Below are 57,671 nucleotides of genomic sequence, written 5' to 3'. Positions count from 1 at the left end.
GGCATTGTGCTGGGCGTACTCGAATTGCCGCACCGTCGCCTCGGCTTCGATCATTAACGCCGCGCCGGCCTCGGTCAGGCTGACTTCACGTGTCTGGCGCACGAACAGTCGCGTGCCGAGTTCGTTCTCCATGTCCTGGATCTGCCGGGTCAAGGTCGGCGGCGCGATACCGAGTTGTTCGGCGGCGCGGGTAAAGTTGCCTTGCCGGGCAACGGCCAGAAAGTAGCGGAAATGCCGTATGTCCATGGGTGCATTAGCTCAAAGGTAATGAAGTCCCGGTGCCGGGCTAACAGAGCCGACAATCGACCGCGATAAGCTCAATGGCAATCACAGTAGAGAGCCAACGCCATGTACGTCAAACACCTTTGCGCCGCCACGATCAACGACCTTGCCCAAAAGGCAATCAGGCCATGAGCCGGGTCAGTCCGCGCCTGACGCTGCTGACGGCCTCCGGCGTCTGCTCGCTGATCGTGCTCGACACCAACATCGTCGCCGTCACTCTGCCGACCATCGCACGGGACCTGGGCGCGAACTTTGCCGACATTGAATGGGTGGTCAGCGCCTACATGCTGGCGTTCGCAGCGTTGTTGCTGCCCGCCGGGAGCATCGCCGACCGCTTTGGCCGGCAGAAAACCCTGCTCTGGGGGCTGGGGATTTTCATCCTTGCCTCCATCGGTTGCGGCGCGGCGCCCACAGCGTTGTTCCTTGACATTGCGCGGGCGGTCAAGGGTGTCGGCGCGGCACTGTTGCTGACCTCGGCCCTGGCCTCCATCGGCCACACCTTTCACGATGAAGTCGAACGGGCCAAGGCCTGGGCGTTCTGGGGTGCGTGCATGGGCGTGGCGATGACCGCTGCGCCGACGGTCGGCGGGCTGATCACCGAATATGTGGGCTGGCGCTGGATCTTCTACCTCAACCTGCCGGTGGGCGCGTTCTTGATGTTCATGGTCTGGCGCGCCGTGCCGGAATCCAGGGACCCCCAATCGGCGCGACTCGATCCCTGGGGCAGCCTGGCGTTCAGTGCGAGTTTGCTGTGCCTGATCTGGGGCTTGATCGAAGCCAATCGAATCGGTTGGAGCAACCCGCTCACCTACGCCCGGATCATCGGGGGCGCGCTGCTATTGGGGCTGTTTGTACTGATTGAGCGGATGCAACAGCGGCCGATGGTCGACCTGAAATTGTTCAGGCATCCGCGTTTCATCGGCGCCCTCCTTGGCATGTTTGCCTACGCCGGTTGCGCTCAGGTGATGATGACGTTGCTGCCGTTCTACCTGCAAAACGGCCTGGGCTTCTCGGCCATCGCGTCGGGGCTGGGGATGTTGCCGTTTGCCGTGACCATGTTGATTTGCCCGCGCATCGGCGCTCGGCTGGCCAATCGACTTGCCCCAGCCACGCTGATGGCGGCGGGTTTGACCCTGGTCGGCAGCGGCAACCTGCTCAGCGCCTGGGCCGTCAGCAGCGGCGGCTACCTGCCCTTCGCACTGGCCATTGCCGTGACGGGCGCCGGTGCCGGCCTGCTCAATGGCGACACGCAAAAGAACATCATGGCCTGCGTCCCTCGCGAGCGCACCGGCATGGCCTCAGGCATGAGCACTACCATGCGTTTCAGCGCGATCGTGCTGGCCATCGGTGTCTTTGGCGCGCTGCTGTCCAGCCACACCGAATTGCTGTTGCGCACCAGCCTGTCGACGCAGGGTCCGCAATGGCTCGGCCAGACCCAGGGCATTGCCTCACGGGTGGTCGCCGGAGACATGACGGCGGCGATGAACCTGCTGCCGGAAACCGCGCGTGCGTTGGTCGAGCCACTGGCGCGTCAGGCCTTCGTCGGCGGCTTCAGCCTGCTGCTTCTGGTCGCGGGTTCGCTGGCCCTGCTGGGGGCACTGGTGGTCGGCACGCTGATGCGCAATCCGCTCCCTGCGCCGAAAAGTTTTTCCCTGAGCCTGGAATAAACCCCAACGGGGCTCGTCGTACTGCCACTGAAATCGTTCAGTAGTCACTACGAGAGCCCCATCATGAAACGCATTCTGTCCGCCCTGTTTCTCATCAGCCTGAGCGGTGTTGCAGCGGCCGCCGCCGTCGACAACTCCAGCACGCCGAAAGTCGAGGACTACAAGTACTCGACGCCGCTCCATATCGCCAAAGTGCTTAACATGACCCGCGACGATGGTTGCGGCCCCCTGCCGCGGGAGATGACTTACATTGATACCGCGGGCACCACCCATGTCCTGCGCTACCAGGCCTTTGGCGATAACTGCCTCGGTCAAAATTAATGCTGGATCAACGCCAGCACTCGCTCGGCATTCTCACCGCACGCCATTCCTTCGGGCCGCGTCTGGATGTTCTCGATCAACCCCAGCAACTGCGCCTTGTTTTGCGCCAGGTGCAGTTGCATCGCTTCGATCTGTTCGACTTTGCGCCCCAGGCTCGCCACCAGTGCATCGTCGTCGAACTCGCCTGTTACGGTGTCTGGCAACAATAACTTGAGCTCGTCGAGGCTGAACCCGGCCTGCTGTGCGCACTGAATAATCTTCAGGGTTTGCAGAACTTGCGGCGGGTAACGCCGATAGCCGTTGGCCATGCGCTCCACTTGCCGGATCAGGCCTTGAGCCTCGTAGAACCGAATGCGCGACGCGTTCAACCCGCTCAATTGCGCCAATTCACCAATCTTCATCTCGGCCTCATTTGCCTGCTTGACATTAAAGTTAACTTTAAGCTTAGCCTCTTCGCATTACTGATGAGGAGTCAAGCATGTCACCCTTTCAAACGCTGAAGTTACCCAACGGCCAGACCCTCGACAATCGCATCGCCAAAGCTGCGATGGATGAGAACCTTGCCGATACCGGACAAGCGCCGTCGACTGCGCTGCTCAAGTTGTATCAGGCTTGGGCCGAAGGTGAAACGGGCCTGTTGCTGACCGGCAACGTGATGATCGATCGCCGCGCCATGACCAGCCCTGCAGGTGTCGTGCTGGAAGACGAGCGCCATCTTGAGCTGTTCCGTCAGTGGGCCACCATTGGCCGCTCCGGTGGCGCGCATGTGTGGATGCAGCTCAACCATCCCGGGCGCCAGATCATGGCCAACCTCGGTCAGCAAGCCTGGGCACCCTCCGCCGTGGCGCTGGACCTGGGTTCTTTTTCCAAGATGTTTGCCGAACCCAAACCGATGTCGGAAAGCGATATCGCCGAGGTTATCCAACGCTTCGCCACCAGTGCCGCCCTTGCAGAGAAAGCCGGTTTCACCGGCGTGCAGATTCACGCGGCACACGGCTACCTGATCAGCCAGTTTCTGTCGCCCTTGACCAACCGTCGGACTGACCAGTGGGGTGGCTCGCTGGAGAATCGCGCCCGGCTGTTGCTGGCCGTGGTCAGCGCCGTTCGCCAAGCGGTGTCGCCTCAGTTTTGCGTCTCGGTAAAGCTCAACTCGGCAGACTTCCAGCGCGGCGGTTTCGACGCTGACGACGCCCGCCAAGTGATCCAGTGGCTCAACGACCAACCACTGGATTTGCTCGAACTCTCCGGGGGCAGCTACGAAGCACCAGCCATGCAAGGCGACGCCCGCGACGGCAGGACCCTGGCCCGGGAGGCGTACTTTCTGGAAATGGCCGGCGAACTGGCCAGCGTTGCGAGCATGCCGGTGATGGTAACGGGTGGGATTCGACGTCTGGCCATCGTCGAACAGGTGCTCGACAGCGGCATCGCCATGGCCGGTATCGGCACGGCGCTCGCCATTGAACCGCAGCTGGTCAAACGCTGGCGCGAAGGCCAGGACAGCCACCCGCAATTGCCGCCGATCCTCTGGAAACGTAAACCGCTGGCCGCCCTGGCGAACATGGCCGTAGTGAAGTTCCAGCTCAATCGCCTGAGCCGCGGACGCAAGACCCGGCCACAGGTTTCAGCACTATGGGCGTTGATCGTTGATCAGCTGTATCTCGCCCGGCGCACGCGTCAGTACCGGCAGGCGATGGGCAAGTAATCTCAAATCGGGGTGAGTCATGGTTGCCGCAGCGTTGTCCTCTTTTAACCCTGAGGACCATTCATTAACCACTGGAGCACCCCATGGCGAAAATCACCCTTGCCCAGCAACTGGCGACCACCCTTGAACAAGCAGGTGTGAAACGCATCTGGGGCCTGACGGGTATGGAGCAACCCACTGTAGGAGCGAGGCTTGCCCGCGAAGAACGATGACGCGGTGTGTCAGGTCTGACGCCTTCGCGAGCAAGCTTCGCTCCTACAAAGATCGACGTACACCCCGATTCGACAGCCTCAATGGCCTGACCGAAGCCCTGCGCACCATGGACAGCATCGAGTGGATGCACGTGCGTCACGAGGAAGTTGCAGCGTTCGCCGCCGGCGCCGATGCGGCGGTTACCGGGGAACTGGCGGTCTGCGCCGGGAGTTGTGGGCCGGGCAATCTGCACTTGATCAACGGGCTGTTCGATTGCCATAAAAACCATGTGCCGGTGTTGGCCATCGCGGCGCAGATTCCCTCTTCGGAAGTAGGCCTGAATTACTTTCAGGAAACCCACCCGCAGGAACTGTTCAAGGAATGCAGCCACTTCGTCGAGCTGGTGAGCAGCCCGGCGCAGATGCCCCAGGTGCTGCATCGGGCGATGCGCAGTGCCATCCTCAATCGCGGTGTCGCGGTGGTGGTGATTCCCGGCGACGTCGCGCTGCAGGAGGTCGAAGACAACCTCAAACCCTGGCCGGCGCTGTCCAAACCTCGCACCCTGCCCGCGTCTCACGACCTGGATCGGCTGGTCGAATTGCTGAGTCAAAGCAACGCCGTGACGCTGATGTGCGGCGCCGGGTGCGCGGGTGCCCACGATCAGGTGGTGGCATTAGCCGACGCCCTCGGCGCGCCAGTGGTGCATGCGTTGCGCGGCAAGGAGCATGTGGAGTGGGACAATCCGTTCGACGTCGGCATGACCGGGCTGATCGGCTTCAGCTCCGGTTATCACGCGATGCTCAACTGCGACACGCTGGTGATGCTCGGGACTGACTTTCCCTATCGCCAGTTCTACCCCTCCGACGCCACCATCATTCAGATCGACCACGACCCGCAAGCCCTCGGACGGCGGACCACGCTGGATCTGGGCATCGCCGCCGATGTTGGTGAAACCCTCGCCGCGTTTCTGCCGCGCCTGCCTTATCGTGGCGACCGGAGCTTTCTCGAGTCATCCCTCAAGCACTACCAGAAGGCCCGTCAGGGGCTGGATGACCTGGCTCAACCGTCGGCGCCGGGTCGGCCGATTCATCCGCAGTACCTCACTCGCCTGCTCAGTGAGCTGGCCGATGACGATGCGATCTTCACCGCCGACGTGGGTACGCCGACCGTCTGGGCCGCGCGTTATCTGAAAATGAACGGCAAGCGCCGATTGCTCGGCTCGTTCAATCACGGTTCCATGGCGAACGCGATGCCCCAGGCCATTGGCGCGCAAGCGTCATTTCCCGGGCGGCAGGTAATTTCGCTGTCTGGCGATGGCGGCTTCAGCATGTTGATGGGGGACTTCATTTCGCTGGCGCAACTCAAGCTGCCGGTGAAAATCATCGTCTACGACAATGCCTCGCTCGGGTTCGTGGCCATGGAAATGAAATCCAGCGGGCTGCTGGACACCGGTACGGACCTGCACAATCCAGACTTCGCGGCGATGGCCAATGCCATGGGGATCCTGGGGGTTCGTGTCGAGGAATCCGAAGCGCTGGAACCGGCCTTGCGCCGCGCGCTGGCGCATGACGGGCCCGTGCTGGTGGACGTGGTGACGGCGACCCAGGAACTGGCGATGCCCCCGACGATCAAGCTGGAACAGGCCAAAGGGTTCAGTTTGTACATGCTCAAAGCGGTGATGAGCGGGCGTGGGGATGAGGTGATTGAGTTGGCGCGTACTAATCTGTTCCGCTGACGCGACTGGACCGCATCGCCCCCTTCGCGAGCAGGCTCGCTCCCACAGGATTTTGTGAACGCCCGAGATCCAGTGTGGGAGCGAGCCTGCTCGCGATGGGGCCCCGTTAGGCCAACGATTACTGCCCGGAAAAACGCAGTCGCGACAACTGTCGCAAATTCCCCTCGACATAATAATCATCCGTCCAACTGTCATCCGCCGCCAACGGCTGGACCTGCTTTAGCGCCAGTTTTTTCGCGTAATAGCGAAACCGGTAATGCTCATAAAACCGCAGCAACTCCAGACCATAACGGTCCGCCAGGTCGGTATCGCCGCGGATGATCAGGTAGTTCTCGTCATTGCTGTTGCTGGCCGCCGCACTGAGGTTATGACTGCCGCTGATGATCGTTGGCGTATCGCTGGTGAAATCCGTGACGATCGCTTTGGTGTGCACCAGCAGGTTGCCCTTCTGTCCTTCCTTGCTTTCCAGGAGCCAGCCTTCAATGCCGGTATTGAGCAACGCAACCGTGGTGAATTCGGCGCTACGGTCGGCATGAAACCCGGTGATCTTGCTCACGGAGTTCTGCAGGCCGTAGCGCAGAATGTCGTCGTGGGGCTTACCGAGCAATGCGTTGAGGATGGCATCGGGCAAGGTAAAGGCAGTGACGAACAGCAGGTCTTTCTTCGCCGCATTGATGATGTCGACGAACTCATGCAAGTCGCCCTGACCCGAGCGCGGGGAGAATCCGGCGAACAACGGTTGGCTCGGGTCCATCGGGTTGTGTTCGGTAATCCACTGCCGCGCGGCACCGACATCCGCCGGTGTGCCCCAGACCTGCTCGAACGTTTGCAGATAACGGGCGCCGACCCGAGCATCGTCCAGCACATGCACCACGTTGGCCTGACGGTAAATGCCGTTGGGCGTGAAGTTGGTACTGCCGCAGAGCACGGCTTCAGGCTGACGCAGCCCCGCGGCATCGAACCGGCTCAGGACGATGAACTTGTTATGGAAAATACTGTGGGTGACGCGCCCGCGCTTGTTTGCCGCCGGGATCTTTTCCAGGCTGGCCTCGTTAAAGGCGGTGGTGTCTTCGCCCGGTTGCGCGTGATACAGAACGCGAACGTGCACCCCGCGCTCCCGCGCCGCGTTCACCGCCTCGACAATCACCGGTAACTGGTATTCGTAGATGGCGACATCCAGTGCCCACTCGCTGCCGACGGCACGCTCGATAAACCCCAGCAAACGCCCGAGCAGACCGTTTTCCAGCCATCGGCGCGGGGCATCGGGCCAGGATTCCAGGGGCAATCTTTCCTTGCCGCCAAGGAGCGCGTCGAGCTCTGGAAACTTGCGCTGGAACGCCTGGCTGGCGGCCACGGCGCGGTTGAAATTGACACTCTGGTTGCCGGGATGGCCGTCATCGGAAGTGACCGTCACCTCCAGGGATTCGCCCAGTTGCGGCGCATCGGCGCTGCCGTAGGCCAGATAGACACGGTATTGGATCGTCAGCCCCGGATTGACCGCGTAATCGGCCCAGCGAAATTTCTGCAAAGGCGCGATATTGCTGGGGGTGGCGTGGTATTGAGGGAAGGTATGGGTCTTGCCCGGGAACGTCAGGCTGTTGAAGAGAAATTGCCAGGGTTTGCTGCCCTGCTGCTTTTCGATGGCGAAACCCAGAAGACCTTTGCGGCGGGGTTCGGCCACATCCATGGCCAACAGCACGCCATTGGTGCCGGCATAGGCTTTGACGCGGAAATCGTTCTGATGGTTAACGGCAAGTGCGCGCATGATTCACTCCTTTGATCGAATGCACTCAGAGCATAGGGGAGCGATGCGGATTCACCATGATTCTCCGGGACCCGGGTGATGCCATCGGGTACAGGCTCGCTCGCACAAGGGATCTGCGGCGTAAACAAATCCTGCTCGCGATGGGGCCTTTGCAGACAACACAGTCCTCAGCCTGAAACCAGCTCATCAATGTGGCGATAATCCGCTTGCAACTCTGCTGCCATCTGTCTGGCCCGACCTAACCGAATCGGCCCGCGCTCGATATCAATCAATAACCCCGGGCAGTCCAGCACCGGCAACCCCGGCCAGTCCTTCAATCGCCCATCGGTCACCAGCAGCAGCCTTTGCTGTTCCGCCGGAAAGCGTTTTTTCCGTGCCGCCAGCCAACGCCCCGCTTCACCCAGCGCCGCCAACAACGGCGTGCCGCCGCCCGCACCCAGGCCATCGAGCCAGGCACGCAACCCCGCCGACGCTTTCAAGCCTTGCACCTGCCACTTCGGCGCCTGACCGCTGGCGGTCAACAAGGCCAGGCGCGCGCGTTGGCGGTACGCATCGTCGAACACTTGCGCAAGTAAACCCTTGGCATCGCTCAACGCCTGATGACGGCGTGTCGAGGCCGATGCGTCGACGATCACCAGCCACAGTTCATGGGAGGAACGTGTGCGCAGGTGGAACAGCACATCTTTGCGTTGACGCGGCCGACCATTGAGCAAAGTGCCGGGCCAGTTGATCGAGCCACTGCGCGCAGCGTGACGCTTGCCCTGTTTACCGTTATCCAGTCGGCCTGCGCGGGGTCTGGCATTCGCCCCCGCGTCAGATCGAGGGCGAATGCCTAGGGCTTTTTTGGCCAGCTCGGCACTTCACGTCGGGCGCCGACCGGCAGGGCCTGAGCGGGCATTTCGCCCCATTGGCCCTGGCCTTCGCTCGGGCTGGAAGATTGCGCCGAGGGCGACTGATTGTGGTGCGGCGCTGGTGGCGATTGCTCGCGACGACGATGACGCAGGGCAAACTCGGCGACGGCGTCGATGTCTTCCTCGGCGATGGCGCCCGCCCCTCGCCATGCGGCGTGGGCACGGGCCGCGCGCAACCAGACCAGATCGGCGCGCAGGCCATCGACACCGGCGGCAAAACAGCGCTCGGTAATCTGCGCCAGTGCGGCATCATCCAGGGGGATGCTCGCCAATGCGCCGCGCGCCTTCTGGCAACGTTCACGCAGGGACTGCTGCTGGCTTTCCCACTCGACGCAGAAACCCTGGGGATCGGTGTCGAAATCCAGACGCCGGCGAATAATCTGGCCACGCTCGATCGGTGCGGTGTGACCACTGAGGGCGACGTTCAGGCCAAAACGGTCGAGCAGTTGCGGACGCAGCTCGCCCTCTTCCGGGTTCATGGTGCCGATCAGGACGAACTTCGCCGAATGCCGATGGGATATACCGTCGCGCTCGATCAAGTTGGTGCCGCTGGCGGCCACGTCGAGCAACAGGTCAACGAGGTGATCGGGCAGCAGATTGACTTCATCGACGTACAGCACACCGCCGTCGGCCTTGGCCAGTACGCCGGGGGAAAATTGCGCGCGGCCTTCGCTCAGGGCGGCGTCGAGATCGAGGGTGCCGACCAGCCGTTCTTCGGTGGCACCGAGGGGCAAAGTGACGAATTGACCGCTGGCCAGCAAGTCCGCCAGGCCTCGGGCGAGGGTCGACTTGGCCATGCCGCGCGGGCCTTCGATCAGCACGCCGCCGATTTTCGGGTCGATGGCGGTCAGGTAGAGGGCGAGCTTCAGATCGTCGGCGCCGACCACGGCGGAGAGCGGGAAATGCGGGGTGTCGGTCATCTTCAATACTCGGTCATGGTCTGTAGCAGGCACACTTTGTACCTGTAGGAGCGAGGCTTGCCCGCGAAGGCGTCTATTCAGTCGATATCACTATTGAATGTGAAGGCCTCATCGCGGGCAAGCCTCGCTCCTACGGGGTTTGCGGTGTATCAGCCGTCTTCTTCTATGTCCAGCAACAGGTTTTCCAGCGCCTCGCGATACGCGCCCGGTTCCTGCCACATTCCCCGCTGCTGCGCTTCGAGCATGCGCTCGGTCATGTCGCGCAGCGCATGCGGATTATGCTCACGCACAAAATCCCGGGTTGCCGGATCGAGCAAATACGCATCCGCCAGCAACGCATATTGATGATCGTCGATCAACCGGGTCGTGGCGTCGAACGCGAACAGGTTATCGACCGTCGCGGCCAATTCGAATGCGCCTTTATAGCCGTGACGCTTCACGCCGTCGATCCACTTCGGATTCGCCGCCCGGGAGCGGATCACCCGGTTCAACTCTTCCTTCAAGGTGCGGATCTTCGGCAAGTCAGGCTGACTGTGATCGCCGTGGTAACTGGCCGCCGCTTCGCCGCTGAGGCTTTCCACGGCAGCGAGCATGCCGCCCTGGAATTGGTAATAGTCGTTGGAATCAAGCAGGTCATGCTCGCGATTGTCCTGGTTTTGCAGCACCGCCTGCACCTGGCTCAGACGCTGGGCGAATTGTTCGCGGGCGGCGGTGCCTTCATCGGACCCGCCGTAAGCGTAGCCGCCCCAGTTCAGGTAAACCTCGGCCAGATCTTCGCGGCTTTGCCACAGACGACCGTCGATGGCGCCCTGCACGCCTGCGCCATAAGCACCGGGCTTGGCCCCGAAGATGCGCCAACCGGCCTGACGCTTGGCCGCGTCTTCATCAAGGCCCGATTGCATCAGTGCTTCCCGTTCGGCGCGCACTTTGGCGGCCAACGGGTTGAGATCGTCCGGCTCGTCCAGCGCGGCGACCGCTTGCACGGCAGCGTCGAACAGGCGGATCAGATTGGCGAAGGCATCACGAAAGAATCCGGACACGCGCAAGGTCACGTCCACCCGCGGACGGTCGAGCAAGCTCAGTGGCAGGATTTCAAAGTCGTCGACCCGCTGACTGCCGGTGGCCCAGACCGGGCGCACACCCATCAGCGCCATGGCCTGGGCGATGTCATCGCCGCCGGTGCGCATGGTCGCGGTGCCCCAGACGGACAGGCCAAGCTGACGCAGGTGATCGCCGTGGTCTTGCAGATGCCGTTCGAGAATCAGGTTGGCCGACTGGAAACCGATGCGCCACGCCGTGGTGGTTGGCAGGTTGCGCACGTCCACCGAGTAGAAATTGCGCCCGGTCGGCAGCACGTCCAGACGACCGCGACTCGGCGCGCCACTGGGGCCGGCCGGGACGAAACGACCGCTCAGGGCATCGAGCAGGCCGTGCATTTCTGCCGGCCCGCAGGCGTCCAGGCGCGGGGCGACGACTTCGCGCAGGCTGTCGAGGATGGCGTCTACTTCAGACCAGCGTGCCTCCTGTGGGAACAGACATTTGTGGCGAGGTAGCTGGTCGGAATGCCGCATCATCGCGCTGGATTGCGCAGCAGTCCCACTTTCTGGGTCCGCTTCGCGAACCAACGGGAGCAAGCTCCCTCGCCACAGAGGCTCGTTCCCATGAGGTTCGGCGTTGGTATTCAGAGTTTGCGCAATGAGTTGAGCTGCGAACAGTTCGAGGCGTTCGCGGGTATCCCCGGCGGTGCGCCAGGCCTCCTCGTTAAGCGATTGCAGTTCCACAGGACACGGCCCCGCCCATGGCTCGGCCAACGCACAATCCAGCGGATCAAACCCCAGTTCAAACGCCTTGGCCAACGCCCGCAGCAGGCTTGATTGCGCGCCACGACCGTCGCCACGGGGGATGCGCAACAGCGCCAATAACGTATCGATGCGCAAGCGCCCGGTCGGCGACTCGCCAAAGATGTGCAGGCCATCGCGGATCTGCGACTCTTTCAAGTCGCACAAGTACGTGTCCAGCCGTGGCAACCAGATCGCCGCATCGGCGTCGCTGTTGAGCTTTTCGTCCAGTTGCAGTTCACGGTCGATGTGCGTGTCGCGCACCAGTTGCAGGATGTCGCGCTGCAACTCTCGGGCGCGGCGCGGATCGAGCAATTGCGCTTCGTAATACTCGTCGGCCAGCAGTTCGAGGTTGCGCAGCGGGCCGTAGGTTTCGGCGCGGGTCAGCGGCGGCATCAGGTGGTCGATGATCACCGCTTGGGTGCGACGCTTGGCCTGGGCGCCCTCGCCCGGGTCGTTGACGATGAATGGATAAATGTTCGGCAGTGGCCCGAGCAGCGCATCCGGCCAGCAGTTTTCCGACAGTCCGACGCCTTTGCCCGGCAGCCATTCGAGGTTGCCGTGCTTGCCGACGTGGATCACGCCGTGGGCGCCATAGGTATGGCGCAGCCAGAAGTAGAACGCCAGGTAGCCGTGGGGCGGTACCAGGTCCGGATCGTGATACACCGCACTCGGATCAACCTGATAACCCCGCGCCGGTTGAATGCCGACGAAGGTCAGGCCAAAGCGCAGCCCGGCGACCATCATGCGGCCGTCACGGCACATCGGATCGCTTTCGGGCGTGCCCCAGCGCTCCAGCACCGCTTGCTGATTGGCTTTGGGCAATTGGTTGAACATCAGCCGATAGTCGTCCATCGCCAAACTTTGCGCGCAGGGACGCTGATCAAGGGTGTCGAGGTCGTTGCTGACGCCGCCAAGCAACTGTTGAATCAACGCAGTGCCGCTGTCCGGCAACCCGGCAGGCAGCGGATAGCCTTCGGTGTGCAGCGCCCGCAGGATGTTGAGCGCGGCGGCCGGGGTGTCGAGGCCGACACCGTTGCCGATGCGCCCGTCACGGGTCGGGTAGTTGGCGAGGATCAGCGCGATGCGTTTTTCGCTGTTCGGTACCCGGGCCAGATCGATCCAGCGCCGCGCCAGTTCGGCGACGAAATCCATGCGCTCCGGTTGCGCCCGATAGCACACCACGTCCGACTGACTGCGCTCGCTGCGCCACGCCAGGTCCTTGAAGCTGATCGGCCGGCTGATGATCCGTCCGTCCAGTTCCGGCAACGCGATGTGCATCGCCAGATCACGGGGGCCGAGGCCCTGTTCACTGGCGAGCCAACCCGGCTCGTTGTCCTGGGCGCAGATCGCCTGGATCACCGGAATATTGCGTCGAAACGGCCGCAGATGCGGCGCTTCGGGGCTGGATTGAGCGAAACCGGTGGTGTTCAAGATCACCCCCGCCTCGACGTCGTCCAGCAGGTCCTCGACCACCGTCAGGCAGCCGGGTTCTTTCAGGCTGGCCACAGCAATCGGCAACGGATTCAAACCCGTCGCCTGCAAACGCTGGCAGAAAACATCGATGAACGCGGTGTTCGCCGCCTGTAAATGCGAGCGATAGAACAGCACCGCCGCCACCGGTTGACCGGCCTGCCAATCGGCTTGCCAATCGTGAAGGTCAGCGGGGCTCTTTTGCGGGTGGTATATCGCCGTGCGCGGCAGGGTTTGCGGCTCGGCCCAGGCGTAATCGCGATCCAGCCAGCGATTGGCCAGGCAGCGGAAAAAATCCAGGGCATTGGCCATGCCGCCCTGACGCAAAAACTGCCAGAGCCGGTCGCGGTCGGCGGCGGTTACGGTGCTCAGGTCGCTGAGTTCCGGGTCCGGGCGGTCATCGCCAGGCACCAGAATCAGCTGAACACCGCGCTGGGACAGCTCCACCAGACGCTCGACCCCGTAACGCCAATAGGCGATGCCGCCGTGCAACGAAATCAGAATGACCTTGGCGTGGCGCAACACTTCGTCGACATACAAGTCGACCGACGCGTGATTCTGCACCTGCATCGGGTTGGCCAGGCGCACGCTCGGGTAATCGTCAGGCAGTTGCTGCGCCGCTTCGGCGAGCAGCGCCAGGCTGGAATCGCCGCTGCACAGGATCACCAGCTCGGCGGGGGTTTGTCCAAGGTCGGCAATGTTGTCATCCGACACGAAACCGCCGGGCTGGGTCCTAAGCAGGTGCATGGCTTAAACGCTGAGCGCGGCGCGCAATTGCGCTTCAAGCAGCGTGGCGTCCAGCTCCTGACCGATCAACACCAGACGCGTGTTGCGCGCTTCATCGATGCCCCACTGACGGTCGAAGTGCTTGTCGAAACGTGTGCCCACGCCCTGAATCAGCAAGCGCATCGGTTTGTTCGGAATCGCCGCGAAACCTTTGACCCGCAGAATGCCGTGCTGGACCACCAGTTGGGTCAGCGCGTCCAGCAGCAGGCTTTCGTCGGCTTGGGGCAACTCGATGGAAATGGAGTCGAAGGCGTCGTGGTCGTGATCGTCTTCACCTTCGTGGTGGTGATCGTGATGGCTGTGACGGCTGTCGATGTGTTCTTCGGAACCGGCACCGAGACCGATCAGCACGTCCAGTGGCACACGGCCGCTGCTGGCTTCGATGACTTTGACGGCTGGTGGCAGTTCTTCGGCGACTTCCAGGCGCACCCGGGCCAGATCTTCAGGGCTGATCAGGTCGGCCTTGTTGAGGATCACCAGGTCGGCGCTGGTCAGTTGGTCGGCGAACAGCTCGTGCAGCGGCGATTCGTGGTCCAGGTTCGGGTCGAGTTTGCGCTGGGCATCGACCCGATCCGGGAACGCGGCGAACGTGCCAGCGGCGACGGCCGGGCTGTCGACCACGGTGATGACCGCGTCAACGGTGCAAGCGCTGCGAATTTCCGGCCACTGGAAGGCTTGCACCAGCGGTTTTGGCAGGGCCAGGCCCGAGGTTTCGATGAGGATGTGGTCGAGATCGCCGCGACGGGCGACCAATTCGCGCATCACCGGGAAGAATTCTTCTTGAACGGTGCAGCACAGGCAGCCGTTGGCCAATTCGTAGACGCGGCCGTTGGCCTCTTCTTCGGTACAGCCGATGGAGCACTGCTTGAGGATTTCGCCATCGATGCCCAGCTCGCCGAACTCGTTGACGATCACCGCAATGCGGCGGCCCTGAGCGTTGTCGAGCATGTGCCGCAGCAAGGTGGTTTTGCCCGAGCCGAGGAAGCCGGTAACGATGGTGACGGGGAGTTTGGCCAGTGTTTTCATCGGATGCCCTTTGGCAAGGTGGCGGGCATACGGGACGACAATCGCTGCGACGGATGCGCGCGCGGAAGAGTTCGCCACCGGATCACCCCGCCCGGTTGTAGTGAGAATCTGTGTCGAGGCAGGTCTCCTGGCTGACGGTGTGCCGGTCGATGGACCTGGCATTCGCTGCGCCTTCCCGCGAACCCGTTGCACAGGGTTTGCAGTGGCGTGGCAGCGAACATCACCGTTCACAGTTGCGGGGGCAGCCGCGGCATCGACCGCGTTCCCTTCTTAGCTTCGGCAAATGCCGAAGAACCTCGAAAGCGCAAGGCTACGCATGGTGTGGGGGCGGGTCAATGTCTTGTGGCGCTCTCACCGGCGCCTTCGCGGGCACGCCTCGCTCCTGCGGGACAGCGGTGCGTTTACAGGAGCGAGGCGTGCCCGCGAAGAATTCACCTGGCTATCGAATGAGAACCCATGCCAATTGACGTCAAACCCCCGCCCATGCTCTCCTACACGCCTTGTTACGGGTGCCCTTCACAGGGTGAAACGGGAAACCGGTGAATCATGTGCTTTACTCCAAGCCATGTCAGTCCGGTGCTGCCCCCGCAACGGTAAGCGAGCGAAGCGTCAGATCCACTGTGCCAGCAGTTCGGCATGGGAAGGTGATGCTTGCAGGTTCAGGCGCAAGCCTTGACCCCTCGTGAGCCCGGAGACCGGCCCGCAACACAAAGTGACCTTTACGTCACTGAATAACAAACCCGCGGTGGGCGGGCGCTGTTTGAACCTCTGCGCGCCCGACTCGCAGGGGTCTTCCATGCGCTCTATTCACCCGCTGACAGACCAGAGGGATGCGCCATGTCGATCATCAGCAGCACCTACCACAGCACCGCCAGTACCACCACAACCCTGAGCCAACGCCTGACCGCCGCCGTGTGTGCGTCGATCCTTGGCGCATGCCTTGTGTATTTCGCTGGGTTCTCGCACATCGAAGCGGTGCACAATGCCGCGCACGACACCCGTCACAGCTCTGCCTTCCCGTGCCATTGAGACCTGCTGACATGATCAAGCGTATTGCGCAAACCGCAGGTTTCACAGGGCTGCTGGCCGCCCTGCTGCTGACCCTGCTGCAAAGTTTCTGGGTCTCGCCGCTGATTCTGCAGGCCGAAACCTACGAAAAATCCGAGCCGGCCGCTGTTGAAGTTCACGAACACGCCGCCGGTGCCGCCGCTCACACTCACGACGCCGAAGCCTGGGAGCCGGAAGACGGCTGGCAGCGCCTGCTGTCGACCACGGGCGGTAACCTGGTGGTCGCCGTCGGTTTCGCCCTGATGCTCGCTGGCCTCTACACCTTGCGTGCACCGACCAAAACCTCCCAGGGCTTGCTATGGGGCCTGGCCGGTTACGCGACCTTCGTGCTGGCCCCGACCCTCGGCCTGCCGCCTGAACTGCCGGGCACTGCCGCGGCTGATCTGGCGCAACGGCAACTCTGGTGGATCAGTACAGCCGCCTCCACGGCGGTCGGCATCGCCTTGATCGTGTTCAGCCGTCACTGGCTGATGAAGATCCTTGGCGTGGCGATTCTCGCCGTTCCGCACGTGATCGGCGCGCCGCAACCGGAAGTGCACTCGATGCTCGCTCCGCAAGCGCTGGAAGCGCAGTTCAAAATCGCGTCGCAGCTGACCAACGTCGCGTTCTGGCTGGCCCTGGGCCTGATCAGCGCCTGGTTGTTCCGCCGCAAAAGCGATGGCCAATACCACGCATGATTGATCCCCGCACAGCGCCGACTTTAGTCGTCGGCCTGGGCTGCCAGCGCGGCTGCCCCGCCAGCACGCTGCGGGCGTTGATCGATCAGGCATTGCAGGCTCATCAAATCGGACTTCACCAGATCAAGGCCCTGGCCAGTATCGACCTGAAGCGTGATGAGCCTGGCCTGGTCGAACTCGCCGAACAACTGGCGTTACCGCTGATGTATTTCAGCAGTGAGCAACTGGAAGGTTACAAACCGCAACTCAGCCATCATTCGGACATCGCGTTCGAACGCACCGGCTGCTACGGCGTGGCGGAAAGTGCCGCCCTGGCCCTCGCCGAACACTTGGCCCAGGCCCCGGCAAAACTGCTGATTTCGCGACAAAAATATGCCCAGGCCACCCTGGCATTGGCCTGCGTTGCGTAAGATCCCCGATAATCCCCGCCTTCGATCATGAGTAATCTTCATCTGAAGCCTAGCCCAAGCCCCTTTTCTGACAGACTCTTTATTCAAAGGAACGGACGATGACCGTCTACTTCATTGGCGCAGGTCCCGGCGACCCGGAACTGATCACCGTCAAAGGCCAACGGCTGATTCGCAGTTGCCCGGTGATCATCTATGCAGGCTCTTTGGTGCCCGCCGCCGTGCTCGAAGGCCATGGTGCCGAACAGGTGGTCAACAGCGCCGAATTGCACCTGGAGCAAATCATCGAACTGATCAAGACCGCCCATGCCAACGGCCAGGACGTGGCGCGGGTGCATTCCGGTGATCCGAGTCTTTACGGCGCGATTGGCGAGCAGATTCGCTGTCTGCGCGAACTCGGGATTGCGTTTGAAATCATCCCGGGGGTCACGGCGACTGCCGCGTGTGCGGCGCTTTTGGGGGCTGAACTGACCCTGCCCGACATTTCACAGAGTGTGATTCTGACCCGCTACGCCGACAAAACCGTGATGCCGGCCGGCGAAGAACTGGGGAGCCTGGCCCAGCACGGGGCGACCATGGCGATTCATTTGGGGGTCAATCATCTGGAGAAGATCCTGGCGGAGTTGCTACCACATTACGGCGCCGACTGCCCGATTGCGGTGATTCACCGGGCGACCTGGCCGGATCAGGATTGGGTGGTGGGGACGATTGCGGACATTGCCGCGAAGGTTGAAGCCAAGGGATTTCGCCGCACGGCGTTGATTCTGGTGGGTCGGGTGTTGGGCAGTGATCAGTTCAGTGAGTCATCGCTGTATCGCGCCGGACATGCACATCTCTACAGGCCATAGGGCCCTCCCACATTGGATCTGCGGCGGAAACAGATTGGGTATCCAATGATAGCCCCCTGTGGGAGCGAGCCTGCTCGCGATAGGGCCAGTGAATTTCACCCATAAAAAAACGGCACTCACGGGTGCCGTTTTTTCATTTCGCAGCGAACACCTTACTTAGTAGTAGGCGTTTTCTTTCTGCGTGTGGTCAGTTACATCGCGTACACCCTTGAGCTCGGGAATGCGCTCGAGCAAGGTGCGCTCGATGCCTTCGCGAAGGGTGACGTCTGCCTGGCCGCAGCCCTGGCAACCGCCGCCGAATTTCAATACGGCGATGCCGTCTTCGACCACATCAATCAAGCTGACCTGACCGCCGTGGCTGGCCAGCCCCGGATTGATCTCGGTTTGCAGGTAGTAGTTGATGCGCTCGTTGACTGGGCTGTCAGCGTTGACCATCGGCACTTTGGCGTTGGGCGCCTTGATCGTCAGTTGGCCGCCCATGCGGTCGGTAGCGTAGTCGACGACCGCGTCGTCCAGGAAAGCTTCGCTGAACGAATCGATGTAAGCGGTGAAGCTTTTGAGCCCCAGCGCGGTGTCTTCAGGTTTCTCTTCGCCCGGCTTGCAGTACGCAATGCAGGTCTCGGCGTACTGGGTGCCAGGCTGGGTGATAAAGACGCGGATGCCGATACCCGGGGTGTTCTGCTTGGAGAGCAGATCAGCCAGATAATCGTGTGCGGCGTCGGTGATGGTAATAGCGGTCATGGAAACTCCTCGCAGGCTTGGGCGCAGTTTACGCCAATCATCGCGCCGTACAAAGTCCTAGTATTTTTGTCGGGAAAGAGCCGGAACAGCGTTGCTTGCCGGTTCGCCGTCGTTCCACTCTTTAAGCCACCGATAGCTGCATTTTTCTACATATTCGTAACTTGCCCAGGAAGCCACGCCGATGGTCACCACACAAACGGCGAACATCACGTAGGGATTTACCCCATAACGCTGGGCGACAAATCCGCCGACAGACAGCACCAGCACATGCATCAGGTAAACCGAATAGGAACAATCGCCAAGCACCTTGAACAGACGGGTGTTCTCGAAAAAGCGTTCCAGCGCCATGCACGCCATCACCAACACCGCACCGGGCACGCCCCAGGCCAGGAAGCGTGGCTGCGGTGCCAGGTTATAAATCGCCAGCAACGCGCCGCCAATCCCCAGCAAGGGCAGCCAGACACCGGGCTTGATCCAGCCGCGCCGGTAGATCATGCCGATGGCGATCCCCAGCAGAAACTCATAAACAATGTCCGAGCGGTAGAACTCGCTGATCCAGCCATAACCGGTCCACGCCTGGCACACCGCAAACAGCAACGCCGCGACGATCAGCAGCCGAACCTGCAAACGGAACAGCAATGCCCAGGCAAACAGCACGTAGAACAGCATTTCATAATTCAGCGTCCAGCCGACATTGAGGGTCGGATAGATGCCGTAGCCACCGGGGTTTTGCGTGGGAATGAATAACAGCGACAGCAGGACATGTGACCAGTCGACCGTCTGATCCGGCAACACAGGCTGTGCGAACACGACCACCAGCGCCATCAGCACCGTGTACAGCCAGTACGCCGGAACGATGCGAAACAGTCGATACAGGAGAAACCGTGCAGGTGGCAGCGACTTCCCTTCGGTGGACAGGAAGATCACCAGGCCACTGATGACGAAAAAGATATCAACGCCCACCGCGCCCTTGTCGATGAACATCTGACCCACGGGACCACGGGCCTTGAAGTCGAAGAATATCTGCATGAAGTGGTGGCAGACCACCGTCCATGCCGCGACGGCGCGCAGTGCCTGTACTGAAATCAACATCGGCGCCCCTCCGATCGCACTCCACAAATCACCGCAGATCCCCGTAGGAGCGAAGCTTGCTCGCGAAGGCGATCGACCGGCCAACAATGATGTTGAATGTACCGGCCTCTTCGCGAGCAAGCTTCGCTCCTACAGGGGAATGGCGGTGCCTATTGAGTCCGACACCGACCAGCAGTCAAAGGTCGATTAAAGATTCTCGTACCGGTTCATATCCAGCACGCCCTCTTCCACCGGCTCGGTTTCGTGGATGTAGCGACTCAGGTCATGGAAGTAGAACCAGAACTGCGGATGGCTGCGGCGAATGCCCCAACGTTCGACGATTTTCTCGAAGCGGTGCGCATCCTTGGCGTTTTCCATCGCATCGACGAACGCCGGCACCTGGTCGGCGGGTATGTTGAACATGAAGTTGGGGTAGCTGCTGAGCACGCCCGGGAAAATGGTCAAAGTGTCGAGCCCAGGCTGATAGCGCAGCGATTCACCGAGCAGGAAGGCCACATTGCTGTGGGCCCGATTGCGCAGCAGGCTGTAGACCTCGCGCTTGCCGCTCGCCGTCTCGATGCGCAGCACCGTCGCTTCCGGCAACTGATCAATGACCTTCAAACCGGCCGCCGGGCGTGACGTCAGGCGACTCAAGGCTTGCTCGGCACTCTGCAACGCCGGGTCGATGTTCGGTCGCGAACAGTAGGCGCCGTCGCAACGGTTGATAGGATCAGGCTTGGCATCGAGCTCGCCATAACGGGCCAGCAGTTGCATCGCGAAGTCGCGCTTGGGGTCCTTTTCATCCAGCTTCAGGGCCGTCGGCGTGTCATTGTCGATGGACTCGTAATCCAGCCACATTTTGAATTTGCCACCGCTTTGATACCAATCATCGAGGTAATCGTCCCGCGAATCGGCCGGCATCAGGCGCAGGAAATTCTGCTCGGCGCCGTTGCGGATCAGGTCGAAGTACAAGCGTGTCTGGGCCTGGTGAGACACGTTGCCGAACACGTCGAAGTTGACCACCAACTGATAATACGTGCGTTCCAGCAGCGGATAGTCAAACAGCCAGATGGTTTGCGGCACGTCGCCGATCAGGCCCTTGTTCACCGACGCGCTGTCGAAATGCCGAAAGATGCTCAGCAACGCGTTGTCGTTGCCTGCCCACAGGGTCGACCAGCTCGGCGCCGGCAGATCGGCGTAGTTGTCCCGGCGTAGCGCCTCGTACTCGTTGCGCTTGTCGCGGTAGTCATGCCACAGGCTCAGGACGCTGCCGACATCGTCGTTTTGTCCCGGCATCGCCAACAACGGCGTGGCCTGGCCGCGGTAGTTCGGGTCGGTGATGTAGAGGTCATGTTCCGGCGCCTGGAACAATGCCCAGAAGTTGTCACGAATCACGTCCGTGGCGATCTGGCCACGGCAGACCGGACCGCGAATGAAAGTACGGACGAAGTACTCGGCGTTATCGAGCATGAACTGATAACGCGCCTGAGCCGGGATCGCTTCAAACGTACTGAACGGATTGGCCCGGCGCTCCGGCCCGTATCCCGGCAAGGCATCGACCTGCCAGTTGCCGCTGTAAAAGAGTGTTTTGATCCGCGCCATCTTCGACGCGCTCAGCGGATAAGTGATGTGGGTCTTGTGCACGATCACGCCCTGCACCGGCCACAAACGGTAATAAATCCGAGTGCCCGGATCATCATTCGGCCGGCGCGTATCGATCAGGTCGATCGGCTGCCCCGTCGGGGTGCGTGAACGGACCCATTGGAAGAAATGCCCCGGCTCACCGTCCTTGAAGTAAATATGGGCGATATACCAATGCTCAAATAGCCAGCGACCGACCAGACTTTCCCGGGCACCCGGGGCGTTGAGCAGGTTTTCCCACTGCACCACCTGCATGGCCTCTTTCGCGCTCGGGACCAGGCCTTGCTCATCGATGGGCGCACCCGAAGCCAGCCAGCGCTGGAGCGTCTGGTATTGCTGGTCGGTCAGGCCGGTGACGGCCAGCGGCATGCCTTCTTTCGGGTGGGTACTGGCGTAGCCGTCGAACTCCGCCGGCATGGCGCACATGTTTTCCCGGTTGAGGCCCAGGACGATGTCTTCCGGCAACCTGGCATTGGGTTGCAACGGGGTTGTGTGGCCCAGCTCCAGCATTCGCGCCATCAACGCCGCCTGGCTGCCTTGGGCGTCAAGTACCGAATAGAAGCCTTTCTGCTGCCAGGCACGCTTGCCGAAAGCGTCATAAAACAACCGGGTTGGCGCCGCGGCCTGACTGCGTTCGCCGTCGTAGACCGGGGATTTGGTCCCGCCACGCGCCGCCCCTTCGCCGCTGCCCAGATTGAGCTGACAGGCGGAGTCGTAGCAGGCATGGCAGGCCACGCACTTTTCGGTGAAGATCGGTTGAATGTCACGCGTGTAGGAAATCGCCGGACCCTGCGCAGCGGCATCCCAGCTTATAAGCAGCATAAAGATGCTGGTGATGACGCGATACGACATGTCCCTGGTCCTGATCCTGAAAAAACGCCGCGATTCTACCGGTCTCGCCCCCTCACCAACATGAGCGATATTCATGCAAAACCGGAGCATGCTCTAAAAGCGCACAGGTTTGCTATTATCCCGGCCCTTCGTCATGGTCTTTTCGAGTAGTCCCAATGTCCGATCGCAGCGTTCGCCTTCAAGCTCTCAAGCACGCCCTCAAAGAGCGCATCCTGATTCTCGATGGCGGCATGGGCACGATGATCCAGAGCTACAAGCTCGAAGAGCAGGATTACCGGGGCAAACGCTTTGCTGACTGGCCAAGCGACGTCAAAGGTAACAACGACCTCTTGGTGTTGACGCGCCCGGACGTGATCGGGTCGATCGAGAAAGCCTACCTGGATGCCGGCGCCGATATTCTGGAGACCAACACGTTCAACGCCACCCAGGTTTCCCTGGCCGACTACGGCATGCAAGGCCTGGCATATGAGTTAAACGTAGAAGGCGCGCGCTTGGCACGCAAGGTGGCCGACGCAAAGACCCTGGAAACGCCGGACAAGCCGCGCTTCGTCGCTGGCGTGATCGGGCCGACCAGCCGCACCTGCTCGCTGTCACCAGACGTGAACAACCCCGGCTACCGCAACGTGACCTTCGATGAATTGGTGGAAAACTACACCGAGGCCACCAAAGGCCTGATCGAAGGCGGCGCCGACCTGATCCTGATCGAAACCATTTTCGACACGCTGAACGCCAAAGCCGCGATCTTCGCCGTGCAGGGTGTGTTTGAAGAGTTGGGTATCGAACTGCCGATCATGATTTCCGGCACCATTACCGACGCCTCCGGCCGAACCCTGTCCGGCCAGACCACCGAAGCGTTCTGGAACTCGGTCGCCCACGCCAAGCCGATCTCGGTCGGCCTGAACTGCGCCCTCGGCGCCAGCGAATTGCGCCCGTACCTGGAAGAACTGTCAAACAAGGCTGGCACCCACGTTTCGGCGCACCCGAACGCCGGCCTGCCGAACGAATTCGGCGAGTACGATGAGCTGCCAGCGGAAACCGCCAAGGTCATCGAAGAATTCGCCCAGAGCGGCTTCCTCAACATCGTCGGTGGCTGCTGCGGCACCACGCCGGGCCACATCGAAGCCATCGCCAAAGCCGTGGCCGGTTATGCACCACGTGTCATTCCGGAAATCCCGAAGGCTTGCCGCCTCTCGGGCCTGGAGCCGTTCACCATCGATCGCAGTTCGCTGTTCGTCAACGTCGGCGAGCGCACCAACATCACCGGCTCGGCGAAATTCGCCCGCCTGATCCGTGAAGACAACTACACCGAAGCGCTGGAAGTGGCCCTGCAACAGGTTGAAGCCGGTGCCCAGATCATCGACATCAACATGGATGAAGGGATGCTCGATTCGAAGAAGGCCATGGTGACCTTCCTCAATCTGATTGCCGGTGAACCGGACATCTCCCGTGTGCCGATCATGATCGACTCCTCGAAGTGGGAAGTGATCGAAGCCGGCCTCAAGTGCATTCAGGGCAAGGGCATCGTCAACTCGATCAGCATGAAAGAAGGCGTCGAGCAGTTCATTCACCACGCCAAACTGTGCAAGCGCTATGGCGCCGCCGTGGTCGTGATGGCGTTCGACGAAGCCGGCCAGGCCGACACCGAAGCGCGCAAGAAAGAGATCTGCAAACGCTCCTACGACATTCTGGTCAACGAAGTCGGCTTCCCGCCGGAAGACATCATTTTCGACCCGAACATCTTCGCCGTGGCCACCGGCATCGAAGAACACAACAACTACGCTGTGGACTTCATCAACGCCTGCGCCTACATCCGCGACGAACTGCCCTATGCGCTGACCTCGGGCGGCGTGTCCAACGTGTCGTTCTCGTTCCGTGGCAACAACCCGGTGCGCGAGGCGATTCACTCGGTGTTCCTGCTGTATGCGATCCGCAACGGTCTGACCATGGGTATCGTCAACGCCGGTCAGCTGGAGATCTACGACCAGATCCCGGCCGAGCTGCGCGACGCCGTTGAAGACGTGGTGCTCAACCGTACGCCGAACGGCACTGACGCCCTCCTCGCCATCGCCGACAAATACAAGGGCGACGGCAGCGTCAAGGAAGCCGAGACCGAAGAGTGGCGCAACTGGGACGTCAACAAGCGTCTGGAGCATGCGCTGGTCAAGGGCATCACCACGCACATCGTGGAAGACACCGAAGAATCGCGCCAGTCGTTCGCCCGCCCGATCGAAGTGATCGAAGGCCCGCTGATGTCCGGCATGAACATCGTGGGCGACCTGTTCGGCGCCGGCAAAATGTTCCTGCCGCAAGTGGTGAAATCCGCCCGTGTGATGAAACAGGCCGTGGCCCACTTGATCCCGTTCATCGAACTGGAAAAAGGCGACAAGCCGGAAGCCAAGGGCAAGATCCTGATGGCCACGGTGAAAGGCGACGTGCACGACATCGGCAAGAACATCGTCGGTGTGGTGCTCGGCTGTAACGGCTACGACATCGTCGACCTCGGCGTGATGGTCCCGGCGGAGAAGATCCTGCAAGTGGCCAAGGAGCAGAAGTGCGACATCATCGGCCTGTCCGGTCTGATCACGCCTTCACTGGATGAAATGGTCCACGTAGCCCGCGAGATGCAGCGTCAGGATTTCCATCTGCCGCTGATGATCGGTGGCGCGACCACCTCCAAGGCGCACACGGCGGTCAAGATCGAACCGAAGTACAGCAACGATGCGGTGATCTACGTTACCGACGCCTCCCGCGCCGTGGGCGTGGCGACGCAGTTGCTGTCCAAGGAGTTGAAACCGGCGTTCGTCGAAAAGACTCGCCTGGAATACATCGACGTTCGCGAGCGCACCGCCAATCGCAGCGCCCGCACCGAACGCCTGAGCTACCCGGCCGCCATCGCCAAGAAGCCGCAGTTCGACTGGAGCACTTATGTGCCGGTCAAACCGACCTTTACCGGTTCCAGGGTGCTGGACAACATCGACCTCAAGGTTCTGGCCGAATACATCGACTGGACGCCGTTCTTTATCTCCTGGGACCTGGCCGGCAAGTTCCCGCGCATCCTGCAGGACGAAGTGGTCGGTGAAGCCGCTACCGCGTTGTATGCCGATGCCCAGGAAATGCTCGCCAAGCTGATCGACGAGAAACTCATCAGCGCCCGTGCGGTGTTCGGCTTCTGGCCGGCCAACCAGGTGCGTGAGGATGACATCGAAGTCTACGGCGATGACGGCAAGCCGATTGCCAAGCTGCATCACTTGCGCCAGCAGATCATCAAGACCGACGGCAAGCCGAACTTCTCCCTCGCCGACTTCGTCGCGCCGAAGGACAGCGAAATCACCGACTACGTGGGTGGATTCATCACCACGGCCGGGATCGGCGCCGAAGAAGTGGCCAAGGCTTATCAAGACGCCGGCGATGATTACAACTCGATCATGGTCAAGGCTCTGGCCGACCGACTGGCCGAGGCGTGTGCCGAGTGGCTGCACCAGCAGGTGCGAAAAGAACACTGGGGTTACGCCAAGGACGAGACGCTCGACAACGAGGCGCTGATCAAAGAGCAATACACCGGCATCCGCCCTGCCCCGGGCTACCCGGCCTGCCCGGATCACACCGAGAAAAGCACCTTGTTTGCCTTGCTCGACCCCGAGGCCAGCGAAATGCAGGCCGGCCGCAGCGGCGTGTTCCTCACCGAGCACTACGCGATGTTCCCGGCGGCAGCAGTCAGCGGCTGGTACTTCGCTCATCCGCAGGCGCAATATTTTGCGGTGGGCAAGATCGACAAGGACCAGGTGCAGAGCTACACATCGCGCAAAGGGCAGGAACTGAGCGTGACCGAACGCTGGCTGGCGCCTAACCTCGGTTACGACAACTAACCCAGGCGCCTGGCCACAATATTGTGGCCAGATGAACCCCCTGTGGGAGCGAGCCTGCTCGCGAAGGCGTTATAACATTCAACGAAGATGTTGAATGTTACGACCCCTTCGCTAGCAGGCTAGCTCCCACAGTTGTTTTGGGTCGTTCACAAACGTGTGGATCAACCCGATCAAGTGTGGGAGTGAGCCTGCTCGCGATGGCGATGTGACAGTCAACGAAGACGTTGAATGTTATGGCCACTTCGCTAGCAGGCTAGCTCCCACAGTTGTTTTGGGTCGTTCACAAACGTGTGGATCAACCCGATCAAGTGTGGGAGTGAGCCTGCTCGCGATAGCGATGTGACAGTCAACGAAAATGTTGAATGTTATGGCCACTTCGCCAGCAGGCTAGCTCCCACAGTTGTTTTGGGTCGTTCACAAACGTGTGGATCAACCCGATCAAGTGTGGGAGCGAGCCTGCTCGCGAAGGCGTTATAACGTTCAACGAAGATGTTGAATGTTATGGCCACTTCGCCAGCAGGCTAGCTCCCACAGTTGTTTTGGGTCGTTCACAAACGTGTGGATCAACCCGATCAAGTGTGGGAGCGAGCCTGCTCGCGAAGGCGTTATAACGTTCAACGAAGATGTTGAATGCTATGGCCAATTCGCTAGCAGGCTAGCTCCCACAGTTGTTTTGGGTCGTTCACAAACGTGTGGAACAACCCGATCAAGTGTGGGAGTGAGCCTGCTCGCGATTGCGATGTGACAGTCAACGAAGATGTTGAATGTTACGACCCCTTCGCTAGCAAGCTCTCTCCCACATTTGCTTTGTGCATGCCACGGATTGTCTATGCTTACTCTTCACACATTGATGACGAGGGATTTATGGACGATCCAGTCGACAACAAGCCACCGACCTTCTGGCAGATGCTGCAAAGCGTCATGGCGGCGGCGTTCGGTGTGCAGAGCGGGAAGAATCGGGCGCGGGACTTCACCCACGGCAAGCCGAGTCATTTCGTGATCCTGGGGGTTCTGTTCACGGCCGTGTTCGCTTTGACGCTGTTCGGCATCGTGCAACTGGTGGTGCATCTGGCGGGGCGTTAGCGCATCAGGGTTTGCAAGCTGAACGGATAGCGATAGGAGGTCGGCCGGCCCTTGGCCGACAGACGACGGAAATTCACCCCGTAATCCGGTGATGCGCCCATGGCCAGCAACCGCTTGGCGTGGGCCTTGTCGATCAGTTGCAATACCGGAATCAACCGGTCGCGCCCGCCGTACTGGTCCAGATCCACGCCCATTTCCACGTCATGCAACTCCACCAGCGCCCAACCGCCCAATGTGAAGTGCCCGCCCACCAACACGCTCAGGCGACCGTCGATCATCGCCTGCAATGCAGCGGGCGACGTGTTCACCCCGCTGAACAAGGCATCTTTGCCGGGCACGCCACCCGTCTCCGAATAGGCTTGCATGGCGCCAAACGCCATTTCGTCATTGGCAGACCACACCAACGAGACATTCGGGTAACGCCGGAACAACAACTTGGCCTGCTCATAGGCCCTTCCGCGGCTCCAGCCACCGTAAACCACTTGGCGCAAGCGCACTTCCGGGTGCTCGGCCAAGGCGCGCAGCATGCCTTGTTCGCGCAGTTGCGACGACGGCGTGATCTTCAGGCCGGAGAACGCCAGTAATTCGATGACCTGGCCAGGCGCCACGGGTGGATGCTGGCGAATCAGCTCCTTGAGCATCAGGTAGCCGCCCTCCTCATCGTTCGGCACCAGGCTGCCCAATCGATCGGAACGCTCGCCCAGCAGGCTCAGCTGATTGGCTGTCAGCGAAGCGTTGACCGTAAACAGCTTCACCCCGCTGCCTTGAGCCAGGCGCAGAATCTGTGGAGCGACATACTGTTCGTTGACGAACACCAGATAGTTCGGACGATCGGGACCTTGCAGGGCCAGGCGGGCTTGCGCCACGGTGAGCTCGGGCATGCGTTGGGAATACAGAATTCGCAGATCAATGCGCAGATCCTTGGCGGCCGCCTGCATGAATTGCGAATAGCTGATCCAGAAGGCCTCATCCGTCTTGCCCGGATTGAGGAACAACACCGACTCTGCATGCGCAACAGGGCCCCAAGCCGCGCCAAGCATCAGCAGGAAGGTGTAGACAAACTTCAACATTAACGCCCGAGCCCCCGGAAATTTTCGCCGCGCATTATAGCCAGCGAAGTCCCGGCAAACGGCGTTTATTCCGGTTTTTGTCCGACAATCGTCGGAACCGGGCCCGGACGGGGTCGGTTATTGATGGCTGACCCAAAATACCGCAGTGCCCACGACCAGGATGATCAGGAACAGAATCGCCCAAGCATCGACCGTGCTATCAGGTTTTGTCGCTTTGGTAGGGTTGCTCATTGCATCGCCTCTTGTCGGTTTTATCGGTGATTGCATAAAGACTCGACCACAGTAAAGACGACGATTGCCCTCACGACAAATACGGGTTTATCAATAACGGATCTCGTTAGTCGTTTTGGTTCTTTACATATACTCAAACATCACTTTTGCGCATAACTGCAAACTGGTATCTTGCCCCGGCTCCGTAGGGAGTGCGCGGCCGTGCGCGCAGAATTGCCGAGGCAGCATCGGAGACCTCCAGGCGAAAAAACGCAACGGGATCCGACCGGCCCAAGCCTGAGAACAGGACTTATATGTACGTATATGACGAGTACGATCAGCGGATCATCGAGGACCGCGTCAAGCAGTTCCGTGATCAGACCCGACGCTATCTGGCAGGTGAGCTGAGCGAAGAAGAATTCCGCCCCCTGCGCCTGCAAAACGGGCTTTATATCCAACGCTTCGCGCCGATGTTGCGGGTGGCGGTGCCTTACGGCCAACTGACTTCGCGCCAGACGCGGATGATGGCCAAGATTGCCCGCGACTATGACAAGGGCTATGCCCACATCAGTACCCGGCAGAACGTCCAGTTCAACTGGCCGGCGCTGGAAGACATCCCGGACATTCTCGCTGAGCTGGCCACCGTGCAGATGCACGCGATCCAGACCAGCGGCAACTGCCTGCGTAACGTCACCACCGACCAGTTCGCCGGTGTCGCTGCCGATGAGCTGGTTGACCCGCGCCCTTGGTGCGAGATCGTTCGCCAGTGGACCACGTTCCACCCGGAATTCGCCTACCTGCCGCGCAAGTTCAAGATCGCTATCAACGGTTCGACGTCTGACCGTGCGGCCATCGAAGTCCATGACATCGGGCTCGAGCCGGTGCACAACGCGGCCGGCGAACTCGGTTTCCGCGTGCTGGTGGGCGGTGGTCTCGGCCGTACACCGGTAGTGGGCGCGTTCATCAATGAATTCCTGCCGTGGCAAGACCTGTTGAGCTACCTCGACGCCATCCTGCGGGTCTACAACCGCTATGGCCGTCGTGACAACAAGTACAAGGCGCGGATCAAGATTCTGGTCAAGGCCCTGACGCCTGAAGTCTTCGCCCAGAAAGTCGACGCGGAAATGGAACACCTGCGCGGTGGCCAGACCACGTTGACCGAGGCCGAAGTGCATCGCGTCGCCAAACACTTCGTCGACCCGGAGTACAAGGCCCTGGACAACCAGGCGGCCCAACTGGCCGAGCTCGACAAAGAACACCCGGGCTTCGCCCGCTGGCGCACCCGCAATACCCTGGCCCACAAAAAGCCGGGTTATGTCGCGGTGACCCTGTCCCTGAAGCCGACCGGCGTTGCGCCGGGCGACATCACCGACAAGCAGCTCGACGCGGTGGCCGACCTGGCCGATCGCTACAGCTTCGGTCAACTGCGCACGTCCCACGAGCAGAACATCATCCTGGCCGACGTTGAACAGACCCAACTGTTCGCGATGTGGGGCGAGTTGCGCGAGCAAGGTTTTGCCACGCCAAACATCGGCTTGCTGACCGACATCATCTGCTGCCCTGGCGGTGATTTCTGCTCGCTGGCCAACGCCAAGTCGATCCCGATCGCCGAGTCGATCCAGCGTCGTTTCGAAGACCTGGACTACCTGTTCGACATCGGCGAACTGGACCTGAACATCTCCGGCTGCATGAACGCCTGTGGTCACCACCACGTCGGCCACATCGGCATCCTCGGGGTGGACAAAAAAGGCGAAGAGTTCTACCAGGTCTCCCTCGGTGGCAGCGCGAGCCGCGACGCCAGCCTGGGCAAGATCCTCGGCCCGTCCTTCGCCCAGGAAGCCATGCCTGACGTGATCGAGAAACTGATCGACGTGTACATCGAACAACGTACCGAAGACGAGCGCTTCATCGACACCTATCAGCGTATTGGCATCGACCTCTTCAAGGAACGCGTCTATGCAGCGAATCATTAAGAACAACGAGGTCGTCGACGAAACCTGGCACTTGCTGCCCAAGGATTTCAACATCGACGAGATCAGCAACTGCGACGACCTGATCGTCCCGTTGCAGCTGTGGCGCGAACACAGTCGTATGCTCAAGGCCCGCGATGGCGGTCTTGGCGTGTGGCTGGATGCCGATGAAGAAGCCGAGGAAATCGGTGAAGACGTCGATCAGTTCCAAGTGATCGCCCTGAATTTCCCGGCCTTCACCGACGGGCGCAACTACTCCAACGCACGTCTGCTGCGTGACCGCTATGGCTTCAAAGGCGAATTGCGGGCAATCGGCGATGTGCTGCGCGACCAGCTCTTTTACATGCACCGCTGCGGGTTCGACGCCTTTGCCATTCGCGCCGATAAAGACCCGTATGAAGCCCTTGAAGGTCTCAAGGACTTCTCGGTGACCTATCAGGCCGCCACCGACGAACCGCTGCCGTTGTTCCGTCGCCGCTGATACCGGCAAAACCTTGAACCCCGCCCGGGGTTCAAGGCGCCCTCCTTCGCTTAGAAACCCGCACGCGCCTCCAGCGCCCGGAATGCTGCCATCGGGTGATCGAAGCGCCCGCTCCCGCGAATTATCCGCCCCCACATGTCCTCTGAAGCATCGGCCTCTTGCAACAATCGCCAGACTCGCGCCTGAAGTGACAGGTAACTGACCCGAAAGTCGGCCGTCAGGCTCAGCCGGTCTATGACGGCTAAAAACCGCGTACCGGAGGGTTTACCTGCCAATCGCTGCCAAAGGGCTTGCCGGGACTGTTGCAACGCTTCGTCGCAGTCGCGCAACCACACCGTCGGCGTACCATAATCCGCGCCCGGAGCGCTCAGCCACAGATTGATGCCAGTCTGTTCACGATGACTGATCAACCGGTGCAGCGTGTCCTCGTCTGTCAACGGATTGCCCCATAGCAATACGCGGTCGTCCGCCACCGCCTGATTGATGATCGCGGGCGGAACCCGGGTAATACGGTTGTCGCGCAGGTCCAGCATCGTCAGATAAGGCTCATCCTTGACCCCGACAGGGCAGCGATTGATCGCCGTATTCCTCAGGTTGAGCTGGCGTAAATTGTTCATGCCCAGCACCACCGGCGGAACGCCCAACGGGTTGTCGCTCAGGTCCAGGGTTTGCAAGTGGGTCAGATCACTCAATTGTGAAGCGGCGCGCTCAGTGAATGCCAACTGTGTGGCTCGCAGATTGAGTGAGACCAGTTTCGGCAACTGCCCGATAACGGGCGGCAAGGCGCGCCCTGCGTCACCGCCTACGAAGAAAGGACGCAAATCGAAGCCTTCCAGATTCAACACTTCAAGGTTCGGAAAGCCCTCCAGGAACCCGTTCAGACTCTCGTGCTCGGTCAGGTGAAAACCATGCATCGACAATTCGATCACATCGTTGAGCCTGGCATTCAGCGTGGGTAATCGGTGAAAGTCCTCGAAGGTCAGGTCCAGCCTGACACCACGCAGTTGCCCGTCGACATAGACACGATCTTGCAGCGGCCCGCGTTTTTGCCAAATGGCGACAAGCTCCACGGCAAGCTCAGTCCTGACCCCGCGCTCCTGTTGCAGGGCGGTGTGCAGGACGTGGGCATTGTGCACGGCGATTTGCGCAGGGTTCATCCCCTCCGCCTCCTCATCGCCCATGGCCACGAAGGGAACGTCCATATCGGCAATGTCTTGTACCGCTTGATCGACCCATTCGGTCAAATCGACATTGAGCTGTTGCAGTTGCAGAGCCAGCAGGTCGATATACGCCTGCACCCTGCCCTCTGCCAGCAGCAACACCTGATCAATGCTCGCGTCGCTGATGTCCGGATAAATATCCTTGAACTGCAACTTGATCGCTTGCAACTTCAGGGCGTCACCCTGAGGGGTTGTCGGGTAACCGCCGCCGCGCAGTCCCTGCCGTTCAAAGGTCAGCCCCGTGTCCAGCCTTTGCAGGCCGAGCAGGGTATCGGCACGGGACAATGCCCGATCGCCGAGGTTGAGCCGCAACGCCTTGGCCGGGTCTGGTGACGTGAGGTGCAACGCCGAGCGTTCCTCGTCCGTCAGCACGCCGAGGACCGCGTCATAGACATCCGTTTGCCGGCCTTGGCGCAGGTAACGGTTTCCCACCTTGATGATGTTTCGGCAGTGAGGGCTGTCAAGGGGGCCGCAACGATCAAGCACCCGGCCAGAGGACGCACCGTCGAGGACCTCGATGCGCAGGTCTTTCGGCCAGCCGGGCAGATTGTTCAGGGAGTGCAATGCCAGCGTGTCCGTCTCGGCATTCGCGACCGAGCGCAGATAAAAGCCTTCATAGACCCGGTCGAGACGGACATGCTGTTGGTATTGCCGGGCTTTGCCGTCCAGTCGCGCGAATACCTGCCTGGCCTCGGTCGCATCTGGCAACGACGTGATGTCGATGCCATAGCGGTCGAGCATCTGCTCGATGGCGATTGTCGGCAGGTCGGGGTACTCGCGCTGAAATAGCCGGACCCATTCATGCTCCGACTTTTGCAGCGCTTCGTAGCGTTGGTTGAAAAGCACAGTGTCTGCTTCCAGACCGAGATCCTGATCGATCTTGAAGCGGCTGATGGTATCCGCCAATAAAGGGGTCGGTGGACGGCCCGTCTGCATCAACCGCAGCATGTCATCGTCGACCGCGCTGACCTTGGCGATTTGCGCCAGGACCTCATCGCTGAAGGAGGCCACCGAGGGGCCGATTCCACGGATCAATTCGATGCGAGGGTTCAAGGGCGTCGGCGCAACGGCCGGTTCCGACGCAGGACGGGCGCCCGGCTCTGCCGGATCGACGCTGGGCTCGCGGACGCGCTCCGCCATGCTATCGACCTCCGCAGCGCTCCCATTGAGCGCTGACTCGGCACCCAGCATCGGCAACGCATTCAGCAAACCAAACACCGTGCGTGTCCGGCCCTCCGAGCGTTGGCCCGGCGTTTTTCCATTGACCACCTGATTCAGGCCATACCCGGCGTCAATGAGCCCGGCCAATGCCAGCACCCCCTCGCCTCCTGGGACAAACAAGGCGAGCGGACCAAACCGGTTGACCCATTGCACAGCGGGTTCGACGACGGCGCTCAACTGATCCCGGTTGACCTGCGCATCGTCACGGATGGCCTGAAGCTCTGCCAGTGCGGCCTGTTTCATTGTCATTAGCAGGCGGGCAAAAGGGTCGGTCGCCGCCGCCGGATCATCGAAGCCGATGTAATCGTTCGGGTCCCAATAGCCATCGTTGTTGAAGAAACCGGCGTTGTTGCCCAGCCAATGTTTAGCCGGATAAATCGCCATGCCATCCAGCGCTGTCAGAACGCCGGCGTGAAACGTTCCATCTTCGCGATCGTCTTCGGCAAAGTGACGGGCCAAGGCCTGCCTGGTCGCGTCGAGCTTGCCCTGCGTGGCAACCCACTGGCGCAACTGCGCGGTATTGGCGAATTCATGCAGCGGGGAAGAATTGCCAGGGATGTACACCAGCACACGGGCACTGGCGGTGTCACGGAAGGCCCAGATATCGGTCGCGGTGTAGCGGTACAGTTTCAGAAGGCCGAACTTGACGGTTGAAGGCACGCGAGTCGGTGCTTGCAGCTGCTCAAGGGTCAGCGTTTGCCAGGACTGATCGGCGGACAGACCTGCCGCCCGCATCGCCAGCGCCAGACCTTCTTGCGTCAGGCGTTGTTCATGTCGCTGCAACCAGGCCGCCATGACGAACGCCGCCTTGACCGACGTTCTCAATGCGGACGGTCTGGCCGCCATCTGCACAGCGTCGGCTGGCCATGCCTGATCGAGATACGCTTGGTACAGGTCCTTGAGCTCCAGCTCCCAGACCCATTTCTTGAAATCGGCGGGCCTGAGATTGAGCTGAGTCAGCGGCCCATACACCTGCGGGGTGGTCTGCCGGTAGATGCCTTCATAGGTCTGGTGATTGCCGCTGCCGTGATCGGCGAATTCGTCGACGTGCTCGACGATCCGAATCGTCGGTCCCACGTCCGGCGGCGTGTACAGGCCGAACGCCGTCTCGGCAAAACGCCCGTCACCCACCGTCTGGTCGTTGGACAGCAGCGCGTGCAGCAGCGACCGGGAACTTGCCACTCGTCCCTGCTCGAAACCGTTCTCGGCAGGATGACCCTTGTAATGGTAATCGAGCGTGACCAGCAAGGCCGTCTGCGGGTCGATGCCCGCGCCCCACTTTTGCTTGATCAGGCATTCGCCGAACTGCCCTGGGGATTGTGGCAAGGCGAGATCGATAACGGCTTTCAATTCATCACGCCATTTCGGCGCCGCCGACGGTGTCGGGCTATCAGCAGACTCGTGAGCGATGTCGTTCATTGAGCGGCCCCCGAATGGCTGGGCCCCGGGACTGGCGGCGCAGGATGGCGCATCAGCGCCGCACCGGTGAGCTGCCTGATCAATGCCCGACGTTCATTTTTGAAGTTATCGAAAATGGCGTTCAGGCGTTCGGTGGCCACTGGACGGGTGAGTTCAGCCTGCCTCTCCACCTGGGCAAAATCTCGTGCCGAGCGGTCGGCGATTGCCAGGAAACGATCTGGATTTGACACCTCCAGATACTCCACCCAAAACCGTTGGATGATCATCCATTCCAGCAACGCGCTGGTGCGTTCGGTGGTCAGGACTTTCTGATAAGCCCGTTCCAGCGCCGCCGGCGCCACCTCGACATCCAACGCCGATGTCACCATTCTGGGCTGAGCCGGCAAGCTCAGGCGTTCGGCCAGCCCCACGCGATACGCCAGACTGATTTCCAGAGCTTGTTCGTAGCTTCCGGACTGTGGACCGGTGCGCGCATTGATATCCGCCAGCGCAAACCCCTCGACCTCATGCAGCCTGAACAACCCCCTGAGCAGGGTGATCAGTTGCTGCTCCACCGAAGCAGGCCCGGTGAGGGCTGCGGCCATGGCCCGATAAAACAACACCTGCACTTCCATCTCACTGAAGAGTGCGGAGTAGCCATCAGCGCTGAACCTTCCGACCCGGGCCAGACGAAACAGCCTGCGTCGCAAGCCATCATCTTCCGTCGCAGCCTCCACGACACTCCACACCCGCTGGCTGAAGTGGCTGAACAGTCGTTTGTAATCGGCCGTCTCGGACAGTTGCGCAAGCATAGTGAAAAAGCTCCTGGATTCCGGATAGGCACGCAATGAATCCCACAACCCGCGCCTGCGCCGGGTTTCGGTAGAGCCAAGCCCGGTCAGCCACGCGGAACTGTGAGCCTCGGTCGGCGAGTAAGCGCCTGAGCGACGGTAGTCCGAAGCAATGATCCCCAGGCTTACACCGGTCTTCTGCTGATGCACCACGACCTTTTTCAACGTGTCGGCGGACAGAGGATTGCCATACAGGTTGGTGCCTTTGTTCGGGACCGCATGCCCCTTGAAGACATCCTCAGGCAGGGTTTCGATCTGATTGTCTCGTAAATCCAGCTCACTCAGCCTAGGCAAACCGGAGGCGCCCAAAGGCCAGTTTTTTATCCCGGTGCCTTGCAGGTTCAGGTGTTCCAGGTGCTGCAACTTGCTGACATCGGGAGCCCTCACAAGGTTTGGGTTAAACGCCAGGTTCACTGATTGCAGGCTGGTCATATCGGCCAATTGAGTCACCGACTCAGAGGTCAGTTGAATGAGGTTGTCGCTCAGATCCAGATGAACCAACCCGGGCATTGAGCTCAACGCCAGCGGCAGCCTCGTCAGTTGATTGCCTCTCAATGACAAGCTTCGAAGAGTGCGGAAGTTTCTCAGGAAGGCGTTCAGCCCGACGCTGGCGCCCACGCCGTCCAGCACCAATCTCTCGACGTGGCTGAAGTCCCCGACGATAACCGGCAATTCGCCCAGAGGCTGGGCGTCAAAGCTGAGTGTGGAGCGTAGGTTAGCGCCCGCTTCACTCGCCTCGGGCTCGTTGCGCCAGCAGCGAATGATCGCCTGAGCGATGCGATATTTGCTGAGACGACTGACCTCCTGCCTTGAGCCATCGGGCTGCAAATACCAGGTTTGCCGACTGACCCAGTGACTCAGTACCTGCCTGATGGTCTGAAATTGCAGCCTCAACGCTTCCAGCTTCTTCAAGACGACCGTCACGTTCTGCCCCAGATCATTTACCAACGCGTGAATGCGAACCGGGGAATGCATCGGATACAGTTCCAGCGCCCTGCGGACCAGGACGTCTTGGGTGGTTTTGATGAGCACGGGTCTCGGTATAACGGGAGAAGACGACGTCGCGTGCCTGTCTGCCAGCCGCATGGGGGAGGTGTAGCCCGCTCGCGGGGGGCGTGCATCGATCAGTTGCGCGATGGCGGTTCGCCGTGTCAGGGCGAGCTGCGTTATTTTCTCTCGCAACGCTGCCCCGCCGTCGCTCAGGTTAACGCCCAGTGCTGTTTTGAGCGGCGTCGAGAGTCCATGCCAGAGGGCCTTGAAATACTGTTCGCGCGTGCGTCCCGCGAATGCGGTGGCGGGAGCAATGTCGTCGATCGACACGCTGTATCGATCAGGATGGACGTCGATCTGCAGCTTCTGCGCAGCGTCCGCCGATCCAATGCTGGTCGACTCGCTTTGCACACCTGACGAAGCCTGTAACTGAACCCTGGTATTACCCGTCCATCCCGGCAGTTGCTCAAGGGTGTTGAGCACCAGGCGGTCGGTGGCCAGCCCACCCACGGCATTAAGGTACAACCCTTCGTAAGCGCGACTGACCTGCACCCGTTGCAAATAACGACGGGCTTCCTCCGCCAGACGCAAGGGTACGTTGCCCTCCTCCAGGCTGCTCAACTCAGCAGCATCGGCATGCCGCACCAGTTCTTCGGCAATCGCCGAGGGCAACTGGGCGATCTTGTCGATCAACACCGTGACCCGGGCATCAGCCGGTACTTCAGTACGTTTGTAAATCCGCTCGAACAGCGCGAGTTTGCTGCTTTCGGCTTGATCGGAAATGAGCTTTGTCAGGGCCTTTGCCCGCGCGCTCGCGTCCTGGGTAGTGGAGCCCAGAAGGCTTTGGCGTTGGGCGCTGTCCATGGCTGTCAGCAGCGAGGTGTGTAATTGGCCCTTATGCAAAGCATCCTGATTGAGGCTGACGGTTTTCCCCGGTAACGCCGTGGCCGCGCCATAGAAACCCGTTTGCCTGCCTGCGGCAGTGACGACTTTGATGGCCGAGTTGTCTGGCCAATGACGGGACGTCGTCAGCAGGTGCAATTGCAGATCCGGGTCTGCCAAGACTGCCGACGACGGGGTTTTCAACTGCTCGATAAAGTCGGTGACCGCAGCATCCGCCCGAAACCGCTGCACTGTATCGACCAGCAGTGCCGGTGGCCGGCTGCGGTCGACGTGTGCCTGGCGCAAGACCGTGTCCTCGATCCCGCAGACGGCAAGGATGTGCGTCGCCGTGGTATCGGGCACCTTGTCGCGGGTGTAACCGAAACGGCGAAACAATTTAAGCCGATCCCATTCTTGCGGCAGCTCAGAGTCATGGCGCCACGCCCCGACATCGTTGGTTTCGAGCTCGGGTGAATAGGTGCCGCCGCTCCCCACCGGGGCAATCACCTCCCACAGGTCCGTCGCCGTTTTTGGCCGCACGGCATACAGATGTGTATCGATTGGAAGGTACGCCTGACCGTCCATCCAGTGCAGTCCTCTCGGATCCGCTGCGAGTGCCGGGGGTAACCGTCGGCTCTGTTGATACACCGTAAGATCGGGATTCCACAGACGGCCCCGAGCGTCTACACCCGGAACCTTTCTCAGGCGCTCGATGAAGACGGATGTCCTGATGTTTTTAAACGCGGTACCAACAGCCGCCGAACCGGCGGCAAACGCGGCCATCAGGATCAGGTTTTCGATGGTATCGAACAGATAATCCGTGGCTTGCTCCTGCTCGCCCCTGGACCAACTGGCCACGCTTTCATACACCTCCGACAGCAACTGCATCACCGTCACAGCCAAGAGGATGTGGCCAACAAACGGCACAAACGATGCACCGAACAACAGGACATTAAGGCTGATGGCCTTGTAGGTCTCCAGCCTGTCCAGTCGGGATTTTTCGTCTTCGTCGTCCGTGGGCACCACCAGAAGCCTGGCATCGGCGATGACCTGATTCGCATACTGACGAAAAATTTCCTCGAACATGTCGCCTTGTATGTCCACACCCAACAGCGACACGTAGACACTGGTCGCGGGAAGCGGCGAGGAAACGGGGACGGACAAGCGTTTTTCAAGGGCTTGCAGAAACGCGGACCGTTCACCCAGCTTGATGTAGCGCATGAAGAATTTTTGGAACGCGGAGGTTCTCAGACGCTTACTCAATTCCACCTCGAAATCCGTGAAGGACGCGTATTCCTTCAACGGGTGCAGCGGGTCATCCGGCAGGTAGACCACGCAGCGGTAATCGTCATCGTCATGCTCCTCGACCGGCCCGATAAACATCGCGCCATTGACCGTGACATCAAACATTTCCAACGCCTGGTAACCCAGCGTGTGGTTGCCAAGTTTGACGGGGCGCTGTTCCTTGACTGACTTCAATGCCTGGTGCATTTCGACACTGATGGCTTTTTTCATCAGCGCGACATGCCGCTGTACTTCAAAGCTGTTCTTGGCGTGCGCAACATACTTGTTAGATAAGTGTTTGATACCTGACGCTGGCTCAAACAGTGATTTGACATGCGCCTGGTATTGTTTTCCAAGATCAAGTTTGCGGCACAACGCGGCGAACTCATGCGGCTCTATCGATAAGACTTTATTGACTGTGCCGGTGATGGTTTGCGGGATATAAATTAACGATGTATCGCTATAGTTTCCGGCCAGTGTTTCGCTGAGTTCAAAATTTTCACAGGCGGCCAACAGCAGATCCCGATCAATCGGCAGCACCAGTTTCTTGCGAAGTCCCAGCAGGCTGGACGTTGATCGCACGTGCTGAAAAATGACGCCCTGCGTATCCAGTGGCGTACCCAGCTTGTTCGACATGGCTTGAGCCAGTAAGGGGCGACAGACGGTTTCAGGCGATTTGAAGCCTTTCAGGAGGTCGGCAAGTTCACCTCTTGAACGATGGCTGGCGGTCAGGCTTTCATAAAGTTCACTTCGCCGTTGACTTGAGGCAGTCAACAACCAGGCAGGAGCATTACTTTTAATCAGATCAAAAAAGACACCCTGTTGATCTGGCGTCAACACAGGCGTGTTTGAGTTTGTGGGCGGAGAAGACATTGTGATCACTCGAAACTGGCTAGGATCGCTAGCCTATCGAGCCACTTTTTTAAAAAGCGCTATCTATATACCGCCACAAAAAAACGGTCGCTTTCACTGCAAGGCAGTGCAAGCGACCGTTAATTTAAAGTGTTACCAAAAGCGTTGCTGGGTCAACCGGCTCCACCAGCTCAGCAATACGCGATCCACCGACCCACTGGCCGCCATCCCGATACGCTCTTGCAGGCTTTTGCGTTCGGCGTAATGCAAATGGTACAGCTCCGACTTCTTCGCTCGTTCAGCGAGGTATTCATCGCTGGTCTTGAGTTCGTCCACCAGTTGCTTGTCCAGCGCGGCGATGCCGAGCCAGATTTCACCGGTGGCCACTTCGTCAATGGCCAGTTGCGGGCGATAACGCGAGACGAAGTTCTTGAACAGCTGGTGGGTGATGTCCAGGTCTTCCTGAAACTTCTCGCGGCCTTTCTCTGTGTTTTCGCCAAACACAGTCAAAGTGCGCTTGTATTCGCCAGCGGTCAGGACTTCGAAGTCGATGTCGTGCTTTTTCAGCAAGCGATTGACGTTAGGCAACTGCGCCACGACGCCGATCGAACCCAGAATCGCAAACGGGGCGCTGATGATCTTCTCGCCGATACACGCCATCATGTAGCCGCCACTGGCCGCGACCTTGTCGATGCAGATGGTCAACGGCACGCCAGCATCGCGGATGCGCGCCAGTTGCGAGGACGCCAGGCCGTAGCTGTGAACCATGCCGCCGCCGCTTTCCAGACGCAGTACCACTTCGTCTTTGGGCGTCGCCAACGTCAACAGTGCCGTGATCTCGTGGCGCAGACTTTCAGTGGCCGACGCCTTGATGTCGCCGTCGAAATCCAGCACGAATACCCGCGGCTTGGCCTCGGGTTTCTTCTTTTGTTTTTTATCGGTTTTAGCCTGGGACTTGCGCAAGGCCTTGAGCTGGTCCTTGTCGAGCAAGGTTTGCTCCAGGCGTTCGCGCAGCTCTTTGTAGAAATCATTCAGTTTGCTGACTTGCAACTGGCCGGCCGATTTGCGCCGACCTTTGCTGCGCAGCGCCGCGAAACTGGCCAGGACCACCAGAATGGCGATCACCAGTGTCACGGTCTTGGCCAGGAAACTGGCGTACTCGGACAAAAACTCCACAGTGACTCCTTCAAAACGATGCGCGGCTTAAAACACGCGCGGGACAACGCCAGCATACCCATGCTCCGCCTCGGCGGCCAGCCGTGAAACCTCTGGCAACAGGCCTGTAACGGGCATTTCAAACAAGCGTATGTTTTTTCATTGACAGCTCACTGTCATCCTCATAACCTCGCCAAACCTTCAACGTACCGGGATGACGCGGACGTGGGCAGCATCTATCTGATTCGACATGGCCAGGCCTCCTTTGGTGCAGACGACTATGACGTCCTGTCGCCGACCGGTGTTCGCCAGGCAGAAATCCTCGGCCAGCACCTCGCCGAGCTGGGTGTCAGCTTTGACCGCTGCCTGTCGGGCGACTTGCGCCGCCAACAGCATACGGCCACCAGCGCGCTGGAACAGTTCGCTGCCGTGGGCCTGCCGGTGCCGACCCTGGAAATCGATTCTGCCTTCAACGAATTCGACGCCGACGCGGTGATCCGCGCGCTGCTGCCGGCCATGCTGGAGGATGAACCCGAAGCCCTGGACATCCTGCGCAATGCCGCGCAAAACCGCGCCGAGTTCCAGCGCATCTTCGCCCTGATCATCGAACGCTGGCTCGCCGGCACCTATGACACGCCGGGGCTTGAAAGCTGGCTTGGGTTTGTCGAACGCGTACAGGCCGGTCTGCACCGCCTCCTCGAAAGCGCCGACAACACCCAGAAAATCGCCGTGTTCACCTCCGGTGGCACCATCACTGCCCTGCTCCACCTCATTACTCAGATGCCCGCAAGGCAGGCATTTGAACTGAACTGGCAAATCGTCAACACCTCGCTAAACCTGCTGAAGTTTCGCGGTCGCGAGGTGGCATTGTCTTCTTTCAACAGTCATGCGCACTTGCAGCTGTTGAAGGCACCGGAACTCATCACGTTTCGCTGAGTCCGGACTATTGTGACCCTGGCTGTAATCACCCAGCTCTAATTACCCAAGAAAGGATCGAACCATGACCTCCGTAGCTGATGCCGTACAAGCAATGAAAGCCAAGTTCAACCCAGCCGCCGCTGCCGGTCTGGACCTGGTATTCGGTTTCCGCATCGACGACACCAAGAACTTCTCGCTGGTCGTCAAAGATGGCACTTGCGAGCTGCAGGAAGGCGAAAATCCTGACGCCCAGGTCACTCTGGTGATGGACGGCGAAACCCTGCAAGGCATCGTCGACGGTTCGACCGACGGCATGCAAGCGTTCATGGGCGGCAAACTGCGCGCTGAAGGCGACATGATGATGGCCATGAAACTGTCCGAGCTGTTCCCAAGCTAAGACGGCGGTTCCCGTCTTCGGGAACCTCTCTGGCTGCACACGAATCCCGCCCCTTGTGGCGGGATTCGTCGATTTCCGCCCCCGCAAATCGGCTACCGGTGAATTTGCCGTCTATATTCCTTGTGGCCGCATGCGTCAGACATCGGCTGTTTGCCCCTCGATGAATTGACGGAGCGCACTGCCATGAGTCCACCTGACAACCACGAAGGTCTGAACCGCCGACGTGTACTGCAAGGCCTTTCGGCAGGCGCCGTTGGTGCCTGGATCAGCCCGCTCATCGCAGGGAGTAAAACCATGCCCGACACCCCGGCCGACCTCATTCTGTACAACGGACGCCTGCACACCGTCGACCGCAAGAAACCCCAGGCCAGCGCCGTCGCGATCAAGGACGGACGCTTCGTGGTAGTCGGCAGCGACGCCCAGGCCATGGCCCTGCAAGGCCCCGGCACCCAGATCGTCGACTTGCACGGACGCACGGTGATTCCCGGCCTCAACGACTCGCACCTGCACCTGATCCGCGGTGGTTTGAACTACAACCTCGAGCTGCGCTGGGAAGGCGTGCCATCGCTGGTCGATGCCCTGCGCCTGCTCAAGGACCAGGCCGACCGAACGCCCACACCGCAATGGGTGCGGGTGGTCGGTGGCTGGAACGAATTCCAGTTTGCCGAGAAGCGCCTGCCGACGATTGATGAACTGAACAAAGCCGCACCGGACACCCCGGTGTTCGTGCTGCACCTTTACGACCGCGCCCTGCTCAACCGCGCGGCGCTGAAAGTGGTCGGTTATACCCGCGACACGCCGAACCCGCCGGGCGGCGAAATCCAGCGGGACGCTAATGGTGATCCCACCGGCATGCTGATCGCCCGCCCGAACGCGATGATTCTCTACTCGACCCTGGCCAAGGGGCCGAAGTTGCCGCTGGACTATCAGGTCAACTCGACCCGCCAGTTCATGCGCGAACTCAATCGCCTCGGCGTGACCAGCGCCATCGATGCCGGCGGCGGTTATCAGAATTACCCGGACGACTATCAAGTCATTCAGCAGCTGGCCAAAGACCAGCAACTCACCGTGCGCATCGCCTACAACCTGTTCACACAGAAACCCAAGGAAGAGCTGACCGACTTCAAAAACTGGACCAGCACCTCCCATTACGGCCAGGGCGACGATTTCCTGCGGCACAACGGTGCCGGGGAAATGCTGGTGTTTTCGGCGGCCGACTTCGAAGACTTCCTCGAACCACGCCCGGACTTGCCGCAAACCATGGAACAGGAGTTGGAACCAGTGGTGCGGCATCTGGTGGAACAGCGCTGGCCGTTCCGCCTGCATGCCACCTACAACGAATCCATCAGCCGCATGCTCGACGTGTTCGAGAAGGTCAATCGCGACATCCCGTTCGACGGTTTACCGTGGTTTTTCGATCATGCGGAAACCATCACCCCGCGGAACATCGAGCGGGTCAAAGCCTTGGGCGGGGGCATCGCCATTCAGGATCGCATGGCTTTCCAGGGCGAATATTTCGTCGACCGCTATGGCGCCAAAGCCGCCGAACACACGCCGCCGATTGCGCGCATGCTCGCAGAAGGTATTCCGGTGGGGGCCGGCACCGATGCCACGCGGGTGTCCAGCTACAACCCCTGGACATCGATGTATTGGCTGGTCAGCGGCCGCACCGTTGGCGGACTGGAACTGTACCCGCAAGGCTTGAGCCGCGATACGGCGCTGGAACTCTTCACCCACGGCAGCGCCTGGTTTTCGTCCGAACAAGGCAAGAAAGGCCAGATCAAGGTCGGGCAACTGGCGGATCTGATTGCACTGTCGGCGGACTATTTCCACATCGACGATGAAGCGATCAAATGGATCGAGTCGGTGCTGACCATTGTCGACGGCAAGATCGTCTACGGCAGCGTCGAGTTTGAAAAACTCGGGCCGCCGCCGATTCCTGTGGTGCCCGAGTGGTCGCCCGTCGCCAAGGTGCCGGGCCACTGGAAACCCGTGGCGCCACTGACGGCGCAGGTGCATCAATGCATCGGCGCGTGCGCGGTGCATGCGCACAGCCACGAGCGGGCGCGATTGTCGTCAGCGCCGGTCAGCGACTTTCAGGGGTTCTGGGGCGCGTTTGGCTGTTCGTGTTTTGCGTTTTGAACAATGATTCCCCCACACCCACTGGGGGTCTGCCTCAGGCATGACTCCCAGGCTGTAGCCGCACTCGCCCCCCCCCCTTCTTTAGCGACCGCCGACATCGCAAACTCGTCTAAAAAACTGTTAGTTCTTACAGGTGCCAGCACAAGGACGTCGGCCCTATTCTTTCAACTGACAGGCAAGTCGGAATGGTTTGACCCACATCAAGGTCCAGCGCCTGTCATTCCCGCACCCTAACTTGCATCGAAAGCCAATGAAGGCTTATTCGAGGCTGATGGCCGGCCATTCTCAAGGAAGAGTCAAACATGCGTTCACTCAACATTATCCTGTTGTCATCGGCATTCAATGGTCTGAGCCAAAGGGCCTGGCTCGAATTGCGCGAGTTGGGACATAGCCCCAGCGTAGTGCTGTTCACCGACGAAGAAGCTGTCTGCGAGCAGATTGAGCAGTCGGGGGCCGACCTGGTGATTTGCCCCTTCCTCAAGGACCGGGTGCCGCAACTCCTGTGGAGCAACCGTGATCGCCCGGTGGTGATTATCCATCCGGGCATTGTCGGTGACCGGGGCGCCAGCGCACTGGATTGGGCCATTACCCGTGAGCTGACCCGCTGGGGTGTCACCGCGCTTCAAGCCGTGGAAGACATGGATGCCGGGCCGGTCTGGTCTACGTGCGAATTCAACCTCCCCCAAGGCCTGCGCAAATCCGAGCTGTATAACGGCCCGGTCAGCGATGCGGCGATCCGCTGCATTCGTGATGTCGTGGACAAATTCATCGACGGTTATGAGCCCGTACCGGTCGAACATCATCCCCGGGTGATGGGCCACTTGCAGCCGAACATGAACCAGGCTGATCGGACCTTCGGTTGGCATGACTGCTCGCGATTCATCAAACGCTGCATCGACGCAGCGGACGGGCAACCTGGCGTATTGGCGAGCCTGGCAGGTGGTCAGTATTACGTGTACGACGCCCATCTGGACTCACGCAGCGGCACACCTGGAGACATTCTGGCGGTGCGCGACGACGCGGTACTGGTCGCCACCGGCGATCACAGTGTGTGGATCGGTTCGATGCGACGCAAACCCCGGCCGGGCGAAGAAACCTTCAAACGTCCAGCCCGGCATGTACTCGCTGCTCAGCTGAATAACGTGCCCATCCTCCACGGATCGATCGCCTCGTCCCCTGACACCGAAACCTATCAACCGATCCGCTACCGTGAATCGGGGACTGTCGGCGAGCTCACCTTCGAGTTTTATAACGGCGCCATGAGCACCGAGCAATGCCAGCGACTGGTCACCGCTCTGCGCTGGGCCAAGACCCGAGATACCCAGGTGCTGCTGATCAAGGGTGGGCGCGGCAGTTTCTCCAATGGCGTGCACCTCAACGTGATCCAGGCTGCCGAGGCGCCGGGGCTGGAGGCCTGGGCCAATATCCAGGCGATCGACGACGTCTGCGAAGAAATGCTCAGCGCCCGGCAACTGGTGGTCAGCGGCCTGACGGGCAGTGCCGGGGCCGGCGGCGTGATGCTGGCGCTGGCCGCAGATATTGTCTTCGCCCGCGCGGATATCGTCCTCAACCCGCACTACAAAACCATGGGGCTGTACGGCTCTGAATACTGGACCTACAGCCTGCCCCGCGCCGTCGGTCCGCGGATGGCGGAAAAACTTTGCGAGGAGTGCCTGCCGGTCAGCGCGACGCATGCCATGCAACTGGGCATGGTTCAGGAAATCGGCCCACGCTGTCCGGACGCGTTCGGCCGGTGGTTGTTGCAACGGGCGGGCAATGCGCTGACCGATCCGGCGTATGCCGCTGTGCGCGAGCGCAAGAGCCGGCTCGATACGCAACTCATGCAGCACTGCAGAAACGCCGAGCTGGCGGCGATGGAACTGGACATGGTGCACGACCGCAAACAGTTCGCCGAGAAGTGCCGACATTTTGTGTTCAAGCGCAAGGCGTGCGGCACACCGGTGCGGCTGGTGGCGCAGTGGGCACGCCAGCGCAGCCGGACGCAGCCGTTGGCCGCTGCTACATAAGCCGGCCCCCGCAGATACGTTTACAATGCCGGCACCTCCCGCACCGGCCGCCCCATGGACATTGATCTCGCTCGCACCTTTCTGGAAATTGTTCGCCACGGCAGCCTGGCTGCCGCGGCGGAAAAACTTCACGTCACCCAGACCGCAATCACGGCGCGCGTGCAAAAACTCGAGAGCCAGCTCGGCAGCACGTTATTCGTGCGCAACCGTGCCGGCGCGCGGCTGACCCCCAATGGCGAGGCCTTTGTGGTGTACGCCAATCAACTGGTCGAGACCTGGGAAGCCGCGCGGCGGGACTTGCCGTTGCCCGACGGTTACCGCGATGTGCTGCACATTGGCGGCGAGGTCAGTCTGTGCAATCCGCTGATGCTCAGTTGGGCCGGCGAACTGCGCGAGAAGATTCCCAGTCACGCCTTGCGCATGGAAATCCGCGACGGCGAGACCCTGCTGCGCCAACTGGAACTGGGGGTGCTGGACGCGGCGCTGGTTTATCAGCCCGAATATTGGCCGCGCCTGCAAGTCGAGCAGATCCTCGAAGAAAAACTCATCCTGGTACGCCTCGCCGGGCAGCCCGATCCTTATGTGTATATCGACTGGGGTCCGGACTTCCGCCGCCAGCACGATGCCGCCCTGCCGGAAAAAGCCAAGGCCGCCCTGAGCTTTAACCTCGGCCCCCTGGCCTTGCAATACATTCTGGAAAACGGCGGCAGCGGCTACTTCCGTACACGCGTGGTGCAGAGCTACCTCGAAAGCGGCGTGCTGGAGCCCGTGCCCAAAGCCCCGGAATTCAGTTACCCGACCTACCTGGTTTACTCGCGGGATCGCGACTCGGCGACCCTGCAACGGGCCTTCGATTTACTGCGTGAAGTGATCAAGATCGACGACGACTGGTCCCAGCGCTGGAATCCGCTGACCTGAATACACCGGATCATGGCGCTTGTGTCATCCAGGTTTGCTCAAGCTTGCGCGGGCAGATCAGCTAATCTGCTGGTGATAACAATAAGCAGAGGTGAACGCAGTGAGGCAAACCACCCAGGCATTCCGCGATCGCTATCGCGCTGACATCCATCCGCGCTACAACCCTTGGCTGCACGGGGTCTTTGTGCTGCTGTTCGGCGTGCTGGCCATCGGAGGGTTCTGGAGCACTGTGCATCAGGTCCGGCCGCTGGAATGGCTGACAGTGCCGTTGACGCTGTTGTTCTTCAACTTCGGCGTGTACCTGGTGCATCGGCACTTGGGGCATCACAAAAAGAGCTTCGCGCGGATGTTCTACGCCCGCCATGCCGGCGACCATCACAGTTTTTTCGCCCCCGGCCACATGACCTACGATAATGCCCGGGACTGGCGGGTGATTCTGTTTCCAGCCTGGCTGATCGTGATCCACACCGTGGTCTTCACCCTGCCCGCCTGGTGGCTGTTCAAGCAGGTCAATGCCAACGTCGCCGGATTGTTTGGTGGCTGTCTGGTCCTCGGGTACCTGATGTACGAGGTGTTCCATGCCTGCGAGCATTTACCGCCGGACAACCCGGTCACGCGCCTGCCGTGGATCCGCCAGATGCGCCGCCTGCATGAACTGCATCACCGCCGCGAGCTGATGCAGGAACGCAATTTCAATATCGTTTTTCCGCTGATGGACTACCTGTTCGGCACCCTGTACTGGGAGCCGGTGCCTGCCCCCCTCACGAGTACGACCATGACCCGCATGCAGCACCAGATCGCTATCGCTGGAACTCCGATTGACGTGCTCGCCTATGCCAGCACCGTCACCCGTTGGCCGGAGTGGCATCCTTCGTCCCTGAAGGTCGAGGGCCAGGGTGGGCCGCTGCATGCCGGCCTGCGGTTCGAGGAGGACATCAGTGCCGGCGGGCGCGCGGGGCACTTGAGTTGGGAAGTCAACGAATACCTGCCAGGACGCCGCTGGAGTGCCTGGGCGCGCGGTGATCACGGGTTGTCGCTGGTCGTGACCTACGAATGTGAGGCGCAGGGCCAAGGCACACGTTTTGTACGGACCCTGGAGTATCAATTCTCGGGCCTGGCGATGCGCATCACTAATCGATTGCTGCTCAAGCGACGTATCGAGCGTGAGTCCGCAGCATCGATGCTGGCGTTGCGTGACATGGCGCAGAAAAACCTGAATCCGGCAGGAGTCAGCGTGTGAGAAGCGCCTTCAGGTTTCGCCATCTGTTGTCGCTGCTGATCATTGTCCTGGGGGCTTTTCTATTGTTGTTCCCGACCAAGGTTCGGCCGGTGGCCTGGACACCGCCGCCGGCGCCTTCCCTGACCAGCGGGGTGTATGCCGACAATCAGCGGCTCAAAGGGGTGGAGCGTGTCGGCCCGGCGGACATCGAAGGGCCCGAGGCGCTGCTGCTGGAAGATAACGTGCTCATCACCGGGCTGCACGACGGCCGGCTGATCCGCACCAGCCTCGACGGCAAGGACACCAAAGTGCTGGCCGATACCGGCGGCCGGCCTCTGGGCCTGGCGCGGCACCCTAACGGGTTGCTGGTCATCGCTGACGGCGTGAAGGGTTTGCTGTCCCTGGATGCCCAGGGCCGGTTGATCCCGCTGACCACCTCGGCCGGCGGCGTGCCTTTCGGGTTTACCGATGACGTGGCCATCGATAAATCCGGGCACTACGCCTATTTCAGCGACGCTTCAAGCCGCTGGGGCTACGGCAAGGATGGCGAGGCAATCATCGAGCACGGGGGCGACGGCCGTTTGTTGCGTTACGACTTCCAGACCGGCAAGACCACGGTGTTGCTGGACACGCTGGAGTTTGCCAACGGCGTGACACTGGGCCCGGACGACAGCTTTGTGCTGGTCAACGAAACCGGCGCTTACCGCATCATCCGCTTCTGGTTGAGCGGGCCGAATGCCGGAACTCACGATGTATTTATCGACAATCTGCCGGGGCTGCCGGACAACCTCGCGTTCAATGGCCGCGACCGTTTCTGGGTGGCGCTCTACGCACCGCGTAATGCGCTGCTCGACGCCACGGCGCAGCACCCGTTCGTGCGCAAAATGATTGTTCGGGCATTGACGGTACTGCCCAAACCCGTGGAAAAGCGCGCCTTTGCGCTGGGTCTGGACCTGGACGGCAAGGTGATTGCCAACCTGCAGGATGCGAGCACCGGTAATTACTCGCCGATCACGACAGTACGCGAGTATGGGGACTGGTTGTACCTGGGTTCGTTGAAGGCAAAAAACATGGCGCGCCTGCCCCTGAACACCGCGCTCCAGAAATAACGCACACCAAAAATGTGGAAGCGGGCCTGCTCGCGCGGGCAGTCTGCCATTCAATAGTGATATTGACTGGCAGGCTCGCTCCTACAGGGGGTATGTGGTGGTTTTGGCTAGCGGGGATCTATCTCGTTATCGCGCACGGCATTGTCCGTCTCTTCAAGCACCCGCTCAGGGTCCATCGCGGTGGAGTCGTCTTCATCCAGCGGGCGCACGCCTTCGTTGTTCGGCAATTCGTCGATGCCCGGCTCGTCTTCGGGATTGACCGTCGTGCGGCCGGGGCTTAGCGGTTCGGGATGAGTCGGAATCGGGTCGTACCCGCCCTGCTCTTCGCTTGGAAATCTGGGCTCGTTCATAAGGCACCTCGCAAGGAGTCGAAAAGGTCGGACTCTGATCTTTCGAGGTGCCGGTCTTGGTCACCGTTCCAATTTTTCAGTCACCGGTTGTCGGTGCGTGGACAAGGCGTGTCAGGACGGCGATTGGAGCCGGTCAACGATCTTTTGCTTAACCTGCACGCGCGTCTCCTTGAGCTTCTTCAGTGCGTCATCGCTGGGCGCATCCGATTTTGCGGTTTCAGCCTTTACTACCTCGGCGTCCGCTTGCGAATACTTGTTGATCAGTGAATCCAGTAACGGATCCTTGGAGCGTTTTTGCTGGATATCTTCCTTTGAAAGTTTCAGGTCCTGATAAAGGTCGTGTGGCACCGGCATGGAACACCTCCGTTTGTTGATCGGCAGCAAACGCGATCGATTGCGTTCGCCAACTATCAGAATGGCCTCGGTTGGCCGGTTCTGTCGACCGCCTATCAGACCAGCGGTGTCCGTTCGTCGTCCTGGCGCAAACCCGATAAAACCTTTAGCGCAGCGCCTGCCTCCATTGAATAACGATCACCTCGATCGCTAACCCGAACCTGTGTGGAGAATGACCAATGGACGGATTCACCCTGCGCCATCTCGCCCTGGCCGTCGCCTTGAGCACCAGCATGGGCACAGCTTTTGCTGCCACTTCCAATGACTTTGTCGACAACGCAGCCGCAGGTGGCATTGCGGAAATCGAGACCAGCCGACTGGCGCTGGAAAAAAGCTCGTCGGCCGACATCAAGAAATTCGCCAACATGATGATCACCGATCATTCCAAGGCCAACGATGAACTGGCGGCCCTGGCGAAAAAGAATGACATCGAGGTCCCGGACGAGACGACGCTGGTCAAACAGGCCAAGGAAAAAATCCTCGAGATGCGGGACGAGTCCTTCGACGCGGCCTACGCCAATAACCAAGTGAAGGCCCACGAAGACACGATCAAGCTGTTCGAAAAACAGGCCAACACAGTGACGGACGACAAGGTCAAAGGCGCCACCGATTTGAAAGGTTTCGCGCAAAAAATGCTGCCGGCACTGGAAAAACACCTGGAGATGGCGAAAGAGCTCCAGGCCGCCCACCCCAGCAAATAACCGGTAAAAAGAAGGCCGCATCGATGGATGCGGCCTTTCTGCATACTGCCGGCGCTAGCCGCCATCGGTATCGATGTCGGCATCCGTATCATCGCCGGGTTTCGGCCGGTCGGGATTCGGTTTGAAGCCGGGGCTGAACTCGTTGTCATTGTCGGTATGGCGGTTCTTCTGATCCACCGCTGCGTCAGCGCTTTCTGAGTCGGAGGATTGGCTCTGACGCTGACCGCCTGGCGCACCCTCATCCGGCTTCTGCGGGTCAATCGCCGGGTCATTGCGGTCGACCGGCATCCCCGATTGATCCTGTTGTTGTGTCGATTCGTCTTTCATACACACCTCGCTCGTAACGGCCAGCCCACGATTCAAACAGCCGGGGGCTTAAAGGTTCGAAGCCACCCCGGGACAGGGGTTCAATCCAATGGACAGGCAACGTCAGGCTCAAGGTCAAAAAATCGCCGTCTGCGGCAGTGCCGACTAGAGTTACCGGGCAAATGCCGGCCAGGACGAAAAATTCTTGTCGGGACGAACAACTATTTCAGACGGCAAATGTCACTGATTCGGGTCGATCGTTTTTGGGGAATCGGCCCGCCATCTTTCAGGAGCACAAGGACATGGCAGCAATGCAGATCAACACACTCGACGCGATGAAAAACAACCACACGTATTTGCTTGGGGAATGGATCAAGAGCCTGGAAGCCGGTGGTGCCAATCGTAATGTCAAAGACCACGATCTCAAGCAGCAAACCTCGGATTTTCTTCAACTGGTGACCGCGGGCCTGGAAAACGGCAACGGTCCCAACATCGCCGCGCCGGGTTGGGATGAGGCTCGTCAGTTCCTCGAAAAACTCTCCCACAGCCGCGCCCTGCTCGGCCAGGATTCGCACCAGACCGCCAGTTTCATTTTTTCACTGAAAGGTCCGCTGTTTTCCCTGCTGCAGTCTCACTACAAAGAAAATCCTGGGGTACTGGCCGAACAGCTCTGGCAAGTGTCCGAGCTGCTCGACGCGCTGGGCATGCACACCATCCGTACCTTCCAGAAATCCCGCGAAGCAGTGATCAAGCGTCAGCAGGAAGAACTGCTGGAACTCTCCACCCCGGTGGTCAAGCTCTGGGATGGCGTCCTCGCCCTGCCGATGATCGGCACCCTGGACTCGCAACGCACCCAGGTGGTGATGGAATCGCTGCTGCAACGGATCGTCGATACCGGCTCGGAAATCGCCATCATCGACATCACCGGTGTGCCGACCGTTGACACCCTGGTGGCTCAGCACCTGCTCAAAACCGTGACTGCAATTCGCCTGATGGGCGCCGATTGCATCATCAGCGGCGTGCGTCCGCAGATCGCACAGACCATCGTTCACCTGGGGCTGGACCTGCAAGGCGTGGTCACCAAGGCCAACCTGGCCGATGCCCTGAAACTGGCCCTGACCCGTCTGGGAATCACCGTCAGCAAGACGGTTTAAGACGATGGAGCGCATTCCGATTTTGCAGATGGGCGACTTCCTGCTGGTGACCATTCAGGTCGACATGCATGACCAGCTTGCCCTCATGCTCCAGGACGATCTCTCTGAACGCATCAGCAAGACTTCCGCTCGCGGCGTGTTGATCGACATCTCGGCGCTGGACATGGTCGACTCGTTCATCGGTCGAATGATCGGCACCATCTCCGGCCTGTCGAAAATCATGGATGCCCAGACCGTGCTGGTCGGCATGCAGCCTGCGGTCGCGATCACGCTGGTAGAGCTCGGGCTGACCTTGCCCGGCGTCAGCACCGCGCTGAACGTCGAGCGCGGGATGAAACTGCTCCAGGAACGAGTACGCGAGCAATGACCCTGCGCAGCAGCGGCACTCAGCCCATTCAAATCGAGCAGGACGTGGTCCTGGCCCGGCAGACGGCGCGCAAGCTGGCCACCGAGTGCGGCATGCGCCTGATCGACCTGACCAAACTGGTGACCGCCGTCAGCGAGCTGGCGCGCAACACCATGGTCTATGGCGGCGGAGGCGACATGGACTGGCAGATCCTCGACGAAAACTCGCGGGTCGGCCTGCGCCTGACGTTTCGAGATGAAGGCCCGGGCATCCCGGACATCAAACTGGCAATGACCGACGGCTGGACTTCCGGCAGCGGCCTGGGCCTTGGCCTGACAGGCGCGAAACGGCTGGTGGATGAGTTCGAACTGGACACCGTACCCGGACAGGGCACTCGCATCACGATCACCCGATGGACATGAACATCGGGGGGTCGCTGACCCAAGTGCTGTTGATCGAGGACAGCAGCCAGATCGGCCATGCCCGGCGCACGGCGCAGAAGCTCGCCGAAGACAACGGTTTCGACGCGACGGATGCCGGACGCGTGGCGCTGGTGGCCACTGAATTGGCCAGCAACGTGCTCAAGCATGCGGGCCGTGGCGAATTGCACCTGCGCATCCTGCCGGGCAGCAGCGCCAACGGCATAGAGATACTCGCAGTGGACCGTGCCCAAGGCTTTGACCTGCAGGCGTGCATGACGGACGGGTTTTCCACGGGCGGTACGCAGGGTATCGGCTTGGGGGCAGTGTCGCGCCAGGCGGAAGTCTTCGATGTTCATACCGACTCGCGCGGCACCGTGTTATTGGCCCGGTTATATCCACGCGCCAGCAAGGCCGCCGACTTGCGCATCGGCATCAGCCAGCACTCGCTGCACAACGACCCGGCGTGCGGCGATGTCTGGCACCTGGCGTTTGACGGGGCGAACCTCAGCGCGTTGGTGATCGACGGCCTGGGTCATGGCGAAGAAGCCGAACGCGCCGCCCGCGCCGGTGAAAAAGCTTTCGCCCTGGCCCCTTTTGCCTCGCCGGTGTACCTGCTCGAAGACATTCACCAGGCCATGACAGGCACCCGCGGCGGTGCGCTGGCGATTGCGCAGTTCGACGGTCATCTCGGTACGCTGAGATTCACCGGTATCGGCAATATCGGCGGCAGCCTGATCAGTGCGGACAAGTCCCGTGGCCTGGCGTCCCATCCGGGAATCGTCGGCGGGCAATACCGCAAAGCCCAACCCTTTGACTACGCTCATGTGAACGGACATCTATTGATCATGTACAGCGACGGCCTGCAATCCCGTTGGAACCTCCACGATTACCCCGGCCTGGTGTATCGCCATCCCGCCGTGATCGCCGCGGTCCTGCATCGCGACTTCTGTCGCGGCCGGGACGATGTAACGGTACTGGTCGTTGCACTGGAGGCTGCCCATGGCTGAATCGCCCCTGCTGCCGATCGAAGAACAATCGGCATTGATCGAGCGCTTGCAAAGTGAAGCCACGGCGCTGCGCGAAGAGCTCGACGAAACCAATCAGGGCGTGCTCGCGCTCTACGCCGAACTCGACAACCAGGCCGAAGAACTGCGTCAGGCGTCGGACCTCAAGAGCCGCTTCCTGTCCTACATGAGTCACGAGTTTCGCACGCCCCTGGGCTCGATCCTGAGCATCGCCAGCCTGCTGACCGATGAACTCGACGGCCCGCTCAGCCCCGAGCAGCACAAGCAGGTCGCATTCGTCAGCACGGCCGCGCGGGAACTGAGCGACATGGTCGACGACTTGCTCGACCTGGCGAAAATCGAGGCCGGGCGCATCACCATCTCGCCCGCCTGGTTCGACATGTTCGACCTGTTTGCCGCCCTGCGCGGCATGTTTCGCCCGATCGTCAATGCATCCGCCGTGGACCTGATCTTTGAAGAACCGGTTGGCCTGCCGCGCCTGTACACCGATGACAAGAAGCTCGCGCAGATCCTGCGCAACTTTATTTCCAACTCGCTGAAATTCACCACACGCGGTGAAGTACGCGTCTCGGCCTCGCTCGAAGGCTCCAGCCACGTGCGCTTTGCCGTCACGGATACAGGAATAGGTATCGCTACCGAGCTACATGGCGCATTGTTCGAGGACTTTTCCCAAGTCGATTCGCCCTTGCAGAAACGCTTGCGCGGTACTGGTCTGGGCTTGTCTTTGTGCAAACGCTTCGCCGCGCTGCTGGGAGGCGACGTCGGGGTAGAAAGCACGCCCGGGGTCGGCTCGACCTTTTTCGTGATCATCCCGCTGGCCATCGCCATGGAGCCCGCCGATGAAACGTGACATCCGCCTGTTGATCGTCGATGACAACGTCGCCACCCGCTATGCCCTGCGTCGACGCCTGGAACGCCACGGTTACCTCGTGCTCGAAGCCGGGACCGGCGGCGACGGCCTGGCGCTGATCGACAGCGAATTGATCGACGCGCTGATCCTGGATGTCAACCTGCCGGACATGAGTGGCTTCGATATCGTGCGCAAGCTGCGTTCGGAGCCGGCCACGGCGCTGTTGCCGGTGATTCACGTGTCGGCGGCGTCGATCCAGACCGGCGACATCATCACTGGCCTGGACGCCGGGGCCGATGCCTACCTGATCCACCCCGTGGACCCGGACGTATTGCTGGCCACCCTGCGCACCCTGCTGCGGGTGCGTGAAACGGAAAACGCCCTGCGAGAAAGCGAGGCGCGTTTTCGGGAGATTTTCGTCAACGTCTCGGCCCCCATCGCGGTGCTCGACGCGCAATTCAAAGTCCACGAATGCAATCACGCCTTCGCCCGACTGATTCAGGACAATCGCGATCCACAGAGCTTGCGTGAATGCTTCGCCGAGCAACAGGAGTCGATCCTCGATGAATTGCGGGTGCGCCTGACGGCGGGTGAACGCTGGAAAGGCACGCTGAATATGCGCATCGACGGGGAGCTGCGGGAAACCGAGTGGCAGATTTCGCCGTATCGCACCCCTGAACTGAGCCTGGTATTCGTCGAAGATGTCACCGAGCATCGCCATCGCGAGCGCTCGCACCTGGCCCGTCTCGACGATGCCACCTCGCAACTGGAACACGAGATCGCCGCACGCGTGCGCACCGAGAGCCAGTTGCTGCAAGTGCAGAAAATGGACGCGCTGGGCAAGCTGACGGGCGGCATCGCCCATGACTTCAACAACCTGCTGACCGGCATCATCACCAGCCTGGAACTGATCCAGAAACGGGTGGCCGATTCGCGTACCGACAAGGTCCAGTTCTATGCCGAAGCGGCGCTGAACTCGGCCATGAGCGCCGCCTCGCTGACCCATCGCTTGTTGGCGTTCGCGCGCCAGCAACCGCTCAATACGCGTCCGGTGGACATCAACGAACACATCCGTTCCCTCGAAGAATTGCTGGTGCGCACCATCGGCGAACACATTGCGCTGAAACTCGAATTGACCTCCAAGGCCGCGATTGCCCTGGTCGACCCGATCCAGCTGGAAAGCGCCGTGCTCAACCTGGTGATCAACGCCCGCGACGCCCTTCCCCAAGGCGGAAATATCTGGGTCAGCACCTATGCGGCGTATTCCCACGGCGACCTGAAACTGGCGGACGGAGCGTATGTCGCGCTTTCAGTGCGCGATGACGGGACGGGCATCGAACACAGTGTGATCGACAAGGTGTTCGACCCGTTTTTTACCACCAAGCCACTGGGCCAGGGCACCGGGTTGGGGTTGTCGAGCATTTACGGGTTCGCCCGGCAATCGGGGGGCGATGCGCACATCCGCAGCGTGGCCCGTCGCGGCACCGAAGTCACGATCATGTTGCCCGCCAGCGCCGACCCGACCACCACGGAAGCGGAACCGGCGACCGTCGATCAACAGGGCGCGGGCGAGCATGTACTGATTGTCGAAGACATGCCGTCGGTGCGCATGTTCGTTGCCGAAGTGTTAGTGGATGCCGGGTATCGCTGCACGCAGGTGGGCGATATCGAAGGCGCCCTTGAGCGCCTGCAGAACGACCCCTCGATTGATCTGATGCTGACGGATGTGGGACTGCCGCGCATGAACGGCCGGGAACTGGCCGATGTCGCCCGAGGATGGCGTGAAGGCTTGCCGATCCTGTTCATGACCGGCTACGCGGAGAACGCGATCAATCGCCAGGTATTCCTCGGCGATGGCATGGAGATGCTGATCAAGCCGTTTCAGATCAATGAGCTGTTGGACAAAGTCCGACGCTCGCTCGACTGCGCCTGACATCGATCCTGTAGGAGCGAGGCTTACCCGCGAAGAACGATAACCGTATTTTGATCGTTCCCACGCGTGGGAACGATCATAGGACCCGGGCCAGGAACGGCGCAGTCCTGCTCTTCTTGCTCTTGGCGACTTTCTGCGGCGTGCCGGCAACGACAATCTTGCCGCCCTGATCCCCCGCCCCCGGCCCGATATCAATCACCCAGTCACTCTGCGCCACCACGCGCATTTCATGCTCCACCACAATCACCGTGTGCCCCGCCGCGACCAGCGTATTCAACTGTTCGAGCAGCCGGTCAACGTCCCTTGGATGCAAGCCGGTGGTGGGCTCGTCGAGCACATACAACGTCGCCCCGCGCTGGTTGCGTTGCAGCTCGGTGGCCAGTTTGATGCGCTGGGCTTCGCCACCCGAGAGTTCCGTGGCTGGCTGGCCGAGGCGCAGATAGCCCAGGCCGATGTCGCGTAGCACTTCCAGCGAACGGCGAATGCCCGGTTGCTCGGCGAACACCTCGACCGCTTCGTCCACGGTCAATTGCAAGACCTGAGCAATGTTCAGACCTTGCCAGACGATCGCGAGCGTCTCGGGGTTGTAGCGAGCGCCATGGCACGTCGGACACGGTGCATAGACGCTGGGCATGAACAGCAACTCAACGCTGACAAACCCCTCGCCTTCGCACGTCGGGCAACGGCCTTTGGCGACGTTGAACGAGAACTGCCCGGCGTCGTAGCCCTCGGCCTGCGCCTGGGGGGTGGCGGCGTACAGTTTGCGCACGTTGTCGAACAGCCCGGTGTAGGTCGCCAGGTTCGAGCGCGGCGTGCGGCCGATGGGTTTCTGATCGACCTGCACCAGGCGCTTGATCGATTCCAGCCCCGCCGTGACCTGACCGCCGCTGATTTGTGGCGCATCGTCCTCAAGGCTCAACTCTTCAGGTTCGCTGGCGCTGGTCGCGCGCCCCAGATGCGCACCCACCAACTCGAGCAAGGCCTGACTGACCAGGCTCGATTTGC

At 60.6% G+C, this 57,671-nt stretch carries 44 protein-coding genes, 1 pseudogene and 2 riboswitches (2 of these 47 only partly in view); of the genes and pseudogenes, 27 read left to right on the top strand and 18 right to left on the bottom strand.

The genetic code is table 11. The annotated features are described in order from the left end of the window. A protein-coding gene (locus BLU63_RS25795; RefSeq protein ID WP_010460894.1) for a LysR family transcriptional regulator crosses the window boundary here: on the bottom strand, positions 1–246 show its 5' end (the start). 621 nt of this gene lie to the left of the window's left edge; the window shows 246 of its 867 coding nt (coding positions 1–246); it begins with the start codon at positions 244–246; its stop codon lies off the left edge, out of view. 164 nt (positions 247–410) lie between these two features. Between BLU63_RS25795 and BLU63_RS25790 the strand changes: the two genes are divergently transcribed. Continuing rightward, positions 411–1,949: an MFS transporter gene (locus BLU63_RS25790; protein ID WP_083376584.1), complete on the top strand. Its 1,539-nt coding sequence runs from the start codon at positions 411–413 to the stop codon at positions 1,947–1,949. 63 nt (positions 1,950–2,012) lie between these two features. After that, positions 2,013–2,270: a DUF2790 domain-containing protein gene (locus BLU63_RS25785; protein ID WP_077747692.1), complete on the top strand. Its 258-nt coding sequence runs from the start codon at positions 2,013–2,015 to the stop codon at positions 2,268–2,270. Here BLU63_RS25785 and BLU63_RS25780 read toward each other — a convergent pair. After that, a complete protein-coding gene (locus BLU63_RS25780) occupies positions 2,267–2,671 on the bottom strand; it encodes a MerR family transcriptional regulator (RefSeq protein WP_010460898.1) in 405 nt (134 codons plus the stop codon). The two genes, BLU63_RS25785 and BLU63_RS25780, sit on opposite strands and share 4 nt — an antisense overlap. A 77-nt stretch (positions 2,672–2,748) precedes the next feature. On the opposite strand from BLU63_RS25780, the gene BLU63_RS25775 reads away from it, so the two are divergent. From BLU63_RS25775 to poxB, 3 genes and pseudogenes are all read left to right on the top strand, one after another. After that, on the top strand, positions 2,749–3,972 hold the full coding sequence (locus BLU63_RS25775; protein ID WP_083376583.1) for an NADH:flavin oxidoreductase/NADH oxidase family protein: 1,224 nt from the start codon (positions 2,749–2,751) through the stop codon (positions 3,970–3,972). 83 nt (positions 3,973–4,055) lie between these two features. Next, entirely contained in the window at positions 4,056–4,184 is a 129-nt protein-coding gene (locus tag BLU63_RS33570; RefSeq protein WP_255311953.1) for a hypothetical protein, read from the top strand. A 71-nt stretch (positions 4,185–4,255) separates the two neighbouring features. Continuing rightward, positions 4,256–5,899 (top strand): annotated as a pseudogene (poxB, locus tag BLU63_RS25770) (ubiquinone-dependent pyruvate dehydrogenase); the annotation flags it as partial. Between the two features lie 118 nt (positions 5,900–6,017). Here poxB and BLU63_RS25765 read toward each other — a convergent pair. From BLU63_RS25765 to cobW, 5 genes are all read right to left on the bottom strand, one after another. Beyond that, positions 6,018–7,664, bottom strand: a complete 1,647-nt coding sequence (locus tag BLU63_RS25765; RefSeq protein ID WP_077747688.1) for a phospholipase D-like domain-containing protein — start codon at positions 7,662–7,664, stop codon at positions 6,018–6,020. Positions 7,665–7,831: 167 nt separating this feature from the next. After that, a complete protein-coding gene (locus tag BLU63_RS25760) occupies positions 7,832–8,443 on the bottom strand; it encodes a vWA domain-containing protein (RefSeq protein WP_083376582.1) in 612 nt (203 codons plus the stop codon). 53 nt (positions 8,444–8,496) lie between these two features. Then, on the bottom strand, positions 8,497–9,495 hold the full coding sequence (locus BLU63_RS25755; RefSeq protein WP_083376581.1) for an ATP-binding protein: 999 nt from the start codon (positions 9,493–9,495) through the stop codon (positions 8,497–8,499). 149 nt (positions 9,496–9,644) lie between these two features. Further along, positions 9,645–13,553 (bottom strand): cobaltochelatase subunit CobN, encoded by a 3,909-nt coding sequence (gene cobN, locus BLU63_RS25750; protein WP_083376580.1) that lies wholly within the window; start codon positions 13,551–13,553, stop codon positions 9,645–9,647. A 3-nt stretch (positions 13,554–13,556) separates the two neighbouring features. Continuing rightward, the gene (gene cobW / locus BLU63_RS25745; protein WP_083376579.1) at positions 13,557–14,618 is read right to left on the bottom strand and encodes a cobalamin biosynthesis protein CobW; all 1,062 of its coding nucleotides are present in this window, start codon (positions 14,616–14,618) and stop codon (positions 13,557–13,559) included. Between the two features lie 100 nt (positions 14,619–14,718). After that, a riboswitch (cobalamin riboswitch) is annotated at positions 14,719–14,932 on the bottom strand. A gap of 176 nt (positions 14,933–15,108) precedes the next feature. Continuing rightward, positions 15,109–15,336, top strand: a riboswitch (cobalamin riboswitch). Positions 15,337–15,455: 119 nt separating this feature from the next. On the opposite strand from cobW, the gene BLU63_RS25740 reads away from it, so the two are divergent. The 4 genes from BLU63_RS25740 (at position 15,456) to cobM (ending at position 17,618) form a co-directional block, all read left to right on the top strand. Continuing rightward, positions 15,456–15,647 (top strand): CbtB domain-containing protein, encoded by a 192-nt coding sequence (locus BLU63_RS25740; protein WP_083376578.1) that lies wholly within the window; start codon positions 15,456–15,458, stop codon positions 15,645–15,647. Positions 15,648–15,658: 11 nt separating this feature from the next. Further along, complete coding sequence (locus BLU63_RS25735; RefSeq protein ID WP_083376577.1) at positions 15,659–16,363, top strand: CbtA family protein; 705 nt, start codon at positions 15,659–15,661, stop codon at positions 16,361–16,363. Further along, positions 16,360–16,773: a cobalamin biosynthesis protein gene (locus BLU63_RS25730; RefSeq protein ID WP_010460913.1), complete on the top strand. Its 414-nt coding sequence runs from the start codon at positions 16,360–16,362 to the stop codon at positions 16,771–16,773. Before BLU63_RS25735 ends, BLU63_RS25730 begins: the two co-directional genes overlap by 4 nt. 98 nt (positions 16,774–16,871) lie before the next feature. Then, positions 16,872–17,618, top strand: a complete 747-nt coding sequence (cobM, locus tag BLU63_RS25725) for a precorrin-4 C(11)-methyltransferase (protein WP_077747683.1) — start codon at positions 16,872–16,874, stop codon at positions 17,616–17,618. Between the two features lie 156 nt (positions 17,619–17,774). Here the strand turns inward: cobM and nfuA are convergent, their stop codons facing one another. The 3 genes from nfuA to BLU63_RS25710 all read right to left on the bottom strand — a co-directional run bounded on the left by nfuA (position 17,775) and on the right by BLU63_RS25710 (position 21,923). Continuing rightward, entirely contained in the window at positions 17,775–18,359 is a 585-nt protein-coding gene (gene nfuA / locus BLU63_RS25720; RefSeq protein WP_007898222.1) for a Fe-S biogenesis protein NfuA, read from the bottom strand. A gap of 57 nt (positions 18,360–18,416) precedes the next feature. After that, a complete protein-coding gene (locus BLU63_RS25715; protein ID WP_083376576.1) occupies positions 18,417–19,451 on the bottom strand; it encodes an acyltransferase family protein in 1,035 nt (344 codons plus the stop codon). 186 nt (positions 19,452–19,637) lie between these two features. Beyond that, complete coding sequence (locus BLU63_RS25710; RefSeq protein ID WP_083376575.1) at positions 19,638–21,923, bottom strand: fatty acid cis/trans isomerase; 2,286 nt, start codon at positions 21,921–21,923, stop codon at positions 19,638–19,640. A gap of 155 nt (positions 21,924–22,078) precedes the next feature. Between BLU63_RS25710 and metH the strand changes: the two genes are divergently transcribed. Together metH and BLU63_RS25700 are read left to right on the top strand one after the other, a co-directional pair. Next, on the top strand, positions 22,079–25,789 hold the full coding sequence (metH, locus tag BLU63_RS25705) for a methionine synthase (RefSeq protein WP_083376574.1): 3,711 nt from the start codon (positions 22,079–22,081) through the stop codon (positions 25,787–25,789). A gap of 864 nt (positions 25,790–26,653) precedes the next feature. Beyond that, positions 26,654–26,872 carry a DUF2970 domain-containing protein gene (locus tag BLU63_RS25700; RefSeq protein WP_083376573.1) on the top strand — a complete coding sequence of 73 codons (219 nt, stop codon included), beginning with the start codon at positions 26,654–26,656 and terminating at the stop codon, positions 26,870–26,872. On the opposite strand, the gene BLU63_RS25695 is transcribed toward BLU63_RS25700, so the two are convergent. Beyond that, positions 26,869–27,942: an ABC transporter substrate-binding protein gene (locus BLU63_RS25695; protein WP_083376572.1), complete on the bottom strand. Its 1,074-nt coding sequence runs from the start codon at positions 27,940–27,942 to the stop codon at positions 26,869–26,871. The two genes, BLU63_RS25700 and BLU63_RS25695, sit on opposite strands and share 4 nt — an antisense overlap. 524 nt (positions 27,943–28,466) lie before the next feature. On the opposite strand from BLU63_RS25695, the gene BLU63_RS25690 reads away from it, so the two are divergent. Together BLU63_RS25690 and BLU63_RS25685 are read left to right on the top strand one after the other, a co-directional pair. Further along, positions 28,467–30,125, top strand: a complete 1,659-nt coding sequence (locus BLU63_RS25690; protein WP_083376571.1) for a nitrite/sulfite reductase — start codon at positions 28,467–28,469, stop codon at positions 30,123–30,125. Next, positions 30,109–30,603 (top strand): DUF934 domain-containing protein, encoded by a 495-nt coding sequence (locus BLU63_RS25685; protein ID WP_010460931.1) that lies wholly within the window; start codon positions 30,109–30,111, stop codon positions 30,601–30,603. Before BLU63_RS25690 ends, BLU63_RS25685 begins: the two co-directional genes overlap by 17 nt. Before the next feature lie 50 nt (positions 30,604–30,653). Here BLU63_RS25685 and BLU63_RS25680 read toward each other — a convergent pair whose 3' ends face one another. The 3 genes from BLU63_RS25680 to sohB form a co-directional block, all read right to left on the bottom strand. Further along, complete coding sequence (locus BLU63_RS25680; RefSeq protein WP_083376570.1) at positions 30,654–34,463, bottom strand: dermonecrotic toxin domain-containing protein; 3,810 nt, start codon at positions 34,461–34,463, stop codon at positions 30,654–30,656. Further along, complete coding sequence (locus BLU63_RS25675; RefSeq protein ID WP_231990912.1) at positions 34,460–39,322, bottom strand: NEL-type E3 ubiquitin ligase domain-containing protein; 4,863 nt, start codon at positions 39,320–39,322, stop codon at positions 34,460–34,462. Before BLU63_RS25675 ends, BLU63_RS25680 begins: the two co-directional genes overlap by 4 nt. Before the next feature lie 132 nt (positions 39,323–39,454). Then, complete coding sequence (gene sohB / locus BLU63_RS25670; protein WP_010460936.1) at positions 39,455–40,477, bottom strand: protease SohB; 1,023 nt, start codon at positions 40,475–40,477, stop codon at positions 39,455–39,457. Between the two features lie 204 nt (positions 40,478–40,681). On the opposite strand from sohB, the gene BLU63_RS25665 reads away from it, so the two are divergent. The 7 genes from BLU63_RS25665 (at position 40,682) to BLU63_RS25635 (ending at position 49,186) form a co-directional block, all read left to right on the top strand. After that, positions 40,682–41,392, top strand: coding sequence for a histidine phosphatase family protein (locus tag BLU63_RS25665; RefSeq protein ID WP_077749673.1), 711 nt, complete (start codon positions 40,682–40,684; stop codon positions 41,390–41,392). A gap of 64 nt (positions 41,393–41,456) precedes the next feature. Continuing rightward, positions 41,457–41,771 (top strand): SCP2 sterol-binding domain-containing protein, encoded by a 315-nt coding sequence (locus BLU63_RS25660; RefSeq protein ID WP_083376568.1) that lies wholly within the window; start codon positions 41,457–41,459, stop codon positions 41,769–41,771. A 294-nt stretch (positions 41,772–42,065) separates the two neighbouring features. After that, the gene (locus BLU63_RS25655) at positions 42,066–43,913 is read left to right on the top strand and encodes an amidohydrolase (protein ID WP_010460943.1); all 1,848 of its coding nucleotides are present in this window, start codon (positions 42,066–42,068) and stop codon (positions 43,911–43,913) included. A gap of 302 nt (positions 43,914–44,215) precedes the next feature. Continuing rightward, on the top strand, positions 44,216–45,940 hold the full coding sequence (locus BLU63_RS25650) for a hydrogenase maturation protein (RefSeq protein WP_077749675.1): 1,725 nt from the start codon (positions 44,216–44,218) through the stop codon (positions 45,938–45,940). A 54-nt stretch (positions 45,941–45,994) separates the two neighbouring features. Next, positions 45,995–46,858 carry a LysR family transcriptional regulator gene (locus BLU63_RS25645; RefSeq protein ID WP_010460947.1) on the top strand — a complete coding sequence of 288 codons (864 nt, stop codon included), beginning with the start codon at positions 45,995–45,997 and terminating at the stop codon, positions 46,856–46,858. A 100-nt stretch (positions 46,859–46,958) separates the two neighbouring features. Next, a complete protein-coding gene (locus BLU63_RS25640; protein ID WP_083376567.1) occupies positions 46,959–48,098 on the top strand; it encodes an SRPBCC family protein in 1,140 nt (379 codons plus the stop codon). Beyond that, positions 48,095–49,186 carry an SMP-30/gluconolactonase/LRE family protein gene (locus BLU63_RS25635; protein WP_010460951.1) on the top strand — a complete coding sequence of 364 codons (1,092 nt, stop codon included), beginning with the start codon at positions 48,095–48,097 and terminating at the stop codon, positions 49,184–49,186. The genes BLU63_RS25640 and BLU63_RS25635 overlap by 4 nt, the downstream gene beginning before the upstream one ends. Before the next feature lie 107 nt (positions 49,187–49,293). On the opposite strand, the gene BLU63_RS25630 is transcribed toward BLU63_RS25635, so the two are convergent. Both BLU63_RS25630 and BLU63_RS25625 read right to left on the bottom strand, forming a co-directional pair. After that, positions 49,294–49,536: a hypothetical protein gene (locus tag BLU63_RS25630; RefSeq protein ID WP_010460953.1), complete on the bottom strand. Its 243-nt coding sequence runs from the start codon at positions 49,534–49,536 to the stop codon at positions 49,294–49,296. A gap of 111 nt (positions 49,537–49,647) precedes the next feature. Further along, positions 49,648–49,890, bottom strand: coding sequence for a hypothetical protein (locus BLU63_RS25625; RefSeq protein WP_010460955.1), 243 nt, complete (start codon positions 49,888–49,890; stop codon positions 49,648–49,650). Positions 49,891–50,108: 218 nt separating this feature from the next. Here BLU63_RS25625 and BLU63_RS25620 point away from each other — a divergent pair, with 218 nt between their 5' ends. After that, entirely contained in the window at positions 50,109–50,630 is a 522-nt protein-coding gene (locus tag BLU63_RS25620; RefSeq protein WP_010460957.1) for a DUF4142 domain-containing protein, read from the top strand. A gap of 54 nt (positions 50,631–50,684) precedes the next feature. Here BLU63_RS25620 and BLU63_RS25615 read toward each other — a convergent pair whose 3' ends face one another. Further along, entirely contained in the window at positions 50,685–50,957 is a 273-nt protein-coding gene (locus BLU63_RS25615) for a hypothetical protein (RefSeq protein WP_083376566.1), read from the bottom strand. A 281-nt stretch (positions 50,958–51,238) separates the two neighbouring features. Between BLU63_RS25615 and BLU63_RS25610 the strand changes: the two genes are divergently transcribed. From BLU63_RS25610 to BLU63_RS25585, 6 genes are read left to right on the top strand one after another with little or no spacing between them, the layout of a single operon-like run. Next, positions 51,239–52,090 carry an STAS domain-containing protein gene (locus tag BLU63_RS25610; protein ID WP_010460961.1) on the top strand — a complete coding sequence of 284 codons (852 nt, stop codon included), beginning with the start codon at positions 51,239–51,241 and terminating at the stop codon, positions 52,088–52,090. Between the two features lie 4 nt (positions 52,091–52,094). Continuing rightward, on the top strand, positions 52,095–52,457 hold the full coding sequence (locus BLU63_RS25605; RefSeq protein ID WP_010460963.1) for an STAS domain-containing protein: 363 nt from the start codon (positions 52,095–52,097) through the stop codon (positions 52,455–52,457). Then, the gene (locus tag BLU63_RS25600) at positions 52,454–52,858 is read left to right on the top strand and encodes an anti-sigma regulatory factor (RefSeq protein ID WP_010460966.1); all 405 of its coding nucleotides are present in this window, start codon (positions 52,454–52,456) and stop codon (positions 52,856–52,858) included. The genes BLU63_RS25605 and BLU63_RS25600 overlap by 4 nt, the downstream gene beginning before the upstream one ends. Then, on the top strand, positions 52,855–53,865 hold the full coding sequence (locus BLU63_RS25595) for an ATP-binding protein (RefSeq protein ID WP_083377301.1): 1,011 nt from the start codon (positions 52,855–52,857) through the stop codon (positions 53,863–53,865). The genes BLU63_RS25600 and BLU63_RS25595 overlap by 4 nt, the downstream gene beginning before the upstream one ends. Continuing rightward, positions 53,858–54,733 carry a sensor histidine kinase gene (locus tag BLU63_RS25590; RefSeq protein ID WP_010460969.1) on the top strand — a complete coding sequence of 292 codons (876 nt, stop codon included), beginning with the start codon at positions 53,858–53,860 and terminating at the stop codon, positions 54,731–54,733. Before BLU63_RS25595 ends, BLU63_RS25590 begins: the two co-directional genes overlap by 8 nt. Continuing rightward, positions 54,723–56,666 carry a response regulator gene (locus tag BLU63_RS25585; RefSeq protein ID WP_083376565.1) on the top strand — a complete coding sequence of 648 codons (1,944 nt, stop codon included), beginning with the start codon at positions 54,723–54,725 and terminating at the stop codon, positions 56,664–56,666. The genes BLU63_RS25590 and BLU63_RS25585 overlap by 11 nt, the downstream gene beginning before the upstream one ends. Positions 56,667–56,742: 76 nt before the next feature. Here BLU63_RS25585 and uvrA read toward each other — a convergent pair whose 3' ends face one another. Next, positions 56,743–57,671: the final stretch of an excinuclease ABC subunit UvrA gene (uvrA, locus tag BLU63_RS25580; RefSeq protein ID WP_083376564.1), read on the bottom strand. It continues 1,699 nt past the right edge of the window; 929 of the gene's 2,628 nt are visible here — the last part of the coding sequence; its start codon lies off the right edge, out of view; the stop codon is at positions 56,743–56,745.

This window comes from Pseudomonas mandelii, assembly GCF_900106065.1.
Classification (GTDB): Bacteria; Pseudomonadota; Gammaproteobacteria; order Pseudomonadales; family Pseudomonadaceae; genus Aquipseudomonas; species Aquipseudomonas mandelii.
Note: the sequence above shows the minus strand (reverse complement) of the source record. Positions and strands in the feature narration are given on the sequence as shown.

Excerpts from the sequence above, each read along its gene's own strand:
- BLU63_RS25620 (WP_010460957.1), top strand. The coding sequence starts at position 50,109 with ATGGACGGATTCACCCTGCGCCATCTCGCCCTGGCCGTCGCCTTGAGC.
- BLU63_RS25695 (WP_083376572.1), bottom strand. The coding sequence starts at position 27,942 with ATGTTGAAGTTTGTCTACACCTTCCTGCTGATGCTTGGCGCGGCTTGG.
- BLU63_RS25650 (WP_077749675.1), top strand. The coding sequence starts at position 44,216 with ATGCGTTCACTCAACATTATCCTGTTGTCATCGGCATTCAATGGTCTG.
- BLU63_RS25740 (WP_083376578.1), top strand. The coding sequence starts at position 15,456 with ATGTCGATCATCAGCAGCACCTACCACAGCACCGCCAGTACCACCACA.
- BLU63_RS25675 (WP_231990912.1), bottom strand. The coding sequence starts at position 39,322 with ATGTCTTCTCCGCCCACAAACTCAAACACGCCTGTGTTGACGCCAGAT.
- BLU63_RS25765 (WP_077747688.1), bottom strand. The coding sequence starts at position 7,664 with ATGCGCGCACTTGCCGTTAACCATCAGAACGATTTCCGCGTCAAAGCC.
- metH (WP_083376574.1), top strand. The coding sequence starts at position 22,079 with ATGTCCGATCGCAGCGTTCGCCTTCAAGCTCTCAAGCACGCCCTCAAA.
- BLU63_RS25715 (WP_083376576.1), bottom strand. The coding sequence starts at position 19,451 with ATGTTGATTTCAGTACAGGCACTGCGCGCCGTCGCGGCATGGACGGTG.
- BLU63_RS25690 (WP_083376571.1), top strand. The coding sequence starts at position 28,467 with ATGTACGTATATGACGAGTACGATCAGCGGATCATCGAGGACCGCGTC.
- nfuA (WP_007898222.1), bottom strand. The coding sequence starts at position 18,359 with ATGACCGCTATTACCATCACCGACGCCGCACACGATTATCTGGCTGAT.
- BLU63_RS25625 (WP_010460955.1), bottom strand. The coding sequence starts at position 49,890 with ATGCCGGTGCCACACGACCTTTATCAGGACCTGAAACTTTCAAAGGAA.
- BLU63_RS25790 (WP_083376584.1), top strand. The coding sequence starts at position 411 with ATGAGCCGGGTCAGTCCGCGCCTGACGCTGCTGACGGCCTCCGGCGTC.
- BLU63_RS25645 (WP_010460947.1), top strand. The coding sequence starts at position 45,995 with ATGGACATTGATCTCGCTCGCACCTTTCTGGAAATTGTTCGCCACGGC.
- BLU63_RS25600 (WP_010460966.1), top strand. The coding sequence starts at position 52,454 with ATGACCCTGCGCAGCAGCGGCACTCAGCCCATTCAAATCGAGCAGGAC.
- BLU63_RS25655 (WP_010460943.1), top strand. The coding sequence starts at position 42,066 with ATGCCCGACACCCCGGCCGACCTCATTCTGTACAACGGACGCCTGCAC.
- BLU63_RS25785 (WP_077747692.1), top strand. The coding sequence starts at position 2,013 with ATGAAACGCATTCTGTCCGCCCTGTTTCTCATCAGCCTGAGCGGTGTT.
- BLU63_RS25755 (WP_083376581.1), bottom strand. The coding sequence starts at position 9,495 with ATGACCGACACCCCGCATTTCCCGCTCTCCGCCGTGGTCGGCGCCGAC.
- BLU63_RS25680 (WP_083376570.1), bottom strand. The coding sequence starts at position 34,463 with ATGAACGACATCGCTCACGAGTCTGCTGATAGCCCGACACCGTCGGCG.
- BLU63_RS25660 (WP_083376568.1), top strand. The coding sequence starts at position 41,457 with ATGACCTCCGTAGCTGATGCCGTACAAGCAATGAAAGCCAAGTTCAAC.
- cobW (WP_083376579.1), bottom strand. The coding sequence starts at position 14,618 with ATGAAAACACTGGCCAAACTCCCCGTCACCATCGTTACCGGCTTCCTC.
- BLU63_RS25590 (WP_010460969.1), top strand. The coding sequence starts at position 53,858 with ATGGCTGAATCGCCCCTGCTGCCGATCGAAGAACAATCGGCATTGATC.
- BLU63_RS25780 (WP_010460898.1), bottom strand. The coding sequence starts at position 2,671 with ATGAAGATTGGTGAATTGGCGCAATTGAGCGGGTTGAACGCGTCGCGC.
- BLU63_RS25730 (WP_010460913.1), top strand. The coding sequence starts at position 16,360 with ATGATTGATCCCCGCACAGCGCCGACTTTAGTCGTCGGCCTGGGCTGC.
- BLU63_RS25685 (WP_010460931.1), top strand. The coding sequence starts at position 30,109 with ATGCAGCGAATCATTAAGAACAACGAGGTCGTCGACGAAACCTGGCAC.
- BLU63_RS25615 (WP_083376566.1), bottom strand. The coding sequence starts at position 50,957 with ATGAAAGACGAATCGACACAACAACAGGATCAATCGGGGATGCCGGTC.
- BLU63_RS25630 (WP_010460953.1), bottom strand. The coding sequence starts at position 49,536 with ATGAACGAGCCCAGATTTCCAAGCGAAGAGCAGGGCGGGTACGACCCG.
- cobN (WP_083376580.1), bottom strand. The coding sequence starts at position 13,553 with ATGCACCTGCTTAGGACCCAGCCCGGCGGTTTCGTGTCGGATGACAAC.
- BLU63_RS25610 (WP_010460961.1), top strand. The coding sequence starts at position 51,239 with ATGGCAGCAATGCAGATCAACACACTCGACGCGATGAAAAACAACCAC.
- BLU63_RS25710 (WP_083376575.1), bottom strand. The coding sequence starts at position 21,923 with ATGTCGTATCGCGTCATCACCAGCATCTTTATGCTGCTTATAAGCTGG.
- BLU63_RS25775 (WP_083376583.1), top strand. The coding sequence starts at position 2,749 with ATGTCACCCTTTCAAACGCTGAAGTTACCCAACGGCCAGACCCTCGAC.
- BLU63_RS25595 (WP_083377301.1), top strand. The coding sequence starts at position 52,855 with ATGAACATCGGGGGGTCGCTGACCCAAGTGCTGTTGATCGAGGACAGC.
- BLU63_RS25700 (WP_083376573.1), top strand. The coding sequence starts at position 26,654 with ATGGACGATCCAGTCGACAACAAGCCACCGACCTTCTGGCAGATGCTG.
- BLU63_RS25605 (WP_010460963.1), top strand. The coding sequence starts at position 52,095 with ATGGAGCGCATTCCGATTTTGCAGATGGGCGACTTCCTGCTGGTGACC.
- cobM (WP_077747683.1), top strand. The coding sequence starts at position 16,872 with ATGACCGTCTACTTCATTGGCGCAGGTCCCGGCGACCCGGAACTGATC.
- BLU63_RS25585 (WP_083376565.1), top strand. The coding sequence starts at position 54,723 with ATGAAACGTGACATCCGCCTGTTGATCGTCGATGACAACGTCGCCACC.
- BLU63_RS25735 (WP_083376577.1), top strand. The coding sequence starts at position 15,659 with ATGATCAAGCGTATTGCGCAAACCGCAGGTTTCACAGGGCTGCTGGCC.
- BLU63_RS33570 (WP_255311953.1), top strand. The coding sequence starts at position 4,056 with ATGGCGAAAATCACCCTTGCCCAGCAACTGGCGACCACCCTTGAACAA.